The organism is Hymenobacter sp. FMD4, from assembly GCF_058932745.1.
The window spans coordinates 114383-172053 of record NZ_JBZYWH010000007.1; the positions used below are offsets into that span (position 1 = coordinate 114383).

45 protein-coding genes and 1 riboswitch (2 of these 46 running past the window's edge) are annotated in these 57671 nt (G+C 58.7%); of the genes, 20 read left to right on the top strand and 25 right to left on the bottom strand.

What is annotated here, in order from left to right:
• Window positions 1-3874, top strand: the 3' portion of a protein-coding gene (locus AC5FXY_RS09435) for an Ig-like domain-containing protein (RefSeq protein ID WP_493556414.1). The gene continues 1685 nt to the left of window position 1, outside the view; the window shows 3874 of its 5559 coding nt (coding positions 1686-5559); the start codon falls outside the window, past its left edge; its stop codon occupies window positions 3872-3874.
• 102 nt (window positions 3875-3976) lie between these two features.
• Here AC5FXY_RS09435 and AC5FXY_RS09440 read toward each other — a convergent pair whose 3' ends face one another.
• A complete protein-coding gene (locus tag AC5FXY_RS09440; RefSeq protein WP_493556415.1) occupies window positions 3977-6157 on the bottom strand; it encodes a T9SS type A sorting domain-containing protein in 2181 nt (726 codons plus the stop codon).
• Between the two features lie 416 nt (window positions 6158-6573).
• Here AC5FXY_RS09440 and AC5FXY_RS09445 point away from each other — a divergent pair, with 416 nt between their 5' ends.
• Window positions 6574-8379, top strand: coding sequence for a M61 family metallopeptidase (locus AC5FXY_RS09445; protein ID WP_493556416.1), 1806 nt, complete (start codon window positions 6574-6576; stop codon window positions 8377-8379).
• Between the two features lie 134 nt (window positions 8380-8513).
• Here the strand turns inward: AC5FXY_RS09445 and treF are convergent, their stop codons facing one another.
• The 5 genes from treF to AC5FXY_RS09470 all read right to left on the bottom strand — a co-directional run bounded on the left by treF (window position 8514) and on the right by AC5FXY_RS09470 (window position 18653).
• The gene (gene treF, locus AC5FXY_RS09450) at window positions 8514-10070 is read right to left on the bottom strand and encodes an alpha,alpha-trehalase TreF (RefSeq protein ID WP_493556417.1); all 1557 of its coding nucleotides are present in this window, start codon (window positions 10068-10070) and stop codon (window positions 8514-8516) included.
• Between the two features lie 264 nt (window positions 10071-10334).
• The gene (locus AC5FXY_RS09455) at window positions 10335-11567 is read right to left on the bottom strand and encodes an NADP-dependent isocitrate dehydrogenase (protein ID WP_493556418.1); all 1233 of its coding nucleotides are present in this window, start codon (window positions 11565-11567) and stop codon (window positions 10335-10337) included.
• Between the two features lie 354 nt (window positions 11568-11921).
• Entirely contained in the window at window positions 11922-14870 is a 2949-nt protein-coding gene (locus AC5FXY_RS09460) for a choice-of-anchor Z repeating domain-containing protein (RefSeq protein ID WP_493556419.1), read from the bottom strand.
• 482 nt (window positions 14871-15352) lie between these two features.
• Entirely contained in the window at window positions 15353-17611 is a 2259-nt protein-coding gene (locus AC5FXY_RS09465; protein WP_493556420.1) for a M3 family metallopeptidase, read from the bottom strand.
• 424 nt (window positions 17612-18035) lie between these two features.
• Window positions 18036-18653, bottom strand: a complete 618-nt coding sequence (locus AC5FXY_RS09470) for a hypothetical protein (RefSeq protein ID WP_493556421.1) — start codon at window positions 18651-18653, stop codon at window positions 18036-18038.
• Window positions 18654-18929: 276 nt separating this feature from the next.
• Here AC5FXY_RS09470 and pta point away from each other — a divergent pair, with 276 nt between their 5' ends.
• A complete protein-coding gene (pta, locus tag AC5FXY_RS09475) occupies window positions 18930-21023 on the top strand; it encodes a phosphate acetyltransferase (RefSeq protein WP_493556422.1) in 2094 nt (697 codons plus the stop codon).
• A gap of 124 nt (window positions 21024-21147) precedes the next feature.
• On the opposite strand, the gene AC5FXY_RS09480 is transcribed toward pta, so the two are convergent.
• From AC5FXY_RS09480 to AC5FXY_RS09510, 7 genes are all read right to left on the bottom strand, one after another.
• Window positions 21148-21723, bottom strand: coding sequence for a hypothetical protein (locus tag AC5FXY_RS09480; RefSeq protein ID WP_493556423.1), 576 nt, complete (start codon window positions 21721-21723; stop codon window positions 21148-21150).
• Between the two features lie 212 nt (window positions 21724-21935).
• Window positions 21936-22301 (bottom strand): hypothetical protein, encoded by a 366-nt coding sequence (locus tag AC5FXY_RS09485; RefSeq protein WP_493556424.1) that lies wholly within the window; start codon window positions 22299-22301, stop codon window positions 21936-21938.
• A gap of 209 nt (window positions 22302-22510) precedes the next feature.
• Complete coding sequence (locus tag AC5FXY_RS09490) at window positions 22511-22969, bottom strand: hypothetical protein (protein ID WP_493556425.1); 459 nt, start codon at window positions 22967-22969, stop codon at window positions 22511-22513.
• Window positions 22970-23122: 153 nt separating this feature from the next.
• Complete coding sequence (locus AC5FXY_RS09495) at window positions 23123-23602, bottom strand: hypothetical protein (RefSeq protein WP_493556426.1); 480 nt, start codon at window positions 23600-23602, stop codon at window positions 23123-23125.
• A 169-nt stretch (window positions 23603-23771) separates the two neighbouring features.
• The gene (locus AC5FXY_RS09500) at window positions 23772-24257 is read right to left on the bottom strand and encodes a hypothetical protein (protein WP_493556427.1); all 486 of its coding nucleotides are present in this window, start codon (window positions 24255-24257) and stop codon (window positions 23772-23774) included.
• A gap of 135 nt (window positions 24258-24392) precedes the next feature.
• A complete protein-coding gene (locus AC5FXY_RS09505) occupies window positions 24393-25478 on the bottom strand; it encodes a tyrosine-type recombinase/integrase (RefSeq protein ID WP_493556428.1) in 1086 nt (361 codons plus the stop codon).
• Window positions 25475-25834, bottom strand: coding sequence for a single-stranded DNA-binding protein (locus tag AC5FXY_RS09510; protein WP_493556429.1), 360 nt, complete (start codon window positions 25832-25834; stop codon window positions 25475-25477). The genes AC5FXY_RS09505 and AC5FXY_RS09510 overlap by 4 nt, the downstream gene beginning before the upstream one ends.
• A 188-nt stretch (window positions 25835-26022) precedes the next feature.
• Here AC5FXY_RS09510 and AC5FXY_RS09515 point away from each other — a divergent pair, with 188 nt between their 5' ends.
• A complete protein-coding gene (locus AC5FXY_RS09515; protein ID WP_493556430.1) occupies window positions 26023-27225 on the top strand; it encodes an acetate/propionate family kinase in 1203 nt (400 codons plus the stop codon).
• Window positions 27226-27395: 170 nt separating this feature from the next.
• Here the strand turns inward: AC5FXY_RS09515 and AC5FXY_RS09520 are convergent, their stop codons facing one another.
• Window positions 27396-28871 carry a M48 family metalloprotease gene (locus tag AC5FXY_RS09520; protein WP_493556431.1) on the bottom strand — a complete coding sequence of 492 codons (1476 nt, stop codon included), beginning with the start codon at window positions 28869-28871 and terminating at the stop codon, window positions 27396-27398.
• Between the two features lie 382 nt (window positions 28872-29253).
• On the opposite strand from AC5FXY_RS09520, the gene AC5FXY_RS09525 reads away from it, so the two are divergent.
• Both AC5FXY_RS09525 and AC5FXY_RS09530 read left to right on the top strand, forming a co-directional pair.
• Window positions 29254-30180 carry an SMP-30/gluconolactonase/LRE family protein gene (locus AC5FXY_RS09525; RefSeq protein ID WP_493556432.1) on the top strand — a complete coding sequence of 309 codons (927 nt, stop codon included), beginning with the start codon at window positions 29254-29256 and terminating at the stop codon, window positions 30178-30180.
• A gap of 351 nt (window positions 30181-30531) precedes the next feature.
• A complete protein-coding gene (locus AC5FXY_RS09530) occupies window positions 30532-30984 on the top strand; it encodes a carboxypeptidase-like regulatory domain-containing protein (protein ID WP_493556433.1) in 453 nt (150 codons plus the stop codon).
• Between the two features lie 300 nt (window positions 30985-31284).
• On the opposite strand, the gene AC5FXY_RS09535 is transcribed toward AC5FXY_RS09530, so the two are convergent.
• Entirely contained in the window at window positions 31285-31716 is a 432-nt protein-coding gene (locus tag AC5FXY_RS09535; protein WP_493556434.1) for a hypothetical protein, read from the bottom strand.
• Window positions 31717-32082: 366 nt separating this feature from the next.
• Between AC5FXY_RS09535 and AC5FXY_RS09540 the strand changes: the two genes are divergently transcribed.
• Both AC5FXY_RS09540 and AC5FXY_RS09545 read left to right on the top strand, forming a co-directional pair.
• Window positions 32083-32712, top strand: coding sequence for a helix-turn-helix transcriptional regulator (locus AC5FXY_RS09540; RefSeq protein WP_493556435.1), 630 nt, complete (start codon window positions 32083-32085; stop codon window positions 32710-32712).
• A 328-nt stretch (window positions 32713-33040) separates the two neighbouring features.
• On the top strand, window positions 33041-34048 hold the full coding sequence (locus AC5FXY_RS09545; RefSeq protein WP_493556436.1) for a hypothetical protein: 1008 nt from the start codon (window positions 33041-33043) through the stop codon (window positions 34046-34048).
• An 88-nt stretch (window positions 34049-34136) separates the two neighbouring features.
• On the opposite strand, the gene AC5FXY_RS09550 is transcribed toward AC5FXY_RS09545, so the two are convergent.
• Together AC5FXY_RS09550 and ettA are read right to left on the bottom strand one after the other, a co-directional pair.
• Window positions 34137-35117 (bottom strand): HNH endonuclease, encoded by a 981-nt coding sequence (locus AC5FXY_RS09550; protein WP_493556437.1) that lies wholly within the window; start codon window positions 35115-35117, stop codon window positions 34137-34139.
• A 123-nt stretch (window positions 35118-35240) separates the two neighbouring features.
• A complete protein-coding gene (ettA, locus tag AC5FXY_RS09555; RefSeq protein WP_493556438.1) occupies window positions 35241-36908 on the bottom strand; it encodes an energy-dependent translational throttle protein EttA in 1668 nt (555 codons plus the stop codon).
• Window positions 36909-37301: 393 nt separating this feature from the next.
• On the opposite strand from ettA, the gene AC5FXY_RS09560 reads away from it, so the two are divergent.
• The 3 genes from AC5FXY_RS09560 to AC5FXY_RS09570 all read left to right on the top strand — a co-directional run bounded on the left by AC5FXY_RS09560 (window position 37302) and on the right by AC5FXY_RS09570 (window position 39788).
• Window positions 37302-38606 carry a DUF349 domain-containing protein gene (locus AC5FXY_RS09560; protein ID WP_493556439.1) on the top strand — a complete coding sequence of 435 codons (1305 nt, stop codon included), beginning with the start codon at window positions 37302-37304 and terminating at the stop codon, window positions 38604-38606.
• 134 nt (window positions 38607-38740) lie between these two features.
• Window positions 38741-38962 carry a DUF2795 domain-containing protein gene (locus AC5FXY_RS09565; protein ID WP_022821757.1) on the top strand — a complete coding sequence of 74 codons (222 nt, stop codon included), beginning with the start codon at window positions 38741-38743 and terminating at the stop codon, window positions 38960-38962.
• A 70-nt stretch (window positions 38963-39032) separates the two neighbouring features.
• Window positions 39033-39788 carry an ABC transporter ATP-binding protein gene (locus tag AC5FXY_RS09570; RefSeq protein ID WP_493556440.1) on the top strand — a complete coding sequence of 252 codons (756 nt, stop codon included), beginning with the start codon at window positions 39033-39035 and terminating at the stop codon, window positions 39786-39788.
• A 13-nt stretch (window positions 39789-39801) separates the two neighbouring features.
• Here the strand turns inward: AC5FXY_RS09570 and AC5FXY_RS09575 are convergent, their stop codons facing one another.
• The 4 genes from AC5FXY_RS09575 to AC5FXY_RS09590 form a co-directional block, all read right to left on the bottom strand.
• Complete coding sequence (locus AC5FXY_RS09575; RefSeq protein ID WP_493556441.1) at window positions 39802-41016, bottom strand: lycopene cyclase family protein; 1215 nt, start codon at window positions 41014-41016, stop codon at window positions 39802-39804.
• 68 nt (window positions 41017-41084) lie between these two features.
• On the bottom strand, window positions 41085-41717 hold the full coding sequence (locus AC5FXY_RS09580) for an RBBP9/YdeN family alpha/beta hydrolase (RefSeq protein WP_493556442.1): 633 nt from the start codon (window positions 41715-41717) through the stop codon (window positions 41085-41087).
• Between the two features lie 184 nt (window positions 41718-41901).
• Entirely contained in the window at window positions 41902-42765 is an 864-nt protein-coding gene (locus AC5FXY_RS09585) for an LOG family protein (protein ID WP_493556443.1), read from the bottom strand.
• Between the two features lie 254 nt (window positions 42766-43019).
• The gene (locus AC5FXY_RS09590) at window positions 43020-44282 is read right to left on the bottom strand and encodes an ABC transporter permease (RefSeq protein ID WP_493556444.1); all 1263 of its coding nucleotides are present in this window, start codon (window positions 44280-44282) and stop codon (window positions 43020-43022) included.
• 193 nt (window positions 44283-44475) lie between these two features.
• Between AC5FXY_RS09590 and queA the strand changes: the two genes are divergently transcribed.
• Entirely contained in the window at window positions 44476-45528 is a 1053-nt protein-coding gene (gene queA, locus AC5FXY_RS09595) for a tRNA preQ1(34) S-adenosylmethionine ribosyltransferase-isomerase QueA (protein WP_493556445.1), read from the top strand.
• A gap of 78 nt (window positions 45529-45606) precedes the next feature.
• Here queA and AC5FXY_RS09600 read toward each other — a convergent pair whose 3' ends face one another.
• Complete coding sequence (locus AC5FXY_RS09600) at window positions 45607-46011, bottom strand: hypothetical protein (RefSeq protein ID WP_493556446.1); 405 nt, start codon at window positions 46009-46011, stop codon at window positions 45607-45609.
• A 145-nt stretch (window positions 46012-46156) separates the two neighbouring features.
• Here AC5FXY_RS09600 and AC5FXY_RS09605 point away from each other — a divergent pair, with 145 nt between their 5' ends.
• The 4 genes from AC5FXY_RS09605 (at window position 46157) to AC5FXY_RS09620 (ending at window position 48595) form a co-directional block, all read left to right on the top strand.
• Window positions 46157-46852, top strand: a complete 696-nt coding sequence (locus AC5FXY_RS09605; protein ID WP_493556447.1) for a 2-C-methyl-D-erythritol 4-phosphate cytidylyltransferase — start codon at window positions 46157-46159, stop codon at window positions 46850-46852.
• Between the two features lie 78 nt (window positions 46853-46930).
• Window positions 46931-47731, top strand: coding sequence for an enoyl-CoA hydratase-related protein (locus AC5FXY_RS09610; protein WP_493556448.1), 801 nt, complete (start codon window positions 46931-46933; stop codon window positions 47729-47731).
• A 160-nt stretch (window positions 47732-47891) separates the two neighbouring features.
• Window positions 47892-48209 (top strand): hypothetical protein, encoded by a 318-nt coding sequence (locus AC5FXY_RS09615; RefSeq protein ID WP_493556449.1) that lies wholly within the window; start codon window positions 47892-47894, stop codon window positions 48207-48209.
• A 179-nt stretch (window positions 48210-48388) separates the two neighbouring features.
• Window positions 48389-48595 carry a hypothetical protein gene (locus AC5FXY_RS09620; RefSeq protein ID WP_493556450.1) on the top strand — a complete coding sequence of 69 codons (207 nt, stop codon included), beginning with the start codon at window positions 48389-48391 and terminating at the stop codon, window positions 48593-48595.
• A 13-nt stretch (window positions 48596-48608) separates the two neighbouring features.
• Here the strand turns inward: AC5FXY_RS09620 and AC5FXY_RS09625 are convergent, their stop codons facing one another.
• The gene (locus AC5FXY_RS09625) at window positions 48609-49277 is read right to left on the bottom strand and encodes an SOS response-associated peptidase (protein ID WP_493556451.1); all 669 of its coding nucleotides are present in this window, start codon (window positions 49275-49277) and stop codon (window positions 48609-48611) included.
• A 209-nt stretch (window positions 49278-49486) separates the two neighbouring features.
• Between AC5FXY_RS09625 and AC5FXY_RS09630 the strand changes: the two genes are divergently transcribed.
• The gene (locus AC5FXY_RS09630) at window positions 49487-50002 is read left to right on the top strand and encodes a hypothetical protein (protein WP_493556452.1); all 516 of its coding nucleotides are present in this window, start codon (window positions 49487-49489) and stop codon (window positions 50000-50002) included.
• Window positions 50003-50020: 18 nt separating this feature from the next.
• Here the strand turns inward: AC5FXY_RS09630 and AC5FXY_RS09635 are convergent, their stop codons facing one another.
• A complete protein-coding gene (locus AC5FXY_RS09635) occupies window positions 50021-50953 on the bottom strand; it encodes a LysR substrate-binding domain-containing protein (protein ID WP_493556453.1) in 933 nt (310 codons plus the stop codon).
• Window positions 50954-51054: 101 nt separating this feature from the next.
• Between AC5FXY_RS09635 and AC5FXY_RS09640 the strand changes: the two genes are divergently transcribed.
• Both AC5FXY_RS09640 and AC5FXY_RS09645 read left to right on the top strand, forming a co-directional pair.
• A complete protein-coding gene (locus AC5FXY_RS09640) occupies window positions 51055-52566 on the top strand; it encodes a catalase (RefSeq protein ID WP_493556454.1) in 1512 nt (503 codons plus the stop codon).
• 678 nt (window positions 52567-53244) lie between these two features.
• Window positions 53245-55197: a T9SS type A sorting domain-containing protein gene (locus AC5FXY_RS09645; protein ID WP_493556455.1), complete on the top strand. Its 1953-nt coding sequence runs from the start codon at window positions 53245-53247 to the stop codon at window positions 55195-55197.
• A gap of 157 nt (window positions 55198-55354) precedes the next feature.
• Here the strand turns inward: AC5FXY_RS09645 and AC5FXY_RS09650 are convergent, their stop codons facing one another.
• Complete coding sequence (locus AC5FXY_RS09650; protein WP_493556456.1) at window positions 55355-56404, bottom strand: OmpA family protein; 1050 nt, start codon at window positions 56402-56404, stop codon at window positions 55355-55357.
• A 241-nt stretch (window positions 56405-56645) separates the two neighbouring features.
• A riboswitch (SAM riboswitch) is annotated at window positions 56646-56758 on the top strand.
• 73 nt (window positions 56759-56831) lie between these two features.
• Between AC5FXY_RS09650 and metH the strand changes: the two genes are divergently transcribed.
• A protein-coding gene (metH, locus tag AC5FXY_RS09655) for a methionine synthase (RefSeq protein ID WP_493556457.1) crosses the window boundary here: on the top strand, window positions 56832-57671 show its beginning. The gene runs 2901 nt beyond the window's last position; only the first 840 of its 3741 coding nucleotides appear in the window; it begins with the start codon at window positions 56832-56834; the stop codon falls past the right edge of the window.

The window sequence follows — 57671 nt, forward strand, 5'->3', positions numbered from 1 at the left end:
GGAGGGCACCAATGGCAACGAGGAATTTGCGCTGGACCTGATTCAGGTAACCGGCACGCCCATCGTGGCACCCACGGTAACTACGGCCGTCCCTGCTAGCCTCACCACAAGCGGTGCCACCCTGGGCGGCAATGTAACCAACGACGGCGGTGCCGCAGTGACCGAGCGCGGCGTGGTGTACGTGAGCGGCACGGGCACGCCCACCACCAGCAACACCAAGGTGCAGATTGGTGCCGGCACAGGCACTTTCTCGCAGGCGGTGACTGGATTGGCGGCTGGTACCACGTACACCGTGCGGGCCTACGCCATCAATAGCGTGGGCACCAGTTACGGCGCCGTCCAGACCTTCACGACCCTGCCCAACGCGCCGGTAGTGACGGCCCCTGCCAACAACGCCGTGACGAACAACGCCACGCCTACTTACAGCGGTACGGCGCAGGCCGGCAGCACCGTGACGGTATTCGTGGATGGAGCCAACGTGGGTACCACCACTGCCACGGGCGGTGGCACTTGGACCTTCACGCAACCCACAGCCCTGAGCGAAGGCAGCCATACTGTGCGCGCTACGGCCGCAGTAAACGGCAGCACCAGCGCCAGCAGCAACACCAACACGTTCGCGGTGGACCTTACACCACCCAATACCATCATTACCGCTAACCCGACCAACCCTAGCAACAGCACCACGGCAACCTTCACCTTCACGGGCACCGATACCGGCAGCGGTATTGCCCGCTTCGAAGGCAGCCTGGACGGCGGCAGCTTCGTTACCGTCGGCAGTCCATTTGCCTATACCGGCTTGGCCAATGGCTCGCACACCTTCCAAGTACGCGCAGTGGATAACGCCGGAAACGTGGACGCCACGCCCGCGAGCTACACCTGGACTATCGACACCACGGCCCCGACAGCAAGCATCAGCTCGTCGGCGGGTGCCTCGGGCAGCACTACCGGCTCCTCGCCCATTCCGTTTGCGGTGACGTTTTCGGAAGCCGTAACGGGCTTTACGGCGGCAGATGTGGCCATCAGCAACGGCACGCTTTCCGGCTTCAGCGGCAGCGGCGCTTCGTATGCGTTTGTGGTGACGCCGGCCGCGGCTGGTATCGTGACGGTGAATATTGCAGCTAACGTGGCCACCGACGCGGCTGGCAACGGTAACACGGCCGCCACCACCTTCAGCATCACTTACAACCCACCGGTAACACCTGCTCCGGTGGTGACCACGCCCGCCAACGGCGGCCTCATCAACAATAACCGCCCCACATACGCGGGCACAGCCCCGGCCAGCAGCACCGTAACGGTAATTGTAGACGGCTCCAGCGTAGGTACCACCACGGCCAGCGCCAGCGGCAGCTGGTCGCTTACGCAACCCACGCCGCTGGCCGAAGGTTCGCACACGGTGCGCGCCACGGCTCAGCTTAGCGGCCAAACGGTAAGTGCCAACAGCAACACCAATACGTTTACCGTCGACACGACGCCGCCTGCCGCGCCGGTGGTGCTCACGCCTGCCAACGGCAGCAGCACTTCTAATACAACCCCTACTTTCAACGGCACGGCCCAAGCCACCGCAACGGTAACAGTAATTGTGGATGGCGGCAGCGTGGGTACCACCACGGCTAATGCCAGCGGCAACTGGTCGCTCACGCAACCCACGCCGTTGGCGCTGGGGTCGCACACGGTACGCGCCCGCGCCACCGATGCGGCTGGCAACACCAGTGCCGATAGCAATACCAACACGTTCACCATCAGCAACCCAGCCACGTACACCGGCAGCACGGCCGATCAGCCCAACACGCAGCGCCTGCTGCCCGGTAGCACCAATCAGGCTATTTTGCGCCTCGCCGTTACCATTGGTGGGGGCACGGATCAGCCGCTGATAGCCCAGTCGTTGGCCCTGACCACCAACGGCAGCACCAACCCTGCCGCTGATTTGGCGGCTGCCCGCGTGTACTACACCGGCTCGAACGATGCTTTTGTTACTACCACGGCCTTCGGCAGCGCTGTGCTCAGCCCGAACGGTGCTTTCACCGTCACGGGCAGCCAGCCACTTACCAGCGGCGTGAACTACTTCTGGCTGGCCTACGACGTAGCCACCAACGCCCAGCCCGGCCGCCTGCTCGACGCTACCGTGACCAGCCTGCGCCTCAGCGGCACTGATTACGTTCCGAGCACCACCAACCCAGCCGGCAACCGCCGCATTGTAGGTACCAGCCGCATACCGGGCCAGGCCCTACGCCTGACAGGCAACACCACTGCTGGCTACGTAAACTTGAGCGCCGATGCAGCCACCCCGGCCCCGGTGCTGAACGGCCCGTACACCCAGGAGGTCTGGATCAAGCCCAACATCACCGGTAGCAGCACTACGCACGGGGTCCTCGGCAATGGAACCGGCAACTCTGCTGCGCCCTACATCAGCATCACCGGCAATGGCCGCCTGGAAGCGGGCTTCGGAACGGGTAGCGCCGTGCGCAGTACCAACACCAATCCCAACACGCTTACCGGCGGGGTCTGGAGTCATGTGGTGGCTACCTTCAACGGCAGCACCCTCACGCTATACCTCAACGGCGAAGTAGTATCGTCGCTGAACACGACCAACGTACCGGCAAACACGCCAGTAAGCTACATCGGCTCGATGACGACCAGCGGCAACGGCTTCTTCCCCGGCGACATCGACGAGGTGAGCATGTGGAACCGCGCCCTGAGCACCGCCGAGATTCGGCAGCTGCGCCACTTGGTGCGGAGCGGCGTGGAGGATGGCTTGGTGTCCTACCTGCAGTTTAACGACAGCGGCAGCACCACCACTGATGTTAGCGGCACGCAAGGCGAGCTGACAGGCGCCGGCGCCATGCGCGCCAGCAGCACAGCCCCGGTAGGTTTCGGCACCAGCAGCCTGCAAACGGTGACTGGCAACACCACGCACAATTTCGCTGGCACCAACACCACCATGAGCTTTAGTGGTGTTGCGGGTGGAGCATTCGACGTAGTGGTGGCCCGCCTTGAAGGCACGCCCATGGGCACTCAGCCGGTCGCGGCTGGCCTGCAGCACTTCTACACACCGGCTTACTGGATTATCAACAAGTACGGCCCTGGCAACTTCGGTACGGCCAACGTTACCTACACCCTTGGTTTCAACGACATCAGCACCGCCGATGCCGCTACGCCCAGCAACCTGAAGCTGCTTAAGCGCGGCAGCAACAGCGACGCCGCCTTTGAAGCCCCGATTTCGGCAACGGCCGCTAGCGCCGCCGCAGGCACTGTTACATTTTCGGTCACCTCGTTTAGCCAGACGGTCATTGGCACTTTCGGCACGTCACCGCTGCCGGTCGAGCTGGTACGCTTCACGGCTGAGCGCTCGGGTGAGGATGGGCTGCTGCGCTGGGCCACGGCTCAGGAGCGCAACAACGCCTATTTCGAAGTGGAAAGCAGCCTCGACGGACTAACGTTCCGGCCGCTGGGTCGGGTGGCCGGTCAGGGAACCAGCACGCGCCGGCACGAGTACCAGCTACTTGACCGCAATCTGGCCCGCTACGCCGCCCGCACGGTTTACTACCGCCTGCGGCAAGTCGATATCGACGGCATCAGTCACGAATCGAACGTGGTGACGCTGACGCTGCCCGCCGTGGAGGTGGCCGCAGAAGTATACCCCAACCCAGCTACCGACCAACTCACCGTACGCCTGCGCGGCCTGGACGCCAGCACAATGCGGGCGCAGCTTTACGATGCCCAGGGCCGCGCCGTGCTGGAGTTTGGCCCAGCGGGTACAGCAACCACCGGCACTGAGTTGAGCACGTCGGTTCGTCATCTGCCCAGCGGCGTGTACGCCCTGCGCCTGCTACTGCCCGACCGCGTGCTGCACCGCAGCGTGGTAATTCAACGCTAATCTTTCTGGCTGACTCAATAAAAAGGGCCCCGGTAACTTGCGTAACCGGGGCCCTTTCTTGTTAAGCAACTAGCAGCAGAGCCGCTAAACAGGCCGCAGGGGCTAGTAGCGCACCAGCGGTAGGGTCACGTTCGTGTTGAGGCCACGTACCTGCACGAGGTAAGAGCCGGGCTGCAACTTTTCAGCCTCCATGGCGTGCTGCTCCCCTCCAGCCAGCGTGCGTACCTTCAGTAAGCGGCCTGCAATATCCAACACGCGCACCTGGTACTCACCCGCAGGCAGGGCCGTCAGATCGAGAGTAGCCTCGCCCGCAGATGGGCTCGGGAAGATGCTCAATTCGGCGTTGGTCGCTTTGCCAAACGATACAGCGCGCACCTCAGAGTTGATACTGGTGCCGTCGGCATCTACCTGTCGCAGGCGGTAGTACAGCACTGGGATGTTCAGGCGGGCTACATCGGCGTCGCGGAAGCGGTAATCGGCAGCCGAGGCGGAAGTACCGCGCCCGGGCACGGTGCCTACCCGGCGGTACTCGCGGCCATCGGCGGAGCGCTCGATTTCGAACCGGTCGTTGTTGAGCTCCTGGGCCGTACTCCAGTTTAGCACCGCATCGGTTTGCTGGGCGCGCGCCTCAAAGCGCGTCAGCTCCACCGGCAACGGCGCGCCAATGGCCGTAGTGATTTGCGCCGTGTTGTTGGAATCGTCCGGATCGGGCACGCTGGCCGAGGCTGCCGTGGCTTCGGCCGTAATGGCACCACTGGAACTGGTGCGGAAGCTGACGGTATTGGTGACCGGAGCGCCGCCACTGGCCAGGGAGTTGATGCGGTCATAGGTTACCCAGCCCGTGTTGCGGTCGTAGGTACCGTTGGGGGTGGTTACGTTGCCAGGAGGCAGGCCGGCGGGCAAGCGCAGGCGCGGCGTCACATTCAAGGCAGTCCGGCCACCGGTCCGGTTGGTGGTGGTGACGTTGTAAGTGATTTGCGCATTGTTATTGGCCGATGCCGGGCCGCTCACGGCTACCGCCAGGTCGGCGCCCTGCACCGTCACGCTGATGTTGGCTGGGCTGGAAGTGTAGCTGCCGCCCAGAATCGACTGAATCGTGTACGGTGCCACTGCCGTGCCGGCAAAGGTGCCTGAGGGCGTAAAGGTCACCACGCCGGCGTTGTTTACCGAAAAAGTACCCTGCCCCGCCACGGCTAACGAGGTTTGACGGCCGGGCGTGTTGGGGTCGAGGTCGACGGAGGCGGGGTTGATGGAGCTGCCCGGGGCCTGGTCGTTGCTGAGCACGTTTACGGTCACGGCCTGGTTGTAGGGCGTGGTGGCTACGTCGTCGCCGGCGAAGGGCACCTGCACCAGGTTCAGGTTCCGGATTTCGTGCACGTTGGTGCTGCCGCCCGTGGAACCCGCAAAGCCGAGGCGCAGGTTGGTGGGCGGCGCGGGCACCACAAAGTTCTCGACGGTCGTGCGAATGGCGTTGCCGTGCTGAATCCGGACGGTGATGCGGTAAGTGGTTTGGGAACCCGCCGTGGTGGGCACCACGTCGATGAAAGCCCGGCGGTAATCGGCTGAACCGGCTTGGGCGCGGGCCGTGGGTACGTCCAGTGCAAAGCCCAGGTCGCCGGGGCGGGTGCCGGTGAGGTAAGGATAATCGGTAGAAGCTGAACCGTTGCCGGCGCCCCGAATGGCAATACCGTTGGGCACCCGGCCAGCGGCGTCGAGCGTGCTGCTGCCGCCTGAGCGACCCTCTTGCCCGTTGGAATAGTTGCCAAACTCATCGATGCCGATACCGATGTAGCCACGGCTTACCCCGGGCGCAATGGGGTTGATGGTCTTCTGCGCGTAACCCAACGAGCCGCCGGAGGCCCCAATGCGGAAGCCCGAGCTGGGCTGGTTGGCATCGACCAGGAATACGCTGAAACCGTCGGCGCCGTCGGGGGTGGTTTTGCCGTAGGAGAAGAACTCAAACGAGATGGTGAAGCCAGCGCCGGCCGGGAAGCCGATGTTATCAATGGCATAACCGGCCTGGTCGTTTACGGCGTCGGTCAGGCGCAAGTACCCCTGGCCCACGGCGTCGTTGCCGGCACCACCGGTTCCGGTCAGCCGGGCCGAGCCACCAAAGCTGAAGTTGGAGGCCGAGCTGCCTTTGAACGTTTCGTTGCGCGGAAAGGCAGGCGCTGTTTGGGCCTGAGCGGCAAAGCTTGCAGCACAGCCAGCCAGCAGTAAACCCATCCCGCAATTGCGCGTCAACGACTTGGCAAGAATCAACAAAGTACAAATTGTTTTCATAAAGGAGCTTTGGTAGTTAGTTAGACAGGAGACGATTTTTTTGCATTCGAAATAACCGACAGCGTCCTGACACCCACAATAGCGCATCCTACGCGTTTCTTAGATAATTCATATTTTTAACGCATTTTCAACTTAGTTTTATCTATTTTATCGATTAAACAACATTGCTAAACTATTAACCTCGTCCGTTTACCAAGTCACCTAGCCAAGCTTGTTTATTGTACTTTATAAAAACACATGATTTGCCACCCTCTATCCGTGTATAGACATACTACAAATTCAACAAGCCTTATCCCAGGTTTGTCTTGTTGACTTATCAGTGCTATTCTCCGCTAGTCGCAGCAAATTCAAGGGTACCGGTAAGCAACATTGCCTGCTCGTTTTGCATCCGTTAGACCTACTCAGCCCTGAATCTTATGCGCGCACCGTTATACCCAGCCGTACTGGCGACGCTGCTCCTTGCCGCCGCTACCCCGGCCTTGGCCCAGCAAGAGCTTACTTACACCGTCGACATGAACCCGGCGGTGTCCTCCGACGAGTTTCGGGTGCGGCTGCAGCTGCCTAAGCTCAAGAAGGATCAGGGCGTGTACCAATTTGCCTCCACGGCGCCGGGCACGTACCAGGTGATGGACATGGGCCGCTTCGTAAAGAATTTCGAGGCTTTCGATGCCAAAGGGCGGCCCTTGGAGGCGAAACAGATTTCGACCAACCAGTGGCAACTCAGCAAGCCGGAGAAAACCCGCGAAATCCGCTACACCATCGCCGAAACTTGGGATACGCCGGTGCAGCAGCACCGGATTTACCGCATGTGCGGCTCGTCGCTGGAAGCCGACCACGCCCTGCTCAACGGCCAAACCCTGTTCGGCTACCCGCAGGGCATGCAGGACCGGCCCATGCGCATTAAGCTGAACTACCCCGCCGATTGGAAAGCAGGCACCGCCCTCGTACCCGACGCCCAAGGCTACTACCGCGCCAAGAGCTACGACCACGCCGTGGATTCGCCCATTCTGCTGGGCCGCCTCACCGAAGCCACCACCAAGCTCGGCGACGCGGAAGTGGCCTTGTACTGCTATTCCAAAACCGATCAGGTGCAGGCCGAGCCGCTGCTGGGCTACATGCAGAAGATGCTGGGTGCGGCGCAGTCTTTTCTGGTGCAACTGCCGGTGAAGCGCTACGCTTTCCTCTACCATTTCGAAGACCAGGATCAGGGCGCCTGGGAGCACTCCTACAGCTCCGAGTACACGCTGAAGGAAAAGCCGCTCACGCCCGAAACGGCGCAGCCCATCGTGGACATGGCCGCGCACGAGTTTTTCCACATCGTGACACCGCTCAACATCCACTCTGAAATCATCCAGCAGTTCAACTTCGTGCAGCCCACCGGCTCGGAGCACCTCTGGCTGTACGAAGGCGTGACGGAGTGGGCCGCTCATACCATGCAGTTGCGCGGCGGTCTTACCACCCTCGATGATTACCTGAACACGCTGCACAACAAGGTGGTCTACGACCGTCTGTACACCGACACTACCTACACGCTAAGCCGCCTCGGCCTGAATTCCTTCTCCGACGAAGGCCAGCGCCAGTACGGCAACATCTACCAGCGCGGCGCCCTCACCGCCACGCTGCTGGATCTGCGCCTACTCGAACTCTCGGGCGGCAAGCGCGGTCTGCGCGAAGTGCTGCTGGAGCTGACCAAGCAGTACGGCCCCGACAAGCCCTTCAGCGAAAAAACCTTTTTTGATGATTTCACGAAGCTGACGTACCCCGAAATCGGCGACTTTTTCCAGCGCTACGTGAAAAACGCCGAGCCGCTGCCGTTGCAGGAATACTTCAGCAAAGTAGGCATCAGCTACGCCCCAGCCCGCCCCAGTGGCCGCAAGCTGGCCTCGCTCGGCACCAATACCTACAAGGCCCAGGGCAGTGGCGTGCAGTTTGACGAGGTAAGCCCCGTGCTGCGCACCTGCGGCGTACAGCCCGGCGACCAGCTACTGGCCTTCAACGGTACCGCCGTGAAGCCCGAAACCATGAAGGCCCTCTTCGCCCAGATGCAAAGCGCCAAGCCCGGCTCCGACGCCGAACTCACGCTGCAGCGCGGCGGCAAGGAAACCAAAGTGCGCTGCCGCATGCAGGAGAAAGACGAAATCAAGCGGTTTGATTTTGCTATCGACCCCAACGCCACGCCCCAGCAACTGGCGCTGCGCCAGGCTTGGACGAGGAATATGTAGTTCTTACCGTTGGTAAAAAGAAAGCCCCGGCTGCAACAACAGTTGGGGCTTTCTTTTTATGAAAAGGCGTATGGCGGGCACAGCGGCTTCTCAAGCAACAAACCCTGTAGGAATGCGAATTGCCACTCTTTGCCTCATTCTAGCTTGTACCGATTCATCAGCGTCAGCAGCACGCCGTTGGTCCAGCCGAAACCGTCCTGCGTGGGGTACTCGCCGCCCCCAGCCTGCACCGTGGCGTCTTCCACGTTGTATTTCTCCAGCAGCTTGCCGGTTTGCCGAAACACGTTTAAGTTCAGCGTTACCCAGCGCATGGCAATGGTGCGCGCCAGCTTACGCTGGCGGTAGTGCTCCAAACCTTGAATGGCCACGTACTGCAGCGGCGCCCAGCCGTTGGGTGCGTCCCACTGCTCGCCGCTGTGGTTGGCCGTGGTGAGCAGGCCCCCGGTTTTTAGAAAATCGCGACGCAGGCCCCCGGCCACTTGCCGCGCCTGCCTGGCCGAAGCTATTTGCACGAACAAGGGAAATACCCCGGCCAGGGTGCGGCGCGATGCAGGCTGCTGCCGCATTAGGTCGTAATCGACAAACCAAGCTACCCGCTCGTTCCAGCAGTAGCGCAGAATAGCTTGGCGGCGCGCAGCGGCCCGTTGCCGGTAGTGGCGCGTCTGGGCGGTTTGGCCTTGCTGCTGGTAACTGCGCGCCAGAGTTTGCTCCAGGCTATAGAGCAGGCAGTTCAGGTCCACGGGCACCAGCTCAGTGGTGCGGATGGAAGCCAGCGTGCCCGCTTCCCCAAACCAACGGGTGCTGAAATCCCAGCCCGAGGCCGCGGCGGCGCGCATATTGCGGTAAAACTGCGGCTTGGGCTGCGTGCTTTGCTGCGCCGTGGCTACATCTTCGGCGTAGGATTCCTCGCGGGCGTAGTCGCTGCTGTCCCAGTAGCGGTTGAGCACTTCGCCGCCGGGCAGGCGCACCACGCGGCGGGTTGCCTGCCCCATTGCCAAGGAATCGGCGCCGGCCATCCAGTACTGGTACTCGCGCAGCAGGGCGGGCTGGTAGCGCCGCAGCACTGAGTCGCCCTCGGCCTGAGCTAAGAGCTCCACCATGAGGGCAAAGAAGGGCGGCTGCGAGCGGGTAAGGTAGTAAGTGCGGTTGCCGTTGGGCACGAAGCCGTAGCGCGTTATCAGCGAAGCAAAGTTGTCGACCATGCTCCGCATGAGGGCCGTTTGGCGAGCTTCGCGCAGGCCGAGCATGGTGAAGTACGAGTCCCAATAATAGATTTCGCGGAAGCGCCCCCCCGGCACAATGTAGGGCTTGGGCAACGGAATCAGCGACGCGTACGGCCCTACTGAGTCCTGCGGCTGGCGTTGCAGCACTGTCCAGAGGGTATCGAGGTGGTGCCGGATACCGCGTGCCACGTTGGCTTGGTAGCCGGCGCCCACTTCGGGTGGCAGCTCGAAGTAAGTCAACACAAAGTGCCTCAAGTCAAAGCCCGGGCGGTTTTTCTGTTGCTGGTACGCCCGCTCGATGTCAGCAGGCCGCGCCTTGGGCCGCGCATCCACAAAGGTTTTGCTGTCGGCAAACACCCGGCCCAGCTGCACGGCCTCAAATAGGCTGGGGTACAACTGGCGCGGTGAGGGTTGGGCCGCAGCGCCGAGAGTCAGCGCCCAACAACACAGCAGCAGCAAGTATCTCATGGCGACGAAGTGTGGCATGAGTTTGCCTACGTAAGCACGCGGGGCGGTAGTTGAGTTTGGTGGTTATGAAGGCTTACCTACCCTATTTCAGCTTTTTGCAGATTGGGAAGGTGCTGGCGGCAAATGTGGTAAAGACGAGGTAGGTGTCGTCGCGTCGCTCGAAGCGCACGATAGAAGCTGCACAAAGGGCCAGGCTTCGCGGCAGCTATAAAAAAGTAAGCCCATCCGGGGTCCGGATGGGCTTAGCTGTTCTAGCGGCTCAGGCTATTGCCCGAGTTTAATTTTCAGGTTCTCGTCCAGAGCAGCTAAGAATTCCTCCGTGTAGAGGTAGTCCCGGCCGTGCTCTACTTTATTGCCGTGGATGCAAACCGCGAGGTCCTTGGTCATCTTGCCGCTTTCCACGGTTTCGATGCACACCGCTTCCAGGGCGTGGCAAAAGTCGATGAGTTCCTGGTTGCCGTCGAGCTTGCCGCGGAACTCCAGGCCCCGGGTCCAGGCGAAGATGGACGCAATGGGGTTTGTGGAAGTGGGCTTGCCTTTCTGATGGTCGCGGTAATGACGGGTTACGGTACCGTGAGCGGCCTCCGCCTCCATGACGGTGCCGTCCGGCGTCACCAGCGTAGAGGTCATCAGGCCCAACGAGCCGAAACCCTGCGCTACCGTGTCGCTTTGCACGTCGCCGTCGTAGTTTTTGCAGGCCCACACGAAGTTGCCGTTCCACTTCAGGGCTGAGGCCACCATGTCGTCGATCAGGCGGTGCTCGTAGGTGATGCCGGCGGCCTGGAACTTCTCCTGGTAATCCTGCTCGTAGATTTCCTGGAAAAGGTCTTTGAAGCGGCCGTCGTATTTCTTAAGGATGGTGTTCTTCGTCGACAAATACAGCGGCCAGCCTTTCATCAGCGCCTGGTTGAAGCAGGCGTGGGCAAAGCCGCGGATTGACTCGTCGGTGTTGTACATAGCCAGGGCCACACCGTCGCTCTTGAAGTTATACACCTCGAAGGACTGCTCTGCGCCCCCGTCTTCGGGGGTAAAGGTGATGGTGAGTTTGCCCTTGCCTTTGGTGACGAAATCGGTGGCTCGGTACTGGTCGCCGAAGGCGTGACGGCCGATGCAGATGGGGGCAGTCCAGTTGGGCACTAGCCGCGGCACGTTCTGCATTACGATAGGCTCCCGAAACACCGTGCCATCGAGAATATTGCGGATAGTGCCGTTCGGCGACTTCCACATCTGCCTGAGGCTGAACTCCTTTACGCGCTCCTCGTCCGGGGTGATAGTGGCGCACTTGATGCCAACCCCGTACTGCTTGATAGCATTGGCGGCATCGATTGTGACCTGATCATTGGTCTCGTCGCGGTACTCAATGCCCAAGTCGAAGTACTTGATGTCCAGCTCCAGGTAAGGAGTGATGAGCTTGTCTTTGATAAATTTCCAGATGATGCGCGTCATTTCGTCGCCATCCAGCTCCACGACAGGGTTGGTTACCTTGATTTTAGTCATTTAAAGGGGTGGTTGAAAGGTGTATGTTGTTTGCCGCCTTTTCCCTCAAGTGGAAGCACTGAGCCACTATCAAGCTGCGTCAACTGCCATTCGCAGCGCTAAACATAAGGCAGATTTATGGTTTAATCGTCCGTCTTCCTACCCCGCACCGCTTTTGACGCCTATTCTCTTGCGTTGGAATTGCGCCATTGTACCAACAGTGAATCCTATATACTACCCCAAACAACCGCAGCAAGGTGGCGCCATGCATGGGCACTAACCCCAATCGGTACTGGCCCCAACATCGTTTAGGACAAGCTGAATAAGTAACCCCGTACGCTGGCTAGTAGTACCCTTGCCCACGCCTGTACGCAACTATTGAGCAACTCTGGCGTGTCCAGGGGGCCGCTGCGAACCCGGGCCAGAGCCTGCCCCGCGCTTCACCCGGAACTGGCGCAACAGTGTGCTATGCCCCGTAGGCGTAACGACTTTGATATCCACCCGGCCTCCTACGGCCGCCGGAATAGTAACGGTTAGCTGCTCGTCGGATTCGACCTCAACCATGGCGGAGCGGCCACCAACCAGAACAGTAGACGTGCCGGCTAGCCCGCTGCCTTGCACGACAACCCGCGTACCTGAGGCTCCGCGCCGGGGCTGCACGTGCTGGAGCTGGGGCGGCGGGGCTTGGCGCCATGGCGAGAATCGGGCAATGTAACCGGAGCGCACGTCGGGGTCCTGCCACCCGGTACCACCGGCGGCCGATGGGGCAGCGCCACGCAGCACCGCATCGGTCAGGCTGCCGCCTACATCGGTATGCCCGGCTGCTCCGGCCGCCAGCACTATCGGGTAGTGGTAATTGGTACGCTCCAGTGCCCGGGCCGCCAGCCACTGGCCTGTGGAAGAAACCTGGGCAACAAACACGGCGGCGGGCTCTGATGTGCGTAGCTGAAGGGCTTTGGACCGCGTGGATAGAATTAGACTGTCGGAAAAAGTACCGGCCACGTGCAGGCGGCCAGCCGGGTCGGCGGCCAGAGCCTGTACTTCCCCAGGCTGGCCCACGCCTACCCGCTGCGCCCAGAGCCAGCTACCGTCGGCGCCCACGAAGCCCACGAAGCCGGATTTGCCCTCTTGGCCGGCAGGCATGAGCGGCAAAGGATGAGCTGCTGTACGGGCCGAGTCTCCGGTATCAGCGCCTCCTACCCATAAACCTCCGGCGGGGCCGGGGGCCAGGCTCGTTACAGCCATGCCCGGACCCAATGCCCGAGCCCAGGTCACTGCTCCATCCGGCGCGAGCCGGGCCACGAAGCTTTCGGGAGCCGCTGGTTGGGCAGCCCGTAGCACGATGCGCTTCGCGCCGACCCCAAACACGGCGCTGTCGGTGAACTGCCCACTCAGAAACAGCGCCTCAGCGGGGCCTTGAATGAGGTGCCCTACTCTCACGGAGCCCCGGGCCAAGTGATGGCGTGCGCGAATCTGCCCGGCGGGGTCCAGTTGCAGCAGCAGGTGCCGCAGCCCCGTTACCCTTCCATCCGGCAATGAATCGGCCTCTGAAAGTACTACCCAAGCGCGGCCCTCTTGATTCACGCTCCAGGCGACGTCCGGCTGCTCCGAGGGGAAAGGAATGGAAGGAGCATCCGTCAGCCGCCGAACCCACCGCCAATGCCCTTTCCGGTCTAGCTGCCCGATAAACCAACTATAGTCAAAGACTAGCATCGTGTAAGAATTGGGCCGCAGGTTGACCAACTGAATTTTCCCCCGACTGCTATCTAGCTGCACCACGCCCTCGCCACGGTAGATGCCAAGCACGTTAATCCGACCGCTGCTGTCGGTAGCCAAGCCTTGGATGGCTAGTTCGTTGGGAAATACCCCTGCCCGCTGCCAGCGGCTGCCACCAGCGGAGTCCAGCCAGCCAATGCGCAACTCCTGCTGCCCCGGGCCGTCCAGCGGCTTGCTCATCACGGCGGCTGCTACCAGCGCATTTGGGCCATCCACCGCCAGCGCCTGCACTTGGGAGTCGCGGCCAACCTCAGCATGCGCTACCCGAGTCCAGGCGTTTGGCAGCCCTTGCGCCGCGCGGTGAAGCGCGAACGTCGTTCGTTTGCCCGTACGCTCGTCGCCGTATTGCTGGGTGAGTAGGTAAGCTGGCCCGCTTGCTGCGCTTCCCAGTAAGGCCTTGCCAGAGTCCTCTCTAAAGGAGTAATAGCCTAACGTGGGCGTGCCAGCGGCCAATGGCCGGCCTTGTGGGCTTAGCCAGGCCACACTTGGGCTTATGGTAGTCATCCTGAAATGGCCGCCGCGGGAATAAGCACCAGTCAGGCAGAGGTTGCCAGCTTCGTCCAGGTCCAGCCCGCCGCTGTACAGGTTATCATGCCCGCTTGACTTAGAAACGCCGGTTGGCGAGGTGAGTGGCACGGCCCACTGCCACTGCCCCTGCGGAGAAAGCCTCGCGGCAAACACCCAGCGGGTGCGCGGCAGTGTGGACAGCCGCAGGGGCCCCGGACCAAACCGCAGTTCCGCCCCAAATTCGCCGGCCAGGTACACCTCCCCGCTCCGTCCCACCCGCAATGCCCCGGCAGCCGCTAGCGCGTCGTTGGCCGTGCCCATCAACTGGGCCGTGGCCACCCAGCCCCACTGGCCTGCCGGCCCCAGGCCGGCGACGAATACTTGCTGGCGAGTGAGGCTGTGGCTTCCAGCCCCGCCGGTAGGCGTGGGCGGGGCTGAGACAAGCGAGGTCAGTGCCCCGGCCACCACCAGCCGCCCAGCAGCGTTGACCGCCAGGGCCGTGACCACACGCTGGGGGCCAGCAGGGGCGGGCGTGGTCCAGTGCCAGCGACCGGTAGCGTCCAGCTTACTCGCGAGGGGTAGCACTGCGGAGCCCTTCACAGGCCCGCCGTTGACGTAGGCGGCCCCAGTCGCATCGGCCACAACCCGGCTAGCGGCAGGTGCCGGCGTCGCCAGCGGCTGAATCCACTGCCAGCGCCCGGCCGTATCGAGGCGAGCCACAAAGTGATGCCGCTCCCGGCCTGGGCGCACCGCTAGCTGCAGCTCTGGGGATGTCCCTAGCCGAATGGTGCCCTTGTAATAGCCGGTCAGATACAAGCCACCTGCGGCGTCGGCCGCAATACTTTCTCCCTGGCTAGTCACCGAATCGGCAGGAGCCAGTGGCCGCGCCCACTGCCATTGTCCCGCTGCCGAGAGCTTCGCTACAAAAGCTGTTTCCGCTCCCGTCCGCCACGTGGCGGCGTCCAACCGGTGTTTTCCCAGCCGCACCGAGCCCGTAAATGCCCCCGTAATGTACAGGTTGCCGGCGCCATCGCGCGTCATGGCTGTCGCAGTGATGGTACCTTCCGTGCCCGCAGGGTTCAGACTCGCAGACCATTGCCAGGCCGGCCCCGGCTGCGCGTGCGCCATTGGCCAGCGGCTGCACAATAGAACCAGCACAAGCCAGAACACGGAAAACGGGAGGTGGCGCTTAGCAGCCATAGGCGAACAATAAAACGAACCTGCACCACGGCCTGGGCAGGGCAATGCGAGCGGGGTGTTTAAAAGTACATAACTTCCCAGCCTCCTCAGCCGGCCTTGCAGGTGCGGTCCGGGCAGTACGCATCCACCTCTCTGCTGATGACAGCAAGTGCAGAGCCCGAGGCTTAAGGCTGGCAGCCAGAGCCAAGACATTCCAGCTATGGGAGGTAGAACCAAAACCTTCTACACATAGCGCACGGACTGACCAACTGAAAAAACAGAAAGCCCCGTTGCCAGGGCTTTCTGTAAGGTATAAGAATCAAGTGGGTCCTTTTCAAGACCCACTACTTGCCTTTCGAGGTGCCGCTGGGCTTGGCTTTGCTGGCGGGCTTTTTAGTCGGTGCAGGCTTGCTCTTGGCCGCGCCCGCATCCGCAAAGCCGCGCTGCTTCATCAAGGCATCGATTTTGGGGTCGCGGCCACGGAATGCGCGGTAGCCGGCAGCCGGGTCGATGGTGTTGCCGACGGTGAAGACGTGCTGGCGCAGGCGCGCGACTACCTGCTTATCGTAAGGCCCACCGGCTTCGGTGAAGGCGCTGTAGGCATCGGCGGCCAGCACCACCGACCACAGGTAGGAGTAGTAGCCAGCCGAGTACCCGTCGCTGGAAAATACATGGCTGAACTGCGGGGTGCGGTGGCGCATCACCAGTTCCTTGGGCATGCCCAGTTCGGCCAGGGTTTCGCGCTCAAACTTGTCGGGGTCGATGGTTTGCGCGCCGGCCAGGTGCAGCTTCATGTCGATCAGGGCGCTGGCCAGAAACTCCGTCGTGGCAAAGCCTTCGTTAAAGGTCGCAGCCTTGTTGATGCGCTCCACCAGCCGCTGCGGCAGCGGTTGGCCAGTCTGGTAGTGCAGGGCGTACTTGCTCAGCACCTCGGGTGTGGCCAGCCAGTTTTCGAGCACCTGCGAGGGAAACTCCACGTAGTCGCGCACTACGCTGGTACCCGACAGCGAGGGATAGGTCACGTTCGAGGACAAGCCGTGCAGGGCGTGGCCAAACTCGTGAAACAAGGTGGTGGCGTCAGTCCAGGAAATAAGGGTCGGCTCGCCGTCCTTGCCTTTCACGAAGTTGGAATTGTTGGAGACGATGGTTGTCACCGGGGTATCCAGGCGGTCCTGCCGGCGGTAGGCATTCATCCAGGCGCCAGAGCGCTTGCCCGGGCGGGCGTAGGGGTCAAAATACCACAGCCCCACCTGCTTACCCGTGGTTTTGTCGTTCACCTGCCACACTTTCACGTCGGGGTGGTACACGGGCACATCGGTCACCGGCTTGAAGGTGAAGTTGAACAGCTCGCCGGCCACGAAGAACATGCCTTCGCGCAGCTTATCGAGCTGCAGGTACTGCTTCACCTCGTTTTCGTCCAGGTCGTAGCGCTCCTTGCGCACCTTTTCGGCATAGTAGCGGTAGTCCCAGGGCTCGATCTTGAAGTCGGCGCCGGCACCTTCCTTGCGGGCCAGAGCCTGCATATCGGCTACTTCCTCTTTCACGCGGGCCACGGCAGGCTTCCACATCTGCAGCATCAGGTCCATGGCCTTTTCGGGCGTTTTGGCCATGGTATTGTCGAGGCGCAGGTGGGCGTGGGTGGCGTAGCCCAGCAGCTTGGCCCGCTCGGCGCGCAGCTGCAAAATTTCGGTGATGATGGCGTTGTTGTCGTTGGCACCGCCGTTGTCGCCGCGGCTTACGAACATGCGCCAGGCTTTTTCGCGCAGCCCGCGCTGGTTGGAATAGGTCAGAAACGGGTCTACCGAGGAGCGGGTGTTCACAATCACGCCCGCAGCCTCGCTTTTGCGGGCCACGGCGGTAGCCTTGGCGGCCTCGCGCAGCGAGGCCGGCAGCCCGCCCAGGTCGGCTTCGGTTTTGAGCTCCAGCGTCAGGTTGACTTCGTCGGCCAGCACGTTCTGCGAGAAGCGCGTGAACAGGCCCGCAAGGGTTTGGTTGATTTGCGAAAGCCGGGTTTTGGCCGCGGCGTCGAGCTTGGCGCCGGCACGAACAAAGCCTTTGTAGCGTACCTCCACCAAGCGCTGCTGCTCGGGCGTCAGCTTCTTGGTTTCGGGAGCGTTGTACACCGCCTCGATGCGCTTGAACAAGGCCGAATTCTGCGTTATCTGGTCGCTGAAGGCCGCCATCTTGGGCGCCATTTCAGTTTCCACGGCCCGAAACGCCGCATCGTTCAGGGTACCGCTCCACACCCCGTACACGGTCTGTACGCGGTCGAGGGTACGGCCGCTGCGCTCCAGCGCCGCGATGGTATTCTCAAAGGTGGGTGCCTGCGGGTTGCTGGCAATGGCTTCAATTTCGCGCAGGTTCTCCGCCATGGCCGCTTCCAGCGCGGGCTTGAAGTCCGCTACTTTAACCTTATCGAAGGCCGGGACGCCGCCGTAAGGGCCGGTCCACGGGCTGAGCAGGGGCGGTTGGTCGGCGCGGTTGGCCTCCAGAGCGGGGGGAGCGGGCTGGGCCATAGCAAAAGCAGGAGAAAATGCAGCCGACAAGCCCAGCGCGGCTAAAAAGCCGGTCTGCCGCCAGCTGGAAGAAAACGAAAAGCGCATGAAGTGCTGAAAAAAGGTCGGGAAAGAAACTGCGTGAAGATAGCGTAGCCCGGCACTGTTCCACTGTCTGCTGTGGCACCGAGTAACGGGCTCCTGCCTTTATTAGGCCGGATGGACCGGAAATAGTTCAGGCCTTTCGAGGGCGACGCAATCAAGCAGCATGCTGCCACCACTACAGCGGCTGCCAAGCCGTCACGTTAAAATCCAGCACGCAGTGGTGCAAGCCCACGGCGCAAAGCGTGCCCCACCTCCTGGTAGCGTCCATCATAAGCTGACAATCGCCTTCTTAATGCAAAACCCGTCCTGAGATACAGGCTTACGCGGTCTACCGCTCTCGAACCTATGCGACGTTCCTTTCCGCCAATAGCCCCGCCCCGGTTGCGGCTACAACCAGGGCGGGGCTGATAAACGCGCAGCGTACCCGTTAGCGGTTGCTGCCGCGCGCCAAGTCGAATGCGCCTGCGACCGTGACGGGCACCTGCTTCATGCCGTTTTGCATGTCGAAATAAGTGCCGGTGCCTTCGAAGGTGCCCACTAAGCGGGAGCCGTACTGCGTGAAAGTCACCGTACCACCGGTCAGGTTGATGTCGGCGGCGCCAGCGTCGTCGGTTTTCATCACGGCCCCAGCGGCCAGCGGGTAAGTGCCCGGCTTATCGGCCGGCGCGGCGGGCACGCGCAGGATCAGGCCGTTGGGTTTTTCGTGGCTGGCATCGAGTTCGGTACCGCGGCCCTGCTGGGCGCTCCAGTAGCCAATGGCCACGCCGGGGCGCGTGGCCGCGTCGGTGGGGTGCGCGATGGTAACCCGCTGGTTTTGGAACGGTCCGCCGTTGAGGGTAAACGAAGCCGCCTCGGCGTTGACGGGCGCCGCAGCTTCGGCGGGTGCAGCTTCAGCGGCCTTAGGCGCGGGGGATGCAGGGCTAGGGGCGGCAGCAGCGTTTGTTGAGGCGTCCGAAGTGGCATCTGATTCGTTGCCGGCGTTGCCGGAGCAGGAAGCCAGCGCCAGCAGCGCGGTGCACACTGGGAGGAATAAGCGAAAGGTCATGAGCTTGCGAAAAGTGGGTAGTGCGGGGCGGCGCCAACCAGTGCCGCGCCGGGGCCGCAAGTTACCTGGGCTGCCTGCCGCCGCGCATCACACGAAAAGGGGATGCGCGGCGGCCGCTGCCGGTAGTCATTCCTGCTTATCAGCCTCGCTCCTAACCCTGCGGCCGCGGTGGTAGTTATACCCACAGGCCGGCCTTGCGTAAGCACAAGGCCCACCGCGTGTTTCTGCTTTGTTTCGCTATTCTATCCAGCCCGTTCCAAACTGCTCCGTTTCTGCATGACCAACACCATCTTCATCGCCTCGGCCGAGCCTTACAGCGGCAAATCCCTCGTTACCCTGGGCTTGGTAAACCTGCTGCTGGGCAAAGCGCAGCGCGTGGGCTACTTCAAGCCCATCATCAACGCAGAACCCAGCGGCCGGCCCGATGTGCACATCGACACGGTGCTGCGCTACTTCCAGTTGCCCATCGACTACGCCGACACCTTCGCCTACACTGGCCCGGAGGTGATGCGCCTGATCGAAACGGACCGGCAGGGTGAGATGATTGATACCATCATCCGGCGCTACAAGCAGGTGGAAGAGCAGCACGACTTCGTGGTGGTGGAAGGCACCGACTTCGTGGGTCAGGGCACCGCGTTTGAGTTTGATCTGAACGTAAGCATTGCCAAAAACCTGGGCGTGCCCGTGGCCTTGGTGGTATCGGGCGAGGGCAAAACCACCGCCCAGCTGGTGGGCGCGGTACTCACAGCCCTGCGCGGCTACGAGGCGCGGGAAGTGCAGGTACTGAGCATCGTGGCCAACAAAGTGCGCCCAGAACAAGCCCAGGACGTACGCGAACTGTTGCTCGCGCAGTTGCCCGAAGGCATTATCCTGTCCGTCATTCCCGAAGACAAGGCCCTGCTGAATCCCACCATGCGCGAGATTCACGAGGCGCTGGGCGGCAAGTTGCTCTTCGGTGAAGAACTGCTCGGCAACCAGGTCGACAACTTCGTGACCGGGGCCATGCAGGTGCCCAACTTCCTGAACTACCTAAAAGAAAACGTAGTCATCGTGACGCCCGGCGACCGGGGCGACATCGTCATCGGGGCCATCATGGCCAACCTCTCGGCCAGCTACCCGCGCGTGGCGGGGGTGGTGTTTACGGCCGGCTGGGAGCCCGAAGAGCCCATTCTGCGCCTGATCCGCGGCCTGCAGACGGTGGTGCCCATTCTGGCCGTGAGCACCGGCACCTTCGAAACCAGCGCCCGGCTGGCGGCCGTGAAGTCGCGCCTCTCGCCCGACAATCCCAAGAAGGTGCAGCTGGCTATTCGCACTTTCGAGCGGCACGTGGATGTGCGCGCCCTCGATGAGCGCATGGCCGAGTTCAAGCCCGAGGGTATCACGCCGCACATGTTCCAGTATCGCCTTATGCAGTGGGCCAAGCGCCAGCGCCGCCACATTGTGCTGCCCGAAGGCAACGACGACCGCATTCTGCGTGCCGCCGCCCAGCTCTTACAGCAAGAAATCGTGGACCTCACCATCCTCGGCAACCCCGCCGAAGTAGCCGCCGCGGCCAAGCGCCTGGGCATTACGCTGCCGCCCGAGCACCTGCGCGTCATCGATCCGGTGCACGCGGAATTCTACGACGACTATGTGCAGACTTTCTATGAGCTGCGCAAAACCAAAGGCGTCAACCAGGACATGGCGCGCGACTTGATGCGCGACGTGTCGTACTTCGGCTCGATGATGGTGTTCAAGGGCCACGCCGACGGCATGGTGTCCGGGGCGGTGCACACCACCCAGCACACCATCCGGCCGGCCTTGCAGTTCATCAAAACCAAGCCCGGCATCTCGCTCGTCTCGTCGGTATTCTTCATGTGCCTGCCCGACCGCGTAGCCGTGTTCGGCGACTGCGCCGTAAACCCCAACCCCACGGCCGAGCAGCTGGCCGAAATTGCCATTTCCTCTGCGGAAAGCTCCCGGGCCTTCGGCGTGGAGCCGCGCATTGCCATGCTCTCCTACTCCTCGGGCACTTCCGGCGAAGGCGCCGAAGTAGAGAAAGTGCGCCAGGCCACCGAGCTGGTGCGCCAGCGCCGCCCCGATCTGCCCGTGGAAGGCCCCATCCAGTACGACGCCGCCGTGGACCCCATCGTGGGCCGGCAGAAGCTGCCCGGCTCGGAAGTAGCCGGCCAGGCCAGCGTGCTCATCTTCCCCGACCTGAACACCGGCAACAACACCTACAAAGCCGTGCAGCGCGAAACCGGCGCGCTGGCCATCGGCCCGGTGCTGCAGGGGCTAAACAAGCCGGTGAATGACCTGAGCCGCGGGTGCACCGTGGATGATGTATTTAATACGGTGGTGATTACGGCTATTCAGAGCCAGCAGGAATAACGGAACACAGCTTGCTGTCAGTAGCGGAAGTCTGTGTTACGTCAGCTTGATTTATTAATTTAAGTTGAATAGAATTACCATCGCTCAACACTTATTCTTCAGCCGCTATTGCAGAAATACCATGTTAGCGGTTCGGCTTTCTTCGTCCAATCGTTTTGTGCCGCCAAACGGCAATAACATTTGCATCCGCATGATGTTCCTCTGGATTATTCTCAAGAAGGCGTTTTTTGATGTCGAAGGCTTTCTCATAATCGTCTATTAAGCCATACTGATTTAGGTCAGAAGGCAAAAAAGTTTCGTCAAAACCGCCACAATTCGTTAAAGCACTAATGCTATAATCCTTATCTAATAAGTCGTAACCTACAAATTCAAATTTATCAAGTGTTATATTCTTACAATCTTCTGTCGGTTCAATAACAACGGCTAAAAGATTAAACCTGTCTGCTTGCTTTGTTTTTTTCAGCACATAGTCAAGTGTTGTAAAAAATCCCGTTTCATATTCTTCATCGGTGACTATGTAATTCCAATCATCTGCATTGTCACGGTCTGGTTCAACTAAGACTTCGTTTAGCATACCATCAAGAGACACGAGTTCTGTCAAATGGCTTAACCTACTAAATTCAATGTATTTCTGCCAAGACATTCCGTCTTCGTCATAGTCCTTGTCGTATGCTCCCCTTGCAGTGTAATAAAATGTCATTGTTTAAGTGATGACTGTCTCTAAGCTGACCGCTAACGATTCGGGGCTTTGCGTTCGTGTGGGCAATAGCGAACAGTCAGCCCTGATAAAGATATAAAGCCAAATTGAAAAACAAATCTTCAGCCCATGTTCGTCTGCCCACATGACGCAAAACCCATGTTACCTGCAGGCGGTTGCAAAAAGGATTGTTGAAGTCAAATTGGTAAGGTGGTTTACTCGTCAACAATGTATGTAGGATAAAAATCGAAGGTTTTGAAAATCTCTTCTAAGTTCAGTTCACTATTCTTTGGCAAGTTGACTGTCGCAATACCGCCAAAATCTACCTGCCAAAATCCTCCGCATTTTATTATTTCATCTCCTAAAAGCCCGTATTCAGATGGGGTGAATTGAGAAGTCAAGAAAAAGCGTTTTGTGAGATAGTCGGAGTCTTTAACAATTCTAATAATTTCATGCTTGCCTTCATTATTGATGCGCGTCTCAAATTCAGTCCCCAATGTTAGACGGCAGTTGAAGAGTTCATTCTCCGCTGCCCGAAAGATGTTCTCAGAAACTTTATCAACATATATTGTCGTAGACATTTTTTATCTCTTATCGTAAATCTCTATTTGAATTGGGTCGTCTGGCATAGTAGAGTGTCAAGTAGCTTGCAGGTAACGTTTTGCAGATTTGCGGTGGGCGGGCTTTTCAGCACAAATGTTCATTCGAAGCACAAATTTTCGGTTACCACATAACTGTCCGCGGAGCACGCCCCCCCCGCCTATTGCAAATGTGCTGTTATAGGCAGATTTTATTTCTTGCTCCATTCGTCCCAATAGTTTTTACATATAATGTCGAGCTGGTCAATGGTCAATTCGTTTTTATTCTGGTCAAAAACTTTTATTGTCTGACAACAAATTGTCAAGTTTCCTCCACAATAGTCGAAGTCTGTGTCGTGTTGGTTGCAAGTAACAACAACAGCATCATCTTTTATGTCGGCAGAAAGAATTTCAAGTTCTGCTTTAAAGATGTCAGCAAAGTCCGTCTTAATAATAGCTGGAAGGTCAACAGGATTTGTCCAAGGGTCAAGTTCTAATTTGTCAACGTCGAATAGCTCAAGGTAAAACTTGTCAAATGACTTGTCTATCCGTTCCGCCAAATACTCACAATCAACAGTCAAAGTCAGCAAGTCTTTGTCACCAGTCCATGCAGAAATTGTTCCGTCATGAAGGATTGAAAAAATGTCTCTTATGTCGTCTGTTGCGGTCATTCTAAATTTGCCTATAACGTAGAACAGCTTTGTGAAGGCAGGGAATTGATGTTCTGTCGCTTCATTCACTTGCTGTTGTTTAATAAAGATAATGAGTTGAAAACATATTCGTCAGCCCTGCTTTTCCAAAGCTGCTGTTATGGGTAGGCTTTCTTACTTCCACTTCCACCTGTCTTTAATCGTTAGTTCAACTACATCATTATCAATGTCACACCACCCACCATAATTATTTTGGAATAAAAGTTTGTGTCCTTCTGTTTTGAATTCAACTCCTGCATATTTTCCCTGTTTAATAATAAAGTCCGACCCTTTTATTTCTGGCAAAATGTATTCAGCTATTCTAATGTCCTGTAATTTCTCACCAATAAATGAACTTAGTTCGTCGTCTTTTTTTAGGTCGTTAAGTGTGTGTTCACCAAATCCAAGTCCGTAATCATCTTCTATTTGTTCGTCACTTGTCATTCTTACGTCAACAGAGGAACCGTCATTTGTAGCTGTTATGATGAGTTTTTCAAGCTGGTTGTCAAATGTGAAAATTATTGCATAAGGCGAATAAAATTCATATTCAACGTCAGAGTCAAGTCGTTGAATATTTGCAATCTTCTTTCCTACTAAATTGTCAAATACGGTCATTGTCTTCAAGCTTACCCATAACGGAGAACAGATTTCTGAAGCCAAGGTATTCATTGTTCTTCAGCCTCACTTCTGTTCTCTTGATGAATAAAGTTATGTCGTTTGGCTATTGTTCGTCAGCCTTGGTTTCAGAAATCTGATGTTGTGCGCATCACGGCTTCTTGTCTGTCTACAATTTATAAAACACTCCGTCAAGTTTGGCTTTCTCAATTCGAACCACTTTTGATGACTTAATAGTTTGTAAGCCTTTCCTTAGTTGTTCTGTTTCAATGCCGAAAAGAATCGACTGTTCGTCAACATCCAATATTTCTACGTCATAAATACGAAGGGTTAATCCCTTACAATTCAAGGATTCAAGAAACTGGTCATGATAGCTGCCGTGGTCTACGTATATCTTTCGCCTTTCTGCTACGGTTACCAACGCAGTGTCTATGCTGATGAACCCTGTATCTTTTCTGCCTACGTAAGAACGAATGTGTCGAGTGGTTGAGGGTTTTGAATCAATCTGTGGAGTTTTTAAGTCAATCCGCACTATTCGCCCGATGTGACGTTTGTTTAGCGTGTCTACTGGAATATAGCCTATGTTCCAGCCTCCTTGAGCAGAAGAAGACAGGACAGAGGCAATAATCAGAATTAAATAAATTAGTCTTAGCATGATTGAAACAGTTGCGCACAACATTCCTATTGCCGAAACTGGCAAAAGCGGTTTAGTTTCGGTTATATCTACTTAGTCCGCAGACGAGTTTCGGTTATATGTTCCCCGGTGGTACTATAACCGAAGTCAGGAGCCTCACAGGCCCAAGCTGTCGAGAGGAGAGGCCGGGCGGTTGCGTTGGGCGACATGGGTGTAAATTTCGGTGGTTTTAATGCTGGCGTGACCCAACAGATCCTGAATAACGCGAATATCCGTGCCTGCTTCCAGAAGGTGCGTAGCATAGGAGTGGCGCAACATATGCAGCGTAACGGGGCGGCGGATGCCCGCCCGTACGGCAGCTTGCTTTATTACCAGTTGTAGGCTTCGCTCGCTGTACGGCTCGCCCGGCTGCTGCCCCTCAAACAGAAACGTAACGGGCCGAAACAGGCGGTACTGCTCACGCAATAAATGTAGTAAAGTATCGGGCAGGGGCAAGTCACGGTCTTTCTTACCCTTGCCGCCCCGCACGTACAGCGCCATTCGCCTGCTGTCAACATCGGCGGGCGTCAGGGCCAGCACCTCGCTCAGGCGCAGGCCCAGGCCGTAGGCCAGCATGAGCATGGCCCGGTGTTTCAGGTTGTCGGTGCCGGCCAGCAGGGCGCGTACCTCTTCTTTAGCCAGCACTTTCGGGTTGGTCAGAGGCTGCTTGGGGCGGGGCACGGCGTAGTATTGCCGAGGCTGTCCCTCCACTTGCTCGTAGTAAAACTTGATGGCGTTGATGAGCAGGTTCTGGTAAGTTTCAGAGATGCCAGCCGCCACGCGCAAGGCCATGTAATCGAGTACATCCTGCCGGCTTAGCGCCAGCGGCAAGCGCGGCGCATGGTAGGCCATAAACTGCTGGAAGGCCGTGCGGTAGTTTTTGAGAGTGGCCGGGCTGTACCGTTTCAACGCAATATGCTGGCAATAGCGCGCCAGCAGCACATCGTGCGGAGCAGGTGGGAGCGGCTCCGTGGCCAGAGCGGGCACGGCCGGTGCATGCAGCGGCACACCTAGGCGCTGGCAGGCTAGGCGCAGGGGCTCCACGGCCTCGGGCGTAGCCGGCAGTACGTAGCCCTTTGCCGTAGCGGCGTAGTGCACCCCGGCAGCCAGCAGGGCGTGGCGGACGGCGGCATCGGAGTACGGAAAAAAGACCAAGAACTCGCGGCGGCAGTCGCGCAGCCGCAGTGATACGGCGGCTTTCATAGGGCGAGCGGCGACGCCTCGCCGGTTTTTTTGTCGAGCATGATGATATGCTCGCCCACGATTTCCGTGACGTAGCGGCGGGTGCCGTCTTGGTCGTCGTAGTGGCGGGTTTTGAGCTTGCCTTCCACATACACCAGGCTACCCTTGCGCAAGTAGGCTTGCGCCAGCTCGGCCAAGCTGCGCCAGAGCACGACGCTGTGCCAGTCGGTGTACGTCTGGAGCTGGCCGCTTTTATCGCGGAAGCTTTCGGAGGTGGCCAGGGAGAACTTGGCTACGGCCACGTTGCCGTCGAGCACCTGTACCTCGGGGTCTTTGCCCAAGTTGCCGATGAGGGTTACTTTGTTAAGTCCGCGCATAGGGCTGAAACATAGCAAATACGCAGAGTTCAGCCACCCGGTGGCGAGGCTGCGTACAGAATTATTTACGTTACACCCGATCTTTCATCCTCCAAACTCACAAACTACTCCCAAGCCGCCAGGCTCTCTCGCATGTTGCGCATGAAGCACGGCAAGGGAGCCAAGGGGGGGGTGAGACTTCACCGCCTATGAACATCTTCGTCGTCAACTCCGGCTCCTCGTCCATCAAGTACCAGCTATTCCGCTTGCCCGCCGAGCAGCCGTTGTGCAGCGGCCTGGTGGAGCGCATCGGGCTGGAGCAGCCGCGCATCACGCATAAAGTATTTACCAGCGGCCAGCCGGAGGTAATTGAGCGCATGCCCGAAAACCTGCCCGACCACCGCGCCGGCCTGCAAGCCGTGCTACAGCTGCTCACCGACGCTGAGGTGGGCGTGATTCAGGACCCAGGCGAAGTGGAGGCCGTGGGGCACCGCGTGGTGCACGGCGGCGAAACGTTTGCGGCCACTACCATCATCACCCGAGAGGTGAAGGACGAAATCAAGCGGCTGTTTTCGCTGGCGCCGCTGCACAACCCGGCCAACTACCTCGGCATCGGGGTAGCCGAGCAGATCTTTCCGCGGGCCCGGCAGGTGGCCGTATTCGATACGGCCTTTCACCAGACTTTGCCCGAGCACGCCTTCCGCTACGCTTTGCCCGAGGGCCTGTACACCGAGCAAGGCATTCGGGTGTACGGCTTTCACGGCACCAGCCACAAGTACGTGGCCGCGCAGGCCGCCGCTTACTTGAGCAACGCCGAGGCGCGGCTCATCACCATTCATCTCGGCAACGGCAGCAGCATGGCCGCCGTGCGCGCCGGCCAGTCCGTGGATACCACCATGGGCTTCGGCCCCTTGAGCGGCCTAGTGATGGGCACCCGTTCAGGCGACGTGGACCCCTCCATCATCTTCCACCTCCTGAATCAGCTGGGTTACTCGGCCGATCAGGTGAGCACCGTGCTCAACAAGCAAAGCGGCATGCTGGGCCTTACCGGCTACAGCGACATGCGCGACATCGGCCGCGCCCTGGAAGCCGGCGATGAGCGGGCCCGCCTCGCCTACGAGCTGTACGCCTACCGCATCAAGAAGTACATCGGGGCGTACGCCGCCGCACTTGGCGGACTGGATGCGCTGGTGTTCACAGCCGGCGTGGGCGAAAACGACAGCCGCGTGCGGGCACTGGCCTGCCAGGGCCTGGAGTTTTTGGGCATCGAGCTCGACGCGGGCCGGAACGAACAGCGCAGTGGACAGCTACGCGAAATCAACACGGCCGCGTCGCGGGTGAAAGTGCTGGTGGTGCCTACCAACGAGGAGCTGGAAATAGCCCAGCAGTGCTATCAGTTGCTGACGCAGTAGCACGGAAATCCGTTGGCTACGCTGCCCTTCGGTTCCGCGACGAGCCGTAGGCGAAAGGAAGATTCTGCGCTAAAAGACCGGTCCTGCTGAGCTTGCCGAAGCATCTCTACCGCTTCGCCTGCGCTCAACAGGACCGGTCTGTAAGTGTCAATACCTAACGCCGAGTAGCGCTACCGCTCCACCACCTTGATAAGCGAACCGGAAGGCAGCTGCTCGTTGAGCTGCATGCCGTTCAGGATGGCCATTTCCTCTAGCCGCGCTTCCGGCACGCCATTGGTGCGCAGGGCCTGGCTCAAGGTGCTGCGCAGCTTCAGCGCTTTGATGCGCACGCGCTCGGGCTGGCGGTTAATCTTTTCGGGGTCGGTGAGCTGGCGAAAGGCCTGCATGGAGGCGGTGAAGGCCGGCTGGTAAGTGGGAAAGTCTTGCGCCGTGCTGGCCCCGAGCAAGGCGTAGTTGTTGTCGCCGTACCGAATGAGGTAGGTGAGCGTGCGCGTGGCCACTTGTGCTTGTTGCTGCTGGGGTGCGCCTTGCTGCTGCTGGGCTACCTGGTCGGCCACGATGGCGAGGGCCGGCAGCCCGTTGACGGTGGTATTGCGCGATTCTACCGGCTGCAGTTGGTAGCGCTGCATTAGTTGCTGGGCAGCGGCTTCCAGCGTCGGGCCCTGCACCAGCGTCAGCACCATCAGGGCCTTGCCGTCTTTGGGCGCCATTTGCACCTGCTGAGGTGAGTTCTGGTGTTGCCAGCCGGTAGGTATCGGAAACTGAAACTTCAGCTCGGGGTGGTAGAAGGTGCTGTTTTCGACGAAGCCTTGCTTGGGGTCCTCGCCGTACACGATGCCCTCTATCAGCTTGAGGTAGCTGTCGCGCTCTACTTTGTAGGTGCTGCCGGGCGTTTTCTGCTGCCATTCGGCGGCTAGCTGCTGCACGGTAGTGTAGCGGTCGGCGGGGTTGGGGTGGGTAGAGAGGAAATCGGGCAAGGCCTCCGAACCACCTTTCGCCTGCTCGCGCTGGAGCGTCTGGAAGAAATCGGCCATGTGACGAGCGTCGTAACCGATTTTGGTGGAATACTCCACGCCCAACCGGTCGGATTCGCGCTCATCGTCGCGCCCAAACTTCAAAAACAGCAGCCCCAGCCCCTGCGAGGCTTGCTCGGCGTACTGCCCGAAGCGCGGCGAAGCAATGACGGCCCCGATCAACCCAACCTGCGCCAAGGTGGCCTTGGTTTGCTGCTGAGCTGAGTGGCGCGCCGTCACGTGGCCGATTTCGTGGCCGAGCACGCCCGCAAACTGCGCTTCGTTATTGAAGTGCGCCATGATGCCGCGCGTGAGGTACACGTAGCCTCCCGGCACGGCAAAGGCATTGATGACCGGCGAATCCACCACCTTGAACTCGTAGGCCAGGTTGGGCCGGTGCGACACGGCCGCCATCTGCTTGCCTTTTTCCTGCACGAAACGCTGCAGCGCGGCATTGTCGTAAAGCCCGTACTGCGCCACGATCTGCGGATCAGCCTCTTTGCCCATGGCCGCCTCCTGCCCTTCCGATACCAGGCTGACTTCGCGCTGGCCGGTGACAGGGTTGGTAGAGCAGGAGGCTGAAAGCAGCAGCGCCGCGCCGTAGCCCAGTAGAAAACGTCGTGGTGTGTACATCGCGCCGAGGGGTTGAAGTGCCTATTCTTTTAGAAGTAGAACCGAGGTTGAGCTTGTAGCAACGGCAATATCGAGGCTTGGTTGCGGCCGCCAGCACCCGTTCCCTGCCTTCGCTTGCGCGGATGCACGTAGTAGCTCGCAGGCTTCTCGGCAGGCGCCAGTGCAAGCAACGTGTAGCACCGCATCATGGCAGGCATGGGCTACGCTGGTTGGTCCATCGACCGAATTCTTGGGCAACAACGTCTGCACTGTGGCGCAGCCCTTCTGCCCCTACTTAGGTAATTCTTCGCTTGTCCCCGTACCGGCTGCTGGCATCCATATCGGCTTCACGCTCGTTCTTCGCTATACAACACTCTTTACCATTTACCCCAACTGACGCCTCATGAACAGCCGCCCTTATCTCTACACTGGTCTAGGTTGCACACTGCTAGCACTAGTCGGCGCATTTGCTGTGGTACGGGCGCGGGCTGTGCAGGGCACAAGCCCGGTGGTGGCGGGCCCCGTTAAGCCCAAGCTGCTGGCCCGCCAATTCAAGTTCACCGAAGGACCCGCCGTGGATAAGGCCGGTAATGTGTTCTTCACCGATCAGCCCAATAACTCGATCTGGAAATACAGCACCGATGGCAAGCTGTCGGTTTTTCTGACCCCGGCCGGCCGCTCTAATGGTATGTACTTTAACCGGCAAGGCCACCTACTCACCTGCGCCGACGAGCACAACCAGCTCTGGTCCATCAGTCCCACGGGCCAGGTAACGGTGCTGCTGAAAGAAGTGCAGGGCCGCCGCCTGAACGGCCCCAACGACCTGTGGGTGCATCCCCAGACCGGTGGCATCTATTTTACCGACCCTTATTACCAGCGCGACTACTGGACGCGCACCACGCCTGACATTGAAGGGCAGCACGTTTACTACCTGGCACCCAATCAGGCCCAACCCACAGCTGTAGACACGCAGCTGCAAAAACCCAACGGCATCATTGGCACGCCCGACGGCCGCCTACTGTATGTAGCCGACATCGAAGCCGATAAAACCTACCGCTACCACATCGGAACTGACGGCCGTCTAAACGACCGACAGCTGTTTGTGGAACAGGGCTCCGACGGTATGACCATAGATCAGCAGGGCAACGTGTACCTCACCGGCAAAGGCGTAACCGTGTACAACGCGGCTGGCCGGCGCATCGAACACATCGACATACCGGAGGAATGGACAGCCAACGTCTGTTTTGGCGGTGCCGACCGCCGCACCTTATTTATTACTGCTTCCGAAGCCGTGTACACTCTCCCCATGCGGGTAAGCGGCGTGCGGTAACGCTCATTAGTACCAGCTCATCTGCTGTAAAAAACCTTCTAATTATTGCACAAATCCTTTTGCAAAGCACTGTTTTTGTTGTTGCACTAATTCTACAATAACATTTCATACGCACACAATATATTATTTATAAAGCACTGATTACTTGTATTTAATCCACCATATAACAACACAACTGCTGAACAAGATTTGTTATTCTGCCGCAAAATCACTCTATTCACAAGAATGCTTATTTTTGCACACAAGCTCAGCTAATCGACCAAGCTCCGCTTTTATTTGTTAATCAATCCCTGGCTGCCTGGCTCCCCTTACAGCCTGCCTGCGTTCTTCCCGCCGAATCCCCAATACTCTATGACTTCGTTCCCGACCTTATTGCTTGGCTTTGGCCTCTTGCTCACGCCGCTAGCAGCTCTTGCTCAAGGGCGTGCTCAGGACAGTACTGCCGTTGGTCGCAACACCAACTCTGCACCTGCGCAAGCCGATACCCCAGCCGTGCTGGACTGCCTGATTCTCACCGGCCGAGTCACCGATGCCTTTAACTCTCCGCTACGCGGAGCCACGGTTCTGCTCGTCGGCACCAACAACGCGTATAGCACCAACGCGGAAGGCAACTACATACTGACGACCAAGACGGCGTTGCCCCGCAATACCCTGTTGCAGATTAGTGCCGCGGGTTACTCCACCGTCGAGCTGCCGCTGGCCAACTGCACCCCTCTTGATATTTCATTGAGCTTGCTGCCCGGTACGCGCCTCAAATCCGACGGCCGCATCAAAAAGACTACGAACACCGGCAAAATCCGCTAGCGGCAGAACGTTGGCGGCCTAAGTCAGTGGGCGAAGCGCTTGTTGGTAACTCAAGCCAGGCGCTGTGACTGCTGCGAGCAGCGCATGTGCAAGCACCGCCGGACTGATATTTCATACATTACCCCTTGGCTGCTTATCCCCGAAAGCTTGGACATACAGCCTGCTGATCCGCGCCAAAGCGTGGATTTGCGCAGCAATTCTTGTGGTTCACCCGCGCGCCTTGGAGCACCGACCGCAATTGTTCCGTAGCCTTCTTAGTGCTTAATCAGCTGCTGCACGCCGCTCTGGACGTCGCTGCCATTATAGTGCTACTACCAAGCTCTTGCACTCAGCCAGCCAGCGCATGGCTGTATTCTCTTCGATGAAGCGCTGCACCTGATAAGGCCGAGTTTCAAAGTAGGTTAGAGGCGGCACCGTGTTATCGGCTTCAATCTCCAGCAGGTGCGTGGGCGTAAACAGATACGCCAGAAACGTGCCCTCTCCGAGCCGCATGGCCAATTGTGGGAAATACTCATCCATCATCCATTGGGAGTCGCTGACGTGCGAGCAAGTACGCCGCCGCCCATCTACCAGCCATATCCGGCACTGGTGCTCAGCAGCCGCGTCGAGCATTGCGAAATAGCCAGCCCGAAGCTCATCAGTACTGATTTGGCGCATCCAGCGGCCCACCAATACGCCCAAGTCGGCTCGATAAACGATTTGTAAATATTCCAGAGTAGTCCAGGGTTGCATAGGGTAGTGCCTTGGGCACGCACATATTGAAAGGCACGCATTACGGCTACGTGGCACTACCAATTTGGTTTAGCCCAGCTCCTCCATTAGCAGCTTTTAAAGCTCATCAGTTTGTTTTTAGATCAACAATTCTGAGTTCAGTGCTGCACGGAACGCTCCCCGAACTGCTGTGACGGCAGTAACTCCCTCCTTTTCAGATCATTTTATTATTATTCCCATAAAATTATATTGATAACAAACTATATAAAACCCATATTCACGCCAATTACTCGCCCTTAGCTGCAAACCCGGCCTGCGGCTTATTACCTACACCTATTGTTTCACCTCTTTCCATTTACGCATGATCAAATTACTACCCCTACTGCTATGTCGTCAACCACTAGCGCCGTCCTTGTGGCCGCGCCTCCCAGCCTATACCGCCAGGGCTTACTAGCTACCCTACACGAGGCCTGGCCTCATTTAAGCCTCACCGTTACTGCCGACTCGTTTCAGCTCGCAGCGCTGCTGCGCCAGCAGCCCTATGCGCTGATCGTACTCGACGGTACCTGCGTCAACCTGCCTCAGCTTTTGGCGCAGCTACATGCTATCCGCAGTCAGCAGCCCGTGCTGGTCCTTATCAGCCAGCGCCTCCCTGCCGCCATCCGGCAGGAGCTACTAAGCAGCGGCCTCAATCTGCTGCTACCGCGCCACACCACCCCGCATGACGTGGTGACCACCATCGGGCCGTGGCTGCGGGGCGACACCGGCGGCGCCCTAGCTCCTGCGGTAGCGCCTCTGCCCCGTCACCACGCTCCGCCCACGCCCTTCAGCCGCCGCGAGCTGGAGGTGCTGCGCCTCGTAGTGGACGATTGCTGCAATCAGGAAATAGCTGACCGCCTGTTTCTGAGCGTGCGCACTGTGGAAAGCCACCGCCGGGCCCTGCTGCAGAAAGCTGGTGCCAAGACGCTGGTGGGACTGGTGGTGCAGGCCGTGCGGGAGGGGTGGGTGACGGCGTAAAGTTCAGTGCTGGTACGGAAGAGAAGCCATTAGTAGGTGCGCAGCTTTGTCCGGGGTTCTAGTCGAGCCACCAAAACCAACCACGCCGCCACCCTCCTTCGCCAGCTGGCGAAACCGGCAGCTTCGCGCCGCTACCAGCGTCGGCAATCCGACCTACCGCCAGTGCGAGGACTTTAAGACCTCAAAGAGCGCCCCGTTGGCTCCGCTACGACATCAGGCTCTTAACTCGGCAGGATGGCCTGGTAGCTGTTGCAAAGTAGCTGCCGGGCCATCCTGCCATACTGCTCCTATTTCATTCCCTTTCTATTTTTCTTCTCTTTTATCACACATGAAAAAACGCCTACGACAATACACCTCCTGGCAACTCCTACTAGGAGTGCTGCTGTTTTATTTCGCCCAAACTGCTGATGCCCAACGTTTCGTTGGATACAGCAGCCAAGTGCAGCAAGCCGGAGCAGCAAACGCAAGTGGCCGCAAAGTTGAAGCGGCACAGAACGTTAATAAGGCTTTGTTTCCCTCAGGCAGCAGCACCCAAAAAGCGGAACTGTACACCAGAAAAACCAAATTCCGCTGGAATGCCTCCTTACTCGCCGACGGTGACTTCAGTAAATCCATTGCTGCCAAAGAAGGCGACGCTCCCAAAACGGGCTCATTAGGGGCCAGCTTCACACGCATCAGCCATTGGCAGCGTGGAACCGACGTTGCCGACACCGTGAACATCCCCGAATGGCAGGGCAACTTCGTCGTCTCACTCGGCTCGCAGGGTGATACGCTCATGATAGAGCCGAACGCCGCGGGCGGCGGCCGTGCCACCAACCAAGGCAGCTTTGGCCAATCCCTACTCCTGCCCGGTAGCAACGCCCGTTCTACCAAGTCGTTTACCGGCTCGTTGTTGTGGCGGCCGCACATACTCTCCCCAACCGCTTCTCTGCAAGGCCTCGGCTACAACGCCTACCTCAACATCACCCAAATCAGCTGGGGGTATCAGGATCGGGTGGCCGATGTACGTCTCGCGGCCATGTCTTTCGGATTCCTGTACACCGTATTCGATATTCCGGCGAAAAATGAAAGCAACTCCCTAAAACTGGAGCTGCTGGCCAACTACTCCTTACGCCACCTCTCCGGCGACGTACGCGAGGAAAAGGAGATATTGAATCAGTCCTTAGGCTCCCGGCGCTATTGGTACAGCGGCGTCGAACCGGGCTTGGTCTTTACCGTCAACTCCCTCCGCGTTTCGGCTCTCTTCCCCTTTTACCAAGGCGACATCAAAGGTTTTTCCAACGGCCAGTTTGTTGCCAGTCTCGGCTTCAGCACCGCTCTCAGTTTAACTCGGTGAGACCTCTCATGCTGCAAAAAGCCCCGGCTGCTCAAACAGCCGGGGCTTTTTGCATATTACCCCACATCCTTTCAGCCCCCTTGCCCATTTAAGGCCGATGCTCCGCCAACGAATTGCCTCGTTGCGCTCGGAAATTTTCCTGCCCTGGCCACCAGGCTCGTTGTTGCGGCAGGCGCAGTTGCTGACCTTCAAACTGTCGCACGCCGTAAGCCTCGCCGGCCAACTCGCCGAAGCCCCCGGTCACGCGCACGCGGTAGTTCTCGTCCACCCAAAACAGCTTTCTGTCGAAGGCGCGGTGCAGTGTGGGCGTGAGGGCCAGACCATTGGGCAAGGTATCGTCTTGGCTCACGGCCCAAGGAATGATGTGGCAGGCGTCGAGCAAGGGGGCCACGGCGCCGCGGGTACTCAGCAGCTTCAGTCCCGACACGGCGCAGGTGTGGTCGTAGGCTTCCAGAACCACACGCTTGAACACGCCGCTGCGCACGGCCACGTCCAGCTCGTCGGTGGCAGCCAGATGTCGACGGTACGCGGGGGCGGGCTCCTCCAGCATCTGTTGCCGGATGACCTGCACGGCCGCGGTGCCAGCGCTGGGCTGGTAACGGTAGCGCGTTTGTGGGAAGTAGCGCCGCAGCAGGGCCTGGCGCAGCTCCTCGCGGGCGGCGGGTGCCTGCAGCAGCGCCCACAGCTCGGCATCGAGGGTAGCGTACTCCACGGTGTCGCGCAGGCTGCGGAAGCTGCGCACCGAGCGAGTGGCCGTCAGCAGCACCTCCAGCCCCGGGAAGGTGCGCAGGTGCCAGAACCCGTCGCCGGTGAGGTGGTAGAAGGGCAGGAAAAAATCGTTGGCTCGAAACAGGCCCGAGGTGCTTAGGTCGCGGCAAAGGCTGCGGAAAGCGGCTAGCAGTTCCGGGGTGATGTATATGCGGTTGTCGAGAATCTGGCCGGTCTCTATACCGTCGAGCACGGCTAGGAGTAATGCTGGCTTGTAGGGCGCTTCGCCGTGCTGGCGGCTGCGGGCGACACGCAGCTTCTGAAAGCGGTTTTGGTAAAAAGAAAGAGCGGATGGAGCCACTGTGTTTGTAATAGGGACAGGCAGCTAAGTTAGAAGCTACAACCTACTTCAAACGCAATCAACCCCGGCCACCATAGTAGCCGGGGTTGATTGCGTTTGAAGTATTAGGAAAACTTGAGGCGCTTAATTCAAGCTCCGGTACCGCACGCGCTTGGGCTCCACGTCGCCGAGGCGCTTCTTTTTGGCTTCCTCGTAGTCCGAGAAGTTGCCCTCGAACCACACCACCTGCGAGTCGCCTTCGAAAGCCAGGATATGCGTGGCCAGGCGGTCTAAGAACCACCGGTCGTGGCTGATGATAACGGCGCAACCAGCGAAGTTCTCCAGCGCGTCTTCCAGCGCCCGGATGGCATTCACGTCGAGGTCGTTGGTTGGTTCGTCGAGCAGCAGCAGGTTGGCGCCCTGCTTGAGCGTGGTGGCCAAGTGCACCCGGTTCCGCTCGCCGCCGGAGAGGGAGCCGACTTTCTTTTCCTGGTCGCCGCCGCGGAAGTTGAAGTTGCTTACGTAGGCACGGGAGTTCACCTGCCGGCCGGCCAGCAGCATGGTTTCGGTGCCACCCGAGATGGTTTCGAACACCGACTTGTTGGGCTCCAGCGTGTCGTGCTGCTGATCCACGTAAGCCGTTTGCACGGTGGGGCCAACTACAAACGTCCCTGCATCGGGCTCCATTTGGCCGGTGATGAGGCGGAACAGCGTGGTTTTGCCGGCGCCGTTCGGGCCGATGATGCCCACGATACCGCCCTGCGGCAGGTTGAAAGACAGGTTCTCAAACAGCAGCTTGTCGCCGAAAGCCTTGGTCAGCCCTTCCGCCTCAATTACCTGGGTGCCCAGGCGCGGGCCATCCGGAATGAACAACTCCAGCTTTTGCTCCTTCTCACGGGCATCGGCCGTTACCATTTTGTCGTAGCCGGCGAGGCGCGCCTTGCTCTTGGCCTGACGCGCTTTGGGGGCCATGCGCACCCATTCCAGCTCGCGCTGCAGCGTCTTCTGGCGCTTGCTTTCGGTCTTTTCTTCCTGCGCCAGGCGGTTGGCCTTTTGCTCCAACCACGAAGAGTAGTTGCCTTTCCACGGGATGCCTTCGCCGCGGTCCAGCTCTAGAATCCAGCCGGCCACGTTGTCGAGGAAGTACCGGTCGTGGGTTACGGCTATTACGGTGCCTTTGTACTGCTGCAAGTGCTGCTCCAGCCACAGCACCGATTCGGCGTCCAAGTGGTTGGTAGGTTCGTCGAGCAGCAGCACGTCGGGCTCCTGGAGCAGCAGGCGGCACAGGGCCACGCGGCGCTTTTCCCCACCCGAAAGGTTGCCGATGATGGCGTCGGCTGGGGGCGTGCGCAGAGCATCCATGGCGCGCTCCAGCTTCGAGTCGAGGTTCCAGGCGTCGAGCTGATCGAGGCGCTCCTGCACCACGCCTTGGCGCTCCAGCAGCTTGTCGAAGTCGGGGTCTTCGCCGCCGAACGCTTCGTTGATTTCCTCGAATTCCTTCAGCAGTGCTACCGTTTCGGCGGTGCCTTCCTGCACCACTTCCAGTACGGTTTTGGTGGGGTCGAGCTGGGGCTCCTGCTCCAGGTAGCCCACCGAGTAGCCCGGCGACCAAACCACGTCGCCCTGAATCTGCTTGTCGACGCCGGCAATAACCTTCAGCAAGGAAGATTTACCCGAGCCGTTCAGACCGAGCACGCCAATCTTGGCGCCGTAGAAAAACGAGAGGTAGATGTTTTTGAGAACCTGTTTTTGGGGCGGGTAAACCTTGCTTACCCCCGCCATGGAGAAAATAATGGTGGGCTGGTCGCTCATGCAGAAAAGGAATTGTAGAGGTATAGTGCCGGATGCTACCCGGCGCTGGGGCGGCCGCGCCAAGGCGGTGTTGTGCGGCTCCGGCCGGCCATCGTTGGTGGCCACGCCCAGCTTCGCTCAGCGCAACCTGGCGCCGTTTCACAAAGCTACACCGCGCCCGGCACAGATTCACGAACCCTCAAGACTTGCTTCGTATCCCATATTAGATGCAACTTCCGGCAGCCGAGGCCCTCTTCCAGCGTGGAAATGCACGTCGGCTTATGTTTCCATCATCTTCCGCTTCTCAAGTCACCGTATTTTTTACACCGCCAAGTCCCTGCGAAACCCGTAAACTTGTGCGTTTTCGCTTCCCGCCACCCACCACCACACTCCTCTCCAGGACGTCTTATCCGTATGGAACAGCAAGAGCAGCTGCTCAATCAAGCTCGCCAGTTTGGTTATATCGAGGGCGACCAAGTATGGCTTCGCCCGTTCATGGACCTGCCGGCGCGCCAGGTTGGCCAGGTAAAAGACACCGAAGACGCCGCCCTGCTGTACTTCGCGCAGCGTTTCGAGAGCTTCCGCGGCAAGGTCGATGACCTGTTGTCACGCATCGAAGAATCCGAGAACAAAGGCTCCTTCCTGATGAAGGCCCTGCACCTAAAGGAGCAGATTGCCTCCTACGACGGCCTCGGCGACTTCACCATGCTGCACCAGCGCCTCACCGATGCCGAAGAGCACATTCGCACCCTGGTAGCCCGCAACCGCGAGAAAAACCTCGCCACCAAGGTGAACCTCATCGAAGAAGCTGAGTCGCTACGCGACACCATTGATTGGCAAGCCGGCGGCGAGAAGCTTAAGGAACTGCGCCAAGCATGGATCAAAACTGGTCCGGTAAGCAAAGAGCTGACCGACGAGATGGAGGAGCGCTTCCAGGCCGCCATCGAGGACTTCTACGTGCGGAAGAAAGCTTTCCAGGCCGATAAAAAGGCCATGACCAACCGGGCTTTCGAGAAGTACAAGTCACTCATTCACAAATCCGAAGCCCTGCAGAACTCCGAAGACTGGGAAGGCACCACCGCCCAGCTTAAGCAGCTGCAACAGGAATGGAAGGAAGTGGGCGGCTCGCTACCGCGCAAGACAGCCAACGACCTGTGGACGCGATTCCGCGCTGCCCACAACCGCTTCTTTGATCGGCTTAAGGAACACATCAGCTCCAAGCGCAGCGAGGCCAAAGACCAGTACATGGACGATAACCTCGGCCGCAAGCGGGCCTTGGTAGCCGAGGCTGAAGCCTTGCTGGAGCGCCCCATGCACGAGGCCGTGACCCGCGCCAAAGAGCTGCAGGCCGCTTGGAAAAAAGTGGGCCCGGTGCGCGGACCCGAGTCGGATCAGGTGTGGGAGCATTTTCTCGCCGCCTGCGACAAGGTGTTTGAACTCAGCTCCTTGGAGCACTACATCCGCAAGCGCCAGCCGCAGGAAGGGCCCAAGCCTGCCCCGCAGGAGCAGTACACCCAGCGCGTTACGGCGTTGCGCGAATTCATCAAGTACGACCGGCAGGAACAGCAGGTACTGGAGGAAAACCTCGGCAAGCTCAACGACTCGCCCGGCAACGAAGCCTTCCGCACCATGCTGCAAAGCAAAATCCGGGCGTTTGAGCGGAAAATCCGCACCAAAAACGACCTCATTGAGCTCTTGCGGCAGCGCTACCAGCAATAACCCAACATTTCATCGCCTTTTACGTTGTCCAAACGCCTGTCGACCTGACGCATTGGCGCACAGCCTCCCGACGGCAACATTTTTGTTAGCGTTCCACCGCTGCTTTATCCACTCATTTTACGCACAACCTGACTATGTACTGGACCCTTGAACTCGCCTCGTATCTGGAAGATGCTCCCTGGCCTGCCACCAAGGATGAGCTCATCGACTACTCGATCCGCTCGGGCGCCCCGATGGAGGTAGTTGAGAATCTGCAGGCCCTTGAAGACGACGGCCAGCCTTACGAGAGCATCGAGGAGGTATGGCCGGATTATCCGACCAAAGAAGACTTTATGTTCAACGAGGACGAATACTAAGGCTAGAAGCTAAAGCTGGACATCAGAAGCGGGGACCGTGCTCAACCGACGCATTTGCGTCTCACCTCTCATGCCTGACTTTGCACTTCTGATTGAAAATTTGGTTGCGGGGTACGAACAACGGGTTCTGCTCCGCAACCTTTTTTTGTCCGTTCCGGCGGGAACGTTCGTGGCCATTGTGGGCCATAACGGTGCCGGTAAAACCACCCTTTTCCGGGTACTCACAGGCCAACTGCCTTACTCCGGGCAAGTGCAGCTGCAGGGCCACGACCTGCGACAGGTACGCCGCCCCGCCGCCGAAGGTGTTCTGGCTCATCTGCCGCAGCGCAACGCCGTCAGCTTTCCCATTGACGTGCGGGAACTAGTCGTCATGGGCCGCTTCCGGCAGCAGCGCGGGTTGTTGGCCGGCTACAACTCCCAAGATTATGCTTTGGCTGACGAGGCCCTGGCGCAAGTAGGCGCTACGCATCTCGCGCATCGCAATTTCACGCTGTTATCGGGGGGCGAGCAGCAACTGGTATGGCTGGCGCAGCTCCTGCTGCAGGATGCCGCGCTGTGGCTGCTCGACGAGCCCACCCAGCAACTGGATGTGTATTACCGCCGGCGCGTGTTTGGCCTGCTGCAGCGCTGGGTGCAGGAACGGCAAAAAACCATTCTTTGCATAACCCACGACTTGGATCAGCTGCCCAAGCTGCCCGGTTACCTGCTGAACCTCTCGGCCCCCGAACCAGAACTGGAACTGATCAGCGAGGCTAGCGTAGCCGCCGCCCGCGAATGGCTGGAGGATGAAGCTAGCTTAGGCTTTGAATTAAGAACCAAGAATTGAGATTCGCCCCGCTTTACGGTTGGGGTTGTCTCAGCACGTTTCCAAGCGCATCACCTTTCTCTTTCCGCTTGCCTGGCTGGCCGCGCAGTACGTGCACGATAGACTGCAGAAATGGCCAAGGCGTGACCGAGTTCATAACTTGCAGGTTCTCTGTCCACGTCGTCCGTTCGTCCAGAAAATCCAGAATACGCTCCACCGGGTTGCGTGCAAACAACTCGGAGAAGATGGTACTTGTTCGCTCTCCTTCCCGCTGCATAATATCGAGCAGCAACGTATCGAAAAGGCGAAATTGCCACTGGTCATTGGTAAGGTTGGGGGGCAGGGCGCCGGTGCTGGCCAGGGCCTTGGTAAGGTGCGCAGCATGCTGCTGCATGCGCCGAAACGCGTAGCCGGTACTGGCTTTTACCCGACCACCCCGGGTACCCAGGTGCACAATATTTGGCCCGGCTTGCGCGGCAAACACATGATCGGTCATGGGAATGGCACCGGCTTCGGTTTCGCGGATGCGGTAGGGCCGGCCGCTCAGCAGCTCGTGCAGGTAAGTGCGCAGCGCCACCTCGTATTCCTCACGTTCTAGAAGCGTGGCTGAAAACAAGGTGTACTCCACCAGCGCCCTGCGGGCCGTGAACGGCAACACATACACAAAGCGGCATTCATGCTGTTGCGGCACCCGGAAATCCATAAACAAGGGAGTGGCTGCGTCGAAAGCGTCAAAATCCGTCTCAATCTCCCAACCGACAAAGTGCTGCCATAGGTAGCGCCGGCTGGAAAGCCGCTGCACCTGCGGCGGGCGGCTATCAAAAGCGTAGTGGGCTGTGAAGGCCCCGGCAGCAGTGTGGGCCGTAACACTGTTTCCATCGTCATCGAGCCGCTCCACGGCGGCCTGCACCCGAACAAACTGCTCCGGGCGCCGGGCCAGCTCGGCCTGCACAAACTCATAAAAGTCGAGGCCGCGCAGGGTGCAGTAACGGTAGCGGCCCAGGGGCAATGTCACGTCCAACTGCGGACTTCGGAAGGCCAGTTGCTGCCATTGGCCGGCCAGGATGCCGTCGTAGGGCGTGGGCTCGTCTACCCAAAACGACCACGTGCGGTCGTTCTGGTCTTTGCGCGCGGGCTCCAGCAGCAGCACGCGCTTGTGGCGCAGGCGCGGCTCTTGGCTGATGTAGTAGGCGAGGCTCAGGCCTGCCGCGCCGCCGCCGGCGAGCAGGTAATCAAAATCGGGAGTCACAGCCACAAAAGAACACCGGCGGCCCGATTGTTCGAGCCGACAGTGCTGGAGAAGTACGCAATAATGCGTTACCTGTTGGATGCCAGAGGCATTGCAAACGCACCCGTCAGGTCGCGTACGGTGTCCCGCACATCGAAATCCAGAGTAGAGCTGAAGTGCTGACGGCTGTGCAGGATGGTCACGCGGGCGCGCAGGCGCTCTACCCACAGCAGCTCGTTTTGCTGAAAGCCGGAGGTGTACGGGTCGTCATCGGAGAGCAGCACCATCAATTGGTCTTCGGGAATAAGCTGCCGAGCTTTTTCGTAGTCGATGGGCGCGTTCATCCAGTTCAGGATGTCCTGCCACGGGCTATCCACCATAAACCAACCAGCCACGCACAGCACCCCTCCCACGCGGGCCGCGGGCTGCTGCTCGGCTACGCGGGCCAGATAGTGCAGAATGGCCAGACAGCCCACGCTGTGACCTATCAGGTACACATCTTCACGGAGCAGCCGCTCTGGCGGCAGCACCTGCGCCAAGTGGTCGACGGCCTGCTCGATAACCGGCAATTCCCAAGAGGGCATATCCAGCAGGTGTACCTGGTACGTGCAGCCGTCTTCCGCTGCTACGGCTTCTAATTGGTATTTCAGCCAAGGATACCAGTCGCTGGCGCTATTGCCACCCCAACGGGGCACTAAGTAGACGTGTTTTGTAATGGGCATACATGAGTGGTGCAACAAGTGTTGAAGAGCAATAGTGGCGGTTGGGGGTTGTCGGTAAAAAACCCCTACAATATAGTACTTATTATATATATTAATTTACCCTTATTGATTCTTGGCAAAAACAAAACCCCTGGCGGTAGGCCAGGGGTTTTGTTTTTGGGGCGCAGTTGCGCAGGCCGGCAGCTTAGAAGTTCGGCGAGAGTACGTACTTGCTGTAGAACTCGTCGATGATTTTCACGGCTTCGGCCGCGTCGTCCACGATCTGTACCAGCTGCATGTCCTCGGGCGAGATGTTGTGCTCTTCGTGCAGCATCACCTCTTCGATCCACTTAAACAGCCCGTTCCAGTACGCCGTGCCCACCAGCACGATGGGGAAGCGGCCAATTTTGCGGGTCTGAATCAGGGTAATAGCTTCGAACAGTTCGTCCAAGGTGCCGAAGCCGCCGGGCATGCCAATAAAGCCCTGGGCGTACTTCACGAACATCACCTTGCGCACGAAGAAGTAGTCGAAGTTGATGACTTTGTCCGGGTCGATGTAGATGTTATGCGTCTGCTCGAAAGGAAGTTCGATGTTGAGACCTACTGACTTACCACCCTCAGAGCGGGCACCTTTGTTACCGGCTTCCATGATGCCGGGGCCACCACCGGTGATTACACCGTAGCCGTGGCGCACCAGCTTGGCCGCAATTTCTTCGGCCATCTGGTAATAAGGATTGTCGGGCTTGGTGCGGGCCGAACCGAAAATGGATACGCACGGGCCGATTTTGGACATCTTTTCGAAGCCCTCCACGAACTCGGCCATTACCTTGAAGATCTGCCAGGAGTCGGCAATCTTAATCTCGTTCCAGTCCTTATCGACGAACGCCTTGCGGATGCGCTGCTCGTCGTCCAGCTGAACGGTTCGTTCGCCGTGAGACTTCTCGCGCAGGTCGCTGATGGTGGTAGCCTTGTTCGCGTTGACGTCGGGCTGAACAATGGTCTTGCCGCTACCTGCGTTGTGCGCTTCTTCCTGAAGGTTGGTTTTGCTGGTTTTTTTCAGTTTGGTCATAGCCACGCTGATGAATGGGCCGGTCGGCCTTCGGAGTTGCTTGCTCGCACGGATTCGGGCGCGGCAGACCGGCAGTGAAAAAGTGGGAAATGAATGGGCAAAAGAAAGGCCGCTCTGCCCCTACGGGCACAGCGACCAAAAGTATGGGCGGCCAAGTTAACAATTTGTTAATATTAGCCTAGCATAGATGGTCGAATTGTTATTTGGCGGTTTGTCCAAAAAGACCTCCGAAGGTAACAATTTAAGCGCGGTTGCTACTTCGAGCGGATGGCAATAACCGGGTCCATCATGGCCGCCACCACGGCCGGAATAATGCCCGAAATGACCCCAATCAGCACCGACAGGCCCAAGCCCAGTGCAATCCGGTTGGCCGACATAAACATCTTCAGAGCATCCTGCGGTATCAGCGTAACCAGCCACACCAGGAACAAACCGGCCGCCCCACCGATCAGGCACAAGAACACGGCTTCAAACAGGAACTGCGCCAGGATGAAGTAATTCTTTGCCCCGAGCGACTTTTGAATGCCAATAATGTTGGTGCGCTCCTTCACCGATACAAACATGATGTTGGCAATGCCGAAACCACCCACCAGAATAGCGAACGAGCCGATAACAGCGCCGGCTACTCCAATCACACTGAACAGCTTGGTAATGGCATCGGCCAGCATTTCTGGCCGGTTTAGGGCGAAGTCGTCTTCTTCCCGCGGCTTCAGCCCCCGGATGGTGCGCATAGCGCCTTGCACTTCCGATTCCAGATTGAGCAGCCCAGGGTCATCGTCGCGTCCTTTTACGCCGATGGTGGCCTGCGCCCCACCCATGCTACCGGTGCTCAGCGCAAACATTTTGGTGAATGACCCAAGCGGCACCAGGCAGTTGGTGTCGTTACTGGGCGTATCGAGCAGCTTTTTACCTTCCTTCTCCATCACGCCTACGATGGTAAACCGCTGACCATGCACCCGAAACTCGCGCCCGACGGCCGAGCCGTTGGGGTACAGGTTATGAGCAATGTCGTATCCCACCACCGCTACGTTACGAGCCGCTTCCACTTCCTGGGGAGTGAAATAGCGCCCTTCCTGCACCGGCACGTCCGATACCTGCCGGTAGTCGTACGTTACGCCCTGCATGGCGATGCTCTCCACGCTGTTGGAGCCGGATTTGAGCGTGTTGCCGCCGCGCGCCGCAAATACGGCTACTCCCAGGTGGTTTTCCGGCGTGAGCATGCGTTGCAGCATCCGAAACTCACGCACCGTGGGATTGGGGCGATTAAAGTACTTCCACCACGGGTAGTCACCACCGAAGGCCCACGGCCATTTCTGCACGTAGATGACCTTGTCGCCTACAAAGTTCATGCTCTGGCGGATGCTGGCTTCCAGCGAATCGACCACCGTAAACACGGAGATGATGGCGAAGATGCCGACTGTAACCCCCAGCAACGACAAAATCGTGCGCAACAGATTGGCTCTCAGTGCCTGCCAGGCGAAACGGAAACTCTCAAACGTTAGGCGCAGGGTTTTCATCCAATAGATGGGTAACTAGTTAAACGGCTGCTTGTTCTCAGGACTCCTGAACGGCCAACCATTTCACCATTCAGCCATTTAACCATCAATTTCTGAGCTGAAAGTAACGATATATCCGGACGGGTTCCGTACTTTTGCAACTCGAAAATTTTGCGTATTCTCCCCGTCCTTTTGCCTGTCCTAAACGCCGGCCATGAAACTCTCCGAGTTCAAGTTTGATCTGCCCGAAAACCTGATTGCACAGCACCCCGCCAAAAACCGCGACGAGTCGCGCCTGATGGTGGTGCATCGCGACAGCGGGCGCATCGAGCACCGCACCTTCAAAGATATCATTGAGTACTTCGACGACGGCGACGTTTTCGTGGTGAATGACACAAAGGTGTTTCCTGCCCGTCTCTACGGCAACAAAGAAAAGACCGGCGCTAAGATAGAGGTATTCCTGCTGCGCGAACTGAACAAAGAGCTGCACCTGTGGGATGTGCTGGTAGACCCAGCTCGTAAAATCCGCGTTGGTAATAAGCTGTACTTCGACGACGATGGCATCATGGTCGCCGAAGTTATCGACAACACTACCTCGCGCGGTCGTACCATCAAGTTCCTGTACGACGGCCCCGAGGAAGACTTCTACAAAGCGCTGCACGACCTGGGCGAAACTCCGCTGCCTAAAGAGGTGATTTCGCGCGACCCGGAAGCTGCTGACAAGGAGCGTTATCAGACCATCTACGCCAAGCACACGGGCGCCGTAGCGGCCCCGTCGGCGGGTCTGCACTTCACCCGTGAAGTAATCAAGCGCCTCGAAATCAAAGGCGTGGACATGGTCCCGGTAACCTTGCACGTAGGCCTGGGTACTTTCCGCCCCGTGGACGTGGAAGACCTGACCAAGCACAAGATGGACTCGGAAAACTTCATGGTACCGACGGATTCGGCCACGGTAGTGAACCGCGCCCTCGATGCCAAGAAGCGCGTATGCGCCGTGGGTACCACCACCATGCGCGCCATGGAGTCGTCGGTATCGGCCAACGCCCGCCTGAAGCCCACGGAAGGCTGGACCGACCGGTTTATCTTCCCTCCCTACGACTTCAAGATTGCCAACACGCTGCTGACCAACTTCCACTTACCGGAAAGCACGCTGATGATGATGGCTGCCGCCTTCTCCGGCTACGACCTGCTGGCGGAAGCGTACAAAACCGCTATTAAGGAGAAGTACAAGTTCTTCACCTACGGCGACGCCATGCTGATTCTATAAGTCATAGCCTTACGGCTACTTGTTAAAGCCCGACCGTACTTGTACGGCCGGGCTTTTGCTTTCCAGTTAAACCAAGGTTTAAGCAGACGAAGCAGACGCGTCTGTCACCGTATCCGGTTTTTGGGAAATGAGTAGCTCATCGACTTGCAGCCGCCTTATGGTGAGCTGATCGATTTCCATGATCTTCAGCTGGGCCTGTACCACGCTGAGGCGCCGAATAGCTACTACTCCCAACGCCAGCGCGCCGACGGCCAGCGCGCCGATAGCCGCGGCACCCACTGCCAGGGCGCCGCGTGCGCCGGCCCCAAGCGCCGAAGCGCCCACAGCCTGCGCGCCGATGGCAGAAGCACCAATAGCCGATGCTCCGACGGCTTGGGCCCCGATGACCTGCCGCGCCAATGTTTGCGCTGTACCGGCGCCTTCGCAACAAGAAGCTGCGTTTGAAATCTGAGTGGGGAAAGAGTTGCTGTCAGCTGGATTCATAGCACTAGCAAATGGCTGATGAGGCTGTTAAGAAACGACGTTAATGTAACCGGAGCGGTACCCTCGGCGCTGGGATTTTTCGGGGCCGCAGCGGCCCGTGCGCTACTTTTGCTCACGACACCTTTTCCGGCGCTGCCTTTAGCTTATGGATCTTCCGCGTTTTGTCATCATCGTTGCCGGTGGCACTGGCACGCGTATGGGCGCCGACCGCCCCAAGCAATTTTTGGAGCTGCTGGGCCAACCGGTGCTACTTCATACGCTTCGCCGCTTTGCCGAGCCACTCCTACGCGTGCAACGGCTGGTGGTAGTATTGCCCCAGGACCAGTTTGAGGTGTGGCAAGAACTACACGCGCAACATGCCCCGGAGCTGCAGCACGAGGTGGTAGCTGGCGGCGCGACCCGCTGGGCCTCGGTACGCAAGGGCCTGGCGCAGCTGGCCAACGAGCCGACAGGCGTGGTAGCCGTGCACGACGGCGTACGGCCCCTCACACCGCTGAAAGTTATTGAAGGCACTTACTTAGCTGCTGAACAGCACGGAGCCGCCGTGGCAGCCGTGGCACCTAAGGACTCGGTGCGCGGCCTGGCCGCCAAAGGGTCTTACGCGCTGGACCGCTCCCGCTTGCGCTTGGTTCAGACGCCGCAGTGCTTTGAGTTGGAGCTGCTGCGTCGGGCTTACCAGCTGCCAGAACTGCCCACCTTTACTGACGATGCCAGCGTGGTGGAAGATCTGCACCCCATTCAGCTGGTGGAAGGCGATTACGCCAACCTCAAAATCACGACGCCGGAAGACCTGGTGCTGGCCGAAGCGCTGCTGCGTGCCGATCAGCGGTCCAGCCGCTAGCGGCCGTCGGTCAGAGCGGTACCCCGCCGCGGCGCTGGCCCGCTTTGCTAACTTGCGCTTCTATCACTCTCCTACCCCATGTCGAACTACTCCTGCCTGCTGTACGAGGTGCGCCCCGATGGCGTGGCCACCATCACCCTGAACCGCCCCGACGTATTCAATGCCTTCAACGACGCCCAGAGCTACGAGCTGCAGGACGCGCTGAAGCAGGTAGCCCTCGACGCGCAAGTGCGGGCCGTGGTGCTGACGGGCGCCGGTCGCGCCTTCTGCTCGGGCCAAGATCTGAAGGCCTCGCAGCAGGCCGAAGCTGATGGCAACCCTAGTTCCTTTTACGACGCCCTGCACAAGCGCTATAACCCTATTATTCGTGCTATGCGCACGCTGCCCAAGCCCATCATCTGCCGCCTCAACGGCGTGGCGGCCGGCGCCGGCTGCTCGCTCGCACTGGCCTGCGACGCCATCGTGGCCTCATCGGATGCTTCGCTGATTGAGGTGTTCATCAATATTGGCTTGGTGCCGGATTCCGGCTCTTCGTATTTTCTGCCGCGCATCGTGGGCTCTCTCAAGGCATTTGAACTGTGCACGCTCGGCTCCAAGGTACCCGCCGACGAAGCGCGGCGCCTGGGTCTCGTGAATCAGGTGGTAGCACCCGAGCAGCTTGATGAAGCCGCTTATGGTTTGGCGTCGCGCTATGCTTCTGCGCCCACCAAGGCCATTGGCCTGATCAAGCAGATGCTCAATAAAGCCGGCTCTGCTACGCTGGATGAGATGCTGGACTACGAAGCTGATTGCCAGCAGATTGCTGGTGAAAGCGACGACTACAAGGAAGGTGTGCTGGCCTTCAGCGAAAAGCGCAAGCCTGTATTTCAGGGTCAATAACCCGTGTTACTGCTGCCCGGGACTGACACTTAACGCTGCGGATCAAAAAACTCCTCGCCCAAGCGTAGCCTTGGCGGGGAGTTTTGCGTACATCCCCCTCGCGGCCCTTCCGCATGGGAGGGGCTTCTGCCACAGCCAACCCCTACTCATTTTACCTGCTATGGAAAATCAGCTCCCGCAAAACCTGGACAAAATTCTGCCCGAGGACATTGCCCGCACTTTTGAGAGTGCCTATCATGTGATTCAAGGTAACAACGACCACGTAGAAGATTTGCTACGCCACGGTGGTGCCCTGCTGCGCAAAGCCAGCCAGCGGCTGACCCCCACCCAAATTGTACTTGGCATTGCGGTACTGGCCGTGGGCACGGTAGTGGTCCTGACCAAATACTCCGATCAGATTCAGGATGCCATCGAGGATATGACCGACGGTGATGGTCCCAACAATCAATCGGGCAACAAGCAAAACAAGAATAAATAGACTGGTTTTCAGCCAGTAAAGTCAATAATTAACAAAACCCCGCCTAGCTGCCTGATCGGTAGTTAGGCGGGGTTTTGTGCATTTCACATCTTCATGTGATTGCACTTAGGCAGGTCGAGGCTGTAATCTTGCATCACAAATAAGTCAAACGCCACAACAAAATCCAACCTCTACCTGCTATGAAAACGCTTTGCCTTACCCTCCTCGTTGCTGTGCTGGCCGCTGCTCCGTTTGAAGCCTCGTTCGCGGCGCCGGCTTCAGTAGAAACCACCGCTGTGCTCCACGCCGATAATGCTGATGCATTCGGTGGCTTCAAATTCAAGCGCAAAAAGCGGAAGAAGAACCGCGCTTTAGCTAAGCGTCGGCGTCACCTGCGGGGCTTCTAGGTTCATCCGCTTTTTATGCCGCCGCAGGCTCCAGCACCGAAGGGTCGTTATGAGCCGGGGAATTGACGCGTGTGGTCACGGCGTATTCCCGCAGCAAGCCGTCGGGCAACGGGCGCAACAGCGCCTGGTGCTCGGCGGCTGTTGCGTCTTCGGCCAGCCAAGCTAGTTCGGCGGCACGGTCGGGTAAGATGACGGGCATGCGGTTGTGCAAGCGGGCCATCAACTCATTGGGCTCGGTGGTGACGATGGTGAATGTGGGTACTACTTCACCAGTGCTGCGGTCGGCCCATTCATCCCACAACCCGGCAAAAGCAAAAGGCTGCTCATCGCTGCGTAGGATGCGGTGCGGAATCTTACCGCGCTCCGTTTGCTGCCATTCGTAGAAACTATCGGCCAGCACCAGGCAGCGACGACGCTGCAGCAGCTGCCGAAACGAAGGCTTCTCGCCCAGCGTCTCGGCGCGGGCATTGATAGGCTTGGGAGCTTGTTGCAAGTCTTTCACCCACGCCGGAATCAACCCCCACTGCACCATCCGAATTTCGTGCGGGGCCAGGTTGGTAACGATGGGCATGCGCTGCGAAGGAGCAGCGTTGTAAGTACCGGTAGCCGGCTCGGTGAAAGTGGCATCGAAACGCTGTTCCACGGTGGGAGCCGGTGTGATGAAGGTGTAACGTCCACACATAAACAAAGGGTAAGCAGTGCTGATTCTTTCCTCAAACGCAGATGAGCGAAGCAAGATATCTTTGGTTATAGCTCAACTGTGCTGATTGTTCTTTTTCCCGGCTAAAGGGCTTATATTTACAGTATAATAATCAGCGTCTTGCACTAATCAAAGGCCAACTTAAAAGGCCCCTTAGTCAGACCCATTCCTTACTGCGCATTCGGCTTTTTATGCCCGCCCTTGACACCTTGCACCATAGCCCTGAGCTATCCATTGCTTACGACCGCCGCAACGAATGGCTGTACTTAGAATGGCGTGGCAAACACGACGAAGCGAGCGTGCGGCAGGGCTGCTCGCTACTGCTGCAGTACATCGCGGAAATGAAGTGCCACAAGGTGCTCACCACCGATACGCTGACGAATGCTTCGGCGGACTTTTTGAACGACTGGCAAATGGACCGCAGTTCGGAGGGTGGCTCTTGGGAAAGTGCGGCGTCTTGGCTAGGCAGTGAGTTTTACCAATTGCTGGCCAATTCGGGCCTGCAGTACCTCGCCTGGGTGAATTCGGCCAGCTACGTCAACCGCCGGGCAGCCAACGCGGCCCTGGCCGTCAGTGAAGCCCTCCAGCTAAACCAGGGTCACTTACTCATCGTGACCTTCGACGACGTGGCCACGGCTTACGAATGGCTGCGCCACCGCAAGGTTCGGCCGGCATCGGCAGTCTATGCCCAACCGATGCTGCACTAGGCCACCTTACCACGCTACTTATTTCCACCGGATTTTCTGGCCGGCCCCGCGGGCGTGCAGCCGCTCGGGCGTACGCTGCAGGATGATGTCGCGCAGCGTACCGAGCAGTGGCAACCGCACAAAGCTGTGATGCACCACTAGGCTCACCTCGCGCACCGGCTCGGGCGCTTCGAAGCGTTTTACCATGGGGTTGCGGTCGATTTCATCGAGTACCGATAGTTCGGGCACCAGCGTGTAACCACGGTTTTGCCGCACCAGCTGCTTAAGTGTTTCGATGGAACCGCTTTCGTAAGTAAAGGGCCGCTGTTCCTGGGCTGCCGCTGGCGTGCAGATGTTGAGCACTTGGTGACGAAAGCAGTGCCCTTGTTGCAAGAGCCACATTTCGTGCGCCTGCAGGTCGGTGGGCCGAACGCAGGTTTGCGGGTATAAGGGGTGCGCTTCGGCTACATAAGCGAGGAATGGCTCCTCCAAGACTGGTACTTCTTGCAAAGCCCGGTCGTCGAGCGGCGTGATGAGCAGGCCGACGTCGAGTTGATTGGCTTTCAGTCGCTGCAGAATCTGTTCGGTTTGCAGCTCTTCCACCAGCACGCGTAGCTGCGGATGACGCTCCACCAGCTCCAACAGAAACAACGGCACGAGATAAGGCGCCAGCGTGGGAATTACTGCCAGTCGCAACTCCCCGATCAGCTCGCCTTTTTCCAATTGCACCGCCTCGCGCAGCTGTTTTACGGTCCGCAGTACTTCACGTGCGTGCTGCACCACCTTCATTCCAACGCCAGTAGGCTCGATGCCAGCTTTGGTACGGTGAAAGAGCAGCACCCCAAGTTCGTCTTCCAGCTTTTGCACCTGCATGCTAAGCGTAGGCTGCGTGACAAAGCACTTTTCGGCTGCCAACACAAACTGCCGGTGCGTGTCGAGGGCTATTAGATACTCAAGCTGTTGGATTGTCATATAAACATTATCTATTCTGATATCAAAAATATCGATTTCATTTATAAACCCTTGCCTAACACATTTGCAGCACCTCAACAGAAACCCAAACGCTGCTTACGATGTCCGACAACACCCATCCCAATCGCCTTACCACTGCTTCGGGCCGTCCCATCTGGGACAATCAGAATTCTGTATCGGTAGGCCAGCGCGGCCCATTGCTGCTGCAAGACTACCTGCTCCACGAAAAGCTAGCGCACTTCAACCGGGAGCGACTGCCAGAGCGCGTAGTACACGCCAAGGGCTCGGGCGCTTACGGCACCTTTACCGTGACGCAAGATCTGACGCGCTTTACCCGTGCCAAACTGTTTTCGGAGGTAGGCAAACAGACGCGCGTGTTTCTGCGCTTTAGCACCGTGGGCGGCGAGAAAGGCTCGGCCGACACCGAGCGCGACCCGCGCGGTTTCGCCGTGAAGTTTTACACCGAAGACGGCAACTGGGACCTGGTGGGCAACAACACGCCGGTGTTCTTCATCAAAGACCCGGTGAAGTTTCCCGACTTCATACATACGCAAAAGCGCGACCCGTTCACCAACTGCAAGTCGCCCACAGCCGTGTGGGACTTCTGGAGTCTGAACCCCGAGTCACTGCACCAGGTGCTCATCCTGATGTCGGACCGGGGCACGCCCTACGGCTACCGCCACATGCACGGGTTCGGTTCGCACACCTTCTCCTTAATTAATCAGGACAACGAGCGGGTGTACGTGAAATTCCACTTCATCACGGAGCAGGGCATCAAGAACTTCTCGGCCGACGAGGCCACGGAAATGAAAGGCCTCGACCCCGACTTCGCACAGCGCGACTTGGTAGAAGCCATTGAGCGGGGTGACTTCCCGCGCTGGACGCTGAAGGTGCAGCTCATGACCGAAGCTGAAGCGGAAACCTTCCGCTGGAACCCCTTCGACTTAACCAAAGTGTGGCCCAAGGCCGACTTCCCGCTGCACGAGCTGGGCGTACTGGAGCTGAACGAAAACCCAGTGAATTACCACGCCCATGTGGAGCAGTCGGCCTTTGCGCCGGCGCACGTGGTGGACGGCATCGGCTACTCACCCGACCGTATGCTGCAGGGCCGCATCCTCTCCTACCCCGACGCGCAGCGCTACCGCCTGGGCGGCAACTATGAGCAATTGCCCGTAAACCGCTGCCCTTACGCCACCAACAACTACCAGCGCGACGGCCTGATGGCCCTCGGCGACAACAGCGGCGCCGGCCCCAATTACTTCCCCAACTCATTTAACGGCCCGCAGGAAGACCGCACCGTAGGCGAGCCAGCCGAGCACCTCTCCGGACTTGCTGCCCGCCACGACCGCAACGCACCCGGCGAAGACGACCACTACACGCAGCCCGGCAACTTGTACCGCCTGCTCGACGCGGGTGCGCAGCAGCGCCTGGTGCAGAACATCGTGGGCGCTATGAGCGGCATCAGCGGCCCGAAACGTGACGAAATCATCAACCGCCAGCTTTGCCACTTCTTCCGCGCCGACCTCGGCCTTGGAATGGCCGTGGCGCAAGGCCTGGGCGTGAACGTATCAATGCCGGCGCAGCACACCCCAGTTGCCACAGTCACAGTGTAAGAGGGCGGGAATAGAAGGTTAACTCATTACACCTAAAAAGCCGGTCCTACTGGGACCGGCTTTTTTGTTTTGCTGCTAACTGGAACCCCAGAGCCGAACTGATAATGAACATCACGGCTTGGCTATCGGTCTTACCTAAGCCCCGCACGGCTTAAGACAAGGCTACGCTCAGCCTATAACACCTTCTTGCGCGTAGCCTGGAATTTCTTCAATTGCGGATCGATCTGATTTTTGTCGCCTACCACCACTATAGTCATGGACTCCGGCCGGATCTACTTCTTCGCCGTTTCGCTGATCTGTTCCAGCGTCACGGCGAAGGAGTTCTTAACCTGACCCGTTAGGCACGAATCGAGCAGGCCGTGAAAGTGTTCCTTAACTGCCCTGAAGTAGTTTGCCGCCTCGTATTTGCCTTTAAGTTCCGTATTCGATGCATAGCTCTGTTCTCTTATCAAGGCATCTGATTTTACTACTTCCACCAATACTTCTTCTGTTTGGGTCGCAAAGCATTTATAGCTCTGGAAAGCTCGCTATATTAGGCCACTGCTAATTCCAATTGCGGAATTTCCTCACTCACATCATTTTTCATTTACTCATTTTGCAATGACAGAATTCTACTCGTCTTCCTTGCTGTCCAAAAAGGCTCGAACCAGGCTTACAGCATTGGCAGCAGCGCTATTTATGGCTCCTGCAGCCGCTTGGGCACAAGCTCCCGCCAACGACGACTGCGCGGGCGCAATACAGATTACACCCAGTGCGGCTTGTACGCCTGTGAGCGGCACCGTAACGGGCGCCACCCAAAGCCAAGCACCTATTGCCTGCGCTGGCTTCACAGCAAGCACGGCCCAGGACGTATGGTACAGCTTCACGGCCACTGGCACTTCGCACGCTATCAACGTCACTAGCTCTTTCGACGGCGTTTTGGAAGTACTAAGCGGCGCTTGCGGTTCGTTAACGAACGTAGGTTGCGCCGACGCAAACGCCGGCGGTAATGAATCCCTGACTCTCACTTCGCTGACAGTAGGCACTACGTACCGCTTCCGCTATTACCCGTACACCGCCAACCCAACCAACGGCGCCATTACGGTATGCGTAGGCCAGCCTGTCACCGCTCCAGCCAATGACAACCCGACGGGCGCCATTTCCCTCCCGGTTAGTGCCACATGCACACCGGTTAATGGCACCAACGCCGGCGCTACCACCACCACGCCCAACGGCTATGTCAATCCTGGTGCAGCACCTAACACCTGCGGTATTGCGGTTAACCCAAGGGACGTGTGGTACTCGTTTACCACCGCTGCTAGCGGCCCCGGTAGCACTTCAGCTCGTATTCAGGTAACTGGCGCTCCGGCCGGTTACATCCGCTTGTTCTCCAGCACTTCGGGAGCAGCAGGCCCGTTCACGGAAAGAGCCTGCGCCTCTGGCGGAGCCAACAACACGGTATCAGCTCCGCTGGCGGCTACAGGCCTCACGCCGAGCACGACCTACTACGTGTCAGTAGCTGGCTACGGCTCCGCTGATACGCAGGGTGCTTTCACTATCTGCGTCACTACCATTCCCGACAACGACGCTGAGGTTCAGACCATTTACTCGCTGGGCAAAGCTCCTGTTGGCGCTGCGCAGACAGTACAGGCGGTAGTTCGTAATGCTGGTTCCCAAGCTCTGACCGGTGTTCCGGTTACACTCACCGTTTCGGGGGCCACTACTTTTACCAACTCGCAGCTAATTGCTTCGCTGGCGCCTGGCGCCACGGCCACGGTTACGTTTGCCGCCTTCACGCCTGCTGCCACCGGCAACAACACGCTGACGGTTTCGCTGCTACCCGATGATGTGGTGGCCAACAACACCCGCACTTACCAGCAAATCGTAACGACGAACACCTTCAGCTACGCCAACAACACCGCTCTCAACCCGCAACTGAGCGTTGGCTTCGGTGCAACCGCAACGGGGGCTTTCGTGGTGCGCTACAACACGACTGTAGCCCGCTCACTCACTGCAGTAATCGCAGCTTTGGCCGACCCGAACACCGTGGGCAACACGGTATACGGAGTTTTGGTGAGCTCCACGGGTACCCTTATTGCCCGCACGCCTAACTATGTAGTCACGGCTGCCGACATTGATCAGCGCAAGACCTTCAACTTCGCTACGCCTGTAGCCATTGCTGCTGGCAACTTCTACGTTGGCTTGGTGCAGACTGCTGCCACTGGTGCCCGCTACTTCCCGATGGGTACGTTGCCGGAAACGCCCACCCGCACCGGTACCTTCTACACCATCAACACCTTCGGGGCTACTGGTGGCACCTTGGCTGATGCCGCTTCGGCCAACTTGGGCGTGTTTGTAGTGGAGGCAGTAGCCAACACCGTGACTGGTACCTCCGCCGCGCTCGACCGTGCCATCAGCCTGTTCCCAAACCCAAGCAATGGCTTGGTAACGCTGGAGGTGCGCGGAGCCAATGCCAAGGCCGGCATGGAAGTACTCGTAATGAATACGCTCGGCCAGACGGTACACAAGGCAACCATCCGCGACAACTTCGAGAATAAGCTCGACCTGTCGAACCTGGCAGCCGGCGTGTACATGATGAAAGTAAAAATGGGCGATGAATACACAATTCGTCAGCTCTCGTTGACGAAGTAATAACTCGTTTCGTCTTGGGAGTCGAAGCACTATGTGCTTCGACTCCGCCTTTGAAAAGAAAAACCCGTTTCCTGATCAGGAAACGGGTTTTTCTTTTCAACTCACTTATTACGAAATAAGAACAAGCTCCTGCACTTAATCCATCCAAGTCCTACCCTCAGCGCACTACCACCTCCACCCGCCGATTGCGCGGCCGTTGTTTGGGGTCGTCGTTGTCAGCTACGGGTCGGGCGCTGCCTAGGCCTGTGGCCAGCAGTCGTTCGGCTTCGATGCCTTGGCGAATCAGGTAGTCGCGTACAGCTTCAGCCCGCTGCTGCGACAGGGCTTGATTTAAGCTGACGTCGCCTACGTTATCGGTGTGGCCGACAATTTCCAGGCGCAACGAGGGATTGGCTTTCAGAATCTGAGCCAAACGTTCCATTTCAGGCAGCGAAGTAGGCAACAGCCGCGGCTTGCTCTGTTCGAAATACAGGTGTTGCAGGGTTACTACCGCCCCGGCGGGCAGCTTGTTCAGTTCGCTTAACTCGTTATCGGCTGCTGGTGCCACGGGCGGTGCTGTCTGGCGGGGCGCGGGGCGAGAAGGCGCCGGCGTACTTGAGCGGGTTGGTCGCGGCGTTGGCGCTGGTGTAGCTGGGCGGGTTACGGGCGGAGCCGTTTCAACGGGCGGGCGGGTAGCAGGGCGCGTAGTGGCCGGCACAGGTTTGGCCGAAGGCGGCAGCGCTGCAAACAAGCTATTGGCACCCACCGGCACCAATTCCCGGCTGTCGGGCAAGCGCCATTGCAACAGCGCCCGGGAGTCGAATATCGTCTGAAAGTAATCGACGCGCAACCGGTAGTACCTGCCCGCCTCCAGCCGAATGCGAACTGCCGCCGGCACGTGGTCTTGCTCGCGCCAGGCATTGATGATGCGCTTGCCGCCCACCCATACCCGCAGGCCATCGTCCATCACGGTTGAGAATTCATACTCGCCCGATACCGGCGCCAGTATGTAACCTTCCCAGCGTACGGAGAAGTGCTCGGCCCCCAGCCCGGGTGCCGGCGGCTGTTTTTGCCAGCTAAAATCGATGGCCGCGTCGCGCCGGCGCAGCACTAGCTGTTCGAAGTTGGTACCGTTATAGTAAGCAGCTTCCAAGCCCGTGCCCACCGGCAGGCTTGTGGACGACGTTTGCGCCGAGGCGGCCTTGCCACCCAATAAAAAAGCGGCCATCAGGCAACCAGCAAATTTCATAATTCCTCAAACGCTAATGCTGCTTAAACTTACTATTACCCATTGAATAACGTCGGACGCCACGCTTTAGCGTATTGGCTCCTTTGGCAAATAAGCATTCAAGACGCTGCCGGCTCGGTCTTTTCATCGAGGAAAAGCTCCACCAACACCAAACATGTAACTTAATCAAGTTACTATTATCCAATTTGGTATTGCGCATTTCGCTATTTATCTTCGCCAAAGCTTATCCAGAAAGACTGAGGGACTGGGCCCTGTGACGTCTTAGCAACCGGCCGCTGCGGCAGAGGTGCTAACTCCCATCCGAGGCCCGCTGGCGTTCGGAGAAGATGAGCGGAACTTGGTGACTGAAAAGTTGCTTAGGCTTTCCGGATACGCGCTTGCCTCCACTGCTATCCGGAACATTTACATGCCTACTGTCCCTGCTTCTCCCCTCGCCGAGCTGCTTGCCCGCCGCGTCATCGTGCTCGATGGTGCCATGGGTACCATGCTGCAGCGCCACCAGCTCACCGAAGAAGATTTTCGCGGCGAGCGGTTTCGGGACCACCCCAAGCCCCTGCGCGGCAACAACGACCTGCTCTGTCTGACGCGCCCCGACATTGTGCGCGGCGTGCATGCCGAGTACTTCGCCGCGGGCGCTGATCTGGTCGAAACCAACACCTTCAGCGGTACCACTATTGCCCAGGCCGATTACGCCTTGGAGCACATCGTGTATGAGCTGAATTACGAGGCAGCCCGGCTAGCCCGCGAAGCAGCCGACGAATACAGTACACCGGAGCGCCCGCGCTTCGTGGCCGGCGCCATCGGCCCCACGAACCGCACGGCCTCGCTCTCGCCCGATGTAAACCGCCCAGGCTTCCGCGCCGTCAGCTTCGATGAGCTGGCTGTGGCGTACCTGGAACAAATCAAAGGTCTCGTGGACGGCGGCGTGGATGCGCTGCTGATCGAGACCATCTTCGACACCCTTAATGCCAAGGCTGCCTTGTTTGCGGCCCAGCGTTTCTTCGACGAGGGCGGCCGCGTGGTGCCCCTCATGATTTCGGGCACCATCACCGATGCCTCGGGCCGCACTTTGTCGGGCCAGACGGTGGAGGCGTTCTGGAACTCCATGCGCCACCTGCCCATCCTGAGTATCGGCCTGAACTGCGCGCTTGGGGCCCAGCAGCTGAAGGTGTACCTGCAGGAGCTGAGCCGCCTTGCCGATTGCTACATTTCGGCTTATCCGAATGCGGGCCTGCCCAACGCTTTC

Excerpts from the sequence above, each read along its gene's own strand:
- AC5FXY_RS09440 (WP_493556415.1), bottom strand. The coding sequence starts at position 6,157 with ATGAAAACAATTTGTACTTTGTTGATTCTTGCCAAGTCGTTGACGCGC.
- AC5FXY_RS09445 (WP_493556416.1), top strand. The coding sequence starts at position 6,574 with ATGCGCGCACCGTTATACCCAGCCGTACTGGCGACGCTGCTCCTTGCC.
- treF (WP_493556417.1), bottom strand. The coding sequence starts at position 10,070 with ATGAGATACTTGCTGCTGCTGTGTTGTTGGGCGCTGACTCTCGGCGCT.
- AC5FXY_RS09455 (WP_493556418.1), bottom strand. The coding sequence starts at position 11,567 with ATGACTAAAATCAAGGTAACCAACCCTGTCGTGGAGCTGGATGGCGAC.
- AC5FXY_RS09460 (WP_493556419.1), bottom strand. The coding sequence starts at position 14,870 with ATGACGCGCGATGGCGCCGGCAACCTGTACATTACGGGGGCATTTACG.
- AC5FXY_RS09465 (WP_493556420.1), bottom strand. The coding sequence starts at position 17,611 with ATGCGCTTTTCGTTTTCTTCCAGCTGGCGGCAGACCGGCTTTTTAGCC.
- AC5FXY_RS09470 (WP_493556421.1), bottom strand. The coding sequence starts at position 18,653 with ATGACCTTTCGCTTATTCCTCCCAGTGTGCACCGCGCTGCTGGCGCTG.
- pta (WP_493556422.1), top strand. The coding sequence starts at position 18,930 with ATGACCAACACCATCTTCATCGCCTCGGCCGAGCCTTACAGCGGCAAA.
- AC5FXY_RS09480 (WP_493556423.1), bottom strand. The coding sequence starts at position 21,723 with ATGACATTTTATTACACTGCAAGGGGAGCATACGACAAGGACTATGAC.
- AC5FXY_RS09485 (WP_493556424.1), bottom strand. The coding sequence starts at position 22,301 with ATGTCTACGACAATATATGTTGATAAAGTTTCTGAGAACATCTTTCGG.
- AC5FXY_RS09490 (WP_493556425.1), bottom strand. The coding sequence starts at position 22,969 with ATGACCGCAACAGACGACATAAGAGACATTTTTTCAATCCTTCATGAC.
- AC5FXY_RS09495 (WP_493556426.1), bottom strand. The coding sequence starts at position 23,602 with ATGACCGTATTTGACAATTTAGTAGGAAAGAAGATTGCAAATATTCAA.
- AC5FXY_RS09500 (WP_493556427.1), bottom strand. The coding sequence starts at position 24,257 with ATGCTAAGACTAATTTATTTAATTCTGATTATTGCCTCTGTCCTGTCT.
- AC5FXY_RS09505 (WP_493556428.1), bottom strand. The coding sequence starts at position 25,478 with ATGAAAGCCGCCGTATCACTGCGGCTGCGCGACTGCCGCCGCGAGTTC.
- AC5FXY_RS09510 (WP_493556429.1), bottom strand. The coding sequence starts at position 25,834 with ATGCGCGGACTTAACAAAGTAACCCTCATCGGCAACTTGGGCAAAGAC.
- AC5FXY_RS09515 (WP_493556430.1), top strand. The coding sequence starts at position 26,023 with ATGAACATCTTCGTCGTCAACTCCGGCTCCTCGTCCATCAAGTACCAG.
- AC5FXY_RS09520 (WP_493556431.1), bottom strand. The coding sequence starts at position 28,871 with ATGTACACACCACGACGTTTTCTACTGGGCTACGGCGCGGCGCTGCTG.
- AC5FXY_RS09525 (WP_493556432.1), top strand. The coding sequence starts at position 29,254 with ATGAACAGCCGCCCTTATCTCTACACTGGTCTAGGTTGCACACTGCTA.
- AC5FXY_RS09530 (WP_493556433.1), top strand. The coding sequence starts at position 30,532 with ATGACTTCGTTCCCGACCTTATTGCTTGGCTTTGGCCTCTTGCTCACG.
- AC5FXY_RS09535 (WP_493556434.1), bottom strand. The coding sequence starts at position 31,716 with ATGCAACCCTGGACTACTCTGGAATATTTACAAATCGTTTATCGAGCC.
- AC5FXY_RS09540 (WP_493556435.1), top strand. The coding sequence starts at position 32,083 with ATGTCGTCAACCACTAGCGCCGTCCTTGTGGCCGCGCCTCCCAGCCTA.
- AC5FXY_RS09545 (WP_493556436.1), top strand. The coding sequence starts at position 33,041 with ATGAAAAAACGCCTACGACAATACACCTCCTGGCAACTCCTACTAGGA.
- ettA (WP_493556438.1), bottom strand. The coding sequence starts at position 36,908 with ATGAGCGACCAGCCCACCATTATTTTCTCCATGGCGGGGGTAAGCAAG.
- AC5FXY_RS09560 (WP_493556439.1), top strand. The coding sequence starts at position 37,302 with ATGGAACAGCAAGAGCAGCTGCTCAATCAAGCTCGCCAGTTTGGTTAT.
- AC5FXY_RS09565 (WP_022821757.1), top strand. The coding sequence starts at position 38,741 with ATGTACTGGACCCTTGAACTCGCCTCGTATCTGGAAGATGCTCCCTGG.
- AC5FXY_RS09570 (WP_493556440.1), top strand. The coding sequence starts at position 39,033 with ATGCCTGACTTTGCACTTCTGATTGAAAATTTGGTTGCGGGGTACGAA.
- AC5FXY_RS09580 (WP_493556442.1), bottom strand. The coding sequence starts at position 41,717 with ATGCCCATTACAAAACACGTCTACTTAGTGCCCCGTTGGGGTGGCAAT.
- AC5FXY_RS09585 (WP_493556443.1), bottom strand. The coding sequence starts at position 42,765 with ATGACCAAACTGAAAAAAACCAGCAAAACCAACCTTCAGGAAGAAGCG.
- AC5FXY_RS09590 (WP_493556444.1), bottom strand. The coding sequence starts at position 44,282 with ATGAAAACCCTGCGCCTAACGTTTGAGAGTTTCCGTTTCGCCTGGCAG.
- queA (WP_493556445.1), top strand. The coding sequence starts at position 44,476 with ATGAAACTCTCCGAGTTCAAGTTTGATCTGCCCGAAAACCTGATTGCA.
- AC5FXY_RS09600 (WP_493556446.1), bottom strand. The coding sequence starts at position 46,011 with ATGAATCCAGCTGACAGCAACTCTTTCCCCACTCAGATTTCAAACGCA.
- AC5FXY_RS09605 (WP_493556447.1), top strand. The coding sequence starts at position 46,157 with ATGGATCTTCCGCGTTTTGTCATCATCGTTGCCGGTGGCACTGGCACG.
- AC5FXY_RS09610 (WP_493556448.1), top strand. The coding sequence starts at position 46,931 with ATGTCGAACTACTCCTGCCTGCTGTACGAGGTGCGCCCCGATGGCGTG.
- AC5FXY_RS09615 (WP_493556449.1), top strand. The coding sequence starts at position 47,892 with ATGGAAAATCAGCTCCCGCAAAACCTGGACAAAATTCTGCCCGAGGAC.
- AC5FXY_RS09620 (WP_493556450.1), top strand. The coding sequence starts at position 48,389 with ATGAAAACGCTTTGCCTTACCCTCCTCGTTGCTGTGCTGGCCGCTGCT.
- AC5FXY_RS09625 (WP_493556451.1), bottom strand. The coding sequence starts at position 49,277 with ATGTGTGGACGTTACACCTTCATCACACCGGCTCCCACCGTGGAACAG.
- AC5FXY_RS09630 (WP_493556452.1), top strand. The coding sequence starts at position 49,487 with ATGCCCGCCCTTGACACCTTGCACCATAGCCCTGAGCTATCCATTGCT.
- AC5FXY_RS09635 (WP_493556453.1), bottom strand. The coding sequence starts at position 50,953 with ATGACAATCCAACAGCTTGAGTATCTAATAGCCCTCGACACGCACCGG.
- AC5FXY_RS09640 (WP_493556454.1), top strand. The coding sequence starts at position 51,055 with ATGTCCGACAACACCCATCCCAATCGCCTTACCACTGCTTCGGGCCGT.
- AC5FXY_RS09645 (WP_493556455.1), top strand. The coding sequence starts at position 53,245 with ATGGCTCCTGCAGCCGCTTGGGCACAAGCTCCCGCCAACGACGACTGC.
- AC5FXY_RS09650 (WP_493556456.1), bottom strand. The coding sequence starts at position 56,404 with ATGGCCGCTTTTTTATTGGGTGGCAAGGCCGCCTCGGCGCAAACGTCG.